The organism is Paenibacillus sp. P4_E11 (assembly GCF_056401635.1).
This window is the reverse complement of the sequence record NZ_JBFUIX010000022.1, coordinates 1-56,735: the sequence shown is the minus strand read 5'-3', so window position 1 is coordinate 56,735 and position 56,735 is coordinate 1. Positions and strand designations below refer to the sequence as shown.

At 50.4% G+C, this 56,735-nt stretch carries 62 protein-coding genes and 1 pseudogene (1 of these 63 running past the window's edge); 14 read left to right on the top strand and 49 right to left on the bottom strand.

Going from position 1 to position 56,735, the window contains the following annotated elements; all coding sequences use genetic code 11:
- From AC1DWB_RS11365 to AC1DWB_RS11345, 5 genes are all read right to left on the bottom strand, one after another.
- Window positions 1-161, bottom strand: the 5' portion of a protein-coding gene (locus AC1DWB_RS11365; RefSeq protein ID WP_477541174.1) for a GyrI-like domain-containing protein. 343 nt of this gene lie to the left of the window's left edge; only the first 161 of its 504 coding nucleotides appear in the window; its start codon is at window positions 159-161; its stop codon lies beyond the left edge, outside the window.
- A complete protein-coding gene (locus AC1DWB_RS11360; protein ID WP_477541173.1) occupies window positions 154-519 on the bottom strand; it encodes a hypothetical protein in 366 nt (121 codons plus the stop codon). Before AC1DWB_RS11360 ends, AC1DWB_RS11365 begins: the two co-directional genes overlap by 8 nt.
- A 7-nt stretch (window positions 520-526) precedes the next feature.
- Window positions 527-955, bottom strand: coding sequence for a VOC family protein (locus AC1DWB_RS11355; protein ID WP_477541172.1), 429 nt, complete (start codon window positions 953-955; stop codon window positions 527-529).
- 30 nt (window positions 956-985) lie between these two features.
- Window positions 986-1,780, bottom strand: coding sequence for a VOC family protein (locus AC1DWB_RS11350; protein ID WP_477541171.1), 795 nt, complete (start codon window positions 1,778-1,780; stop codon window positions 986-988).
- An 87-nt stretch (window positions 1,781-1,867) separates the two neighbouring features.
- Window positions 1,868-2,626 (bottom strand): sigma-70 family RNA polymerase sigma factor, encoded by a 759-nt coding sequence (locus AC1DWB_RS11345; RefSeq protein WP_477541170.1) that lies wholly within the window; start codon window positions 2,624-2,626, stop codon window positions 1,868-1,870.
- 146 nt (window positions 2,627-2,772) lie between these two features.
- Between AC1DWB_RS11345 and AC1DWB_RS11340 the strand changes: the two genes are divergently transcribed.
- Window positions 2,773-3,087: a hypothetical protein gene (locus tag AC1DWB_RS11340; protein WP_477541169.1), complete on the top strand. Its 315-nt coding sequence runs from the start codon at window positions 2,773-2,775 to the stop codon at window positions 3,085-3,087.
- A gap of 59 nt (window positions 3,088-3,146) precedes the next feature.
- Here AC1DWB_RS11340 and AC1DWB_RS11335 read toward each other — a convergent pair whose 3' ends face one another.
- The 13 genes from AC1DWB_RS11335 to AC1DWB_RS11275 all read right to left on the bottom strand — a co-directional run bounded on the left by AC1DWB_RS11335 (window position 3,147) and on the right by AC1DWB_RS11275 (window position 14,764).
- Window positions 3,147-3,671 carry an N-acetyltransferase family protein gene (locus AC1DWB_RS11335; RefSeq protein ID WP_477541168.1) on the bottom strand — a complete coding sequence of 175 codons (525 nt, stop codon included), beginning with the start codon at window positions 3,669-3,671 and terminating at the stop codon, window positions 3,147-3,149.
- Window positions 3,656-3,823: a hypothetical protein gene (locus AC1DWB_RS11330; RefSeq protein WP_477541167.1), complete on the bottom strand. Its 168-nt coding sequence runs from the start codon at window positions 3,821-3,823 to the stop codon at window positions 3,656-3,658. Before AC1DWB_RS11330 ends, AC1DWB_RS11335 begins: the two co-directional genes overlap by 16 nt.
- Window positions 3,824-3,928: 105 nt before the next feature.
- Window positions 3,929-5,371, bottom strand: a complete 1,443-nt coding sequence (locus AC1DWB_RS11325) for a hypothetical protein (protein WP_477541166.1) — start codon at window positions 5,369-5,371, stop codon at window positions 3,929-3,931.
- Entirely contained in the window at window positions 5,368-5,931 is a 564-nt protein-coding gene (locus AC1DWB_RS11320; RefSeq protein WP_477541165.1) for a sigma-70 family RNA polymerase sigma factor, read from the bottom strand. Before AC1DWB_RS11320 ends, AC1DWB_RS11325 begins: the two co-directional genes overlap by 4 nt.
- A 504-nt stretch (window positions 5,932-6,435) precedes the next feature.
- On the bottom strand, window positions 6,436-7,788 hold the full coding sequence (locus AC1DWB_RS11315; protein WP_477541164.1) for a peptidase U32 family protein: 1,353 nt from the start codon (window positions 7,786-7,788) through the stop codon (window positions 6,436-6,438).
- A gap of 55 nt (window positions 7,789-7,843) precedes the next feature.
- Window positions 7,844-8,788 (bottom strand): peptidase U32 family protein, encoded by a 945-nt coding sequence (locus AC1DWB_RS11310; RefSeq protein ID WP_477541163.1) that lies wholly within the window; start codon window positions 8,786-8,788, stop codon window positions 7,844-7,846.
- 5 nt (window positions 8,789-8,793) lie between these two features.
- Complete coding sequence (mltG, locus tag AC1DWB_RS11305) at window positions 8,794-9,861, bottom strand: endolytic transglycosylase MltG (RefSeq protein WP_477541162.1); 1,068 nt, start codon at window positions 9,859-9,861, stop codon at window positions 8,794-8,796.
- A gap of 86 nt (window positions 9,862-9,947) precedes the next feature.
- Window positions 9,948-10,253 (bottom strand): DUF1292 domain-containing protein, encoded by a 306-nt coding sequence (locus tag AC1DWB_RS11300; protein WP_477541161.1) that lies wholly within the window; start codon window positions 10,251-10,253, stop codon window positions 9,948-9,950.
- Entirely contained in the window at window positions 10,253-10,552 is a 300-nt protein-coding gene (locus AC1DWB_RS11295; RefSeq protein WP_477541160.1) for a DUF1292 domain-containing protein, read from the bottom strand. Before AC1DWB_RS11295 ends, AC1DWB_RS11300 begins: the two co-directional genes overlap by 1 nt.
- Window positions 10,553-10,560: 8 nt before the next feature.
- Window positions 10,561-10,980, bottom strand: coding sequence for a Holliday junction resolvase RuvX (gene ruvX / locus AC1DWB_RS11290; protein ID WP_477541159.1), 420 nt, complete (start codon window positions 10,978-10,980; stop codon window positions 10,561-10,563).
- Window positions 10,977-11,237, bottom strand: a complete 261-nt coding sequence (locus tag AC1DWB_RS11285; protein WP_477541158.1) for an IreB family regulatory phosphoprotein — start codon at window positions 11,235-11,237, stop codon at window positions 10,977-10,979. The genes ruvX and AC1DWB_RS11285 overlap by 4 nt, the downstream gene beginning before the upstream one ends.
- 134 nt (window positions 11,238-11,371) lie before the next feature.
- Entirely contained in the window at window positions 11,372-13,993 is a 2,622-nt protein-coding gene (alaS, locus tag AC1DWB_RS11280; protein WP_477541157.1) for an alanine--tRNA ligase, read from the bottom strand.
- A 435-nt stretch (window positions 13,994-14,428) separates the two neighbouring features.
- A complete protein-coding gene (locus AC1DWB_RS11275; RefSeq protein WP_477541156.1) occupies window positions 14,429-14,764 on the bottom strand; it encodes an Hpt domain-containing protein in 336 nt (111 codons plus the stop codon).
- Between the two features lie 49 nt (window positions 14,765-14,813).
- On the opposite strand from AC1DWB_RS11275, the gene AC1DWB_RS11270 reads away from it, so the two are divergent.
- Window positions 14,814-15,206 carry a response regulator gene (locus AC1DWB_RS11270; protein ID WP_477541155.1) on the top strand — a complete coding sequence of 131 codons (393 nt, stop codon included), beginning with the start codon at window positions 14,814-14,816 and terminating at the stop codon, window positions 15,204-15,206.
- A 1-nt stretch (window position 15,207) separates the two neighbouring features.
- On the opposite strand, the gene AC1DWB_RS11265 is transcribed toward AC1DWB_RS11270, so the two are convergent.
- The 5 genes and pseudogenes from AC1DWB_RS11265 to AC1DWB_RS11245 all read right to left on the bottom strand — a co-directional run bounded on the left by AC1DWB_RS11265 (window position 15,208) and on the right by AC1DWB_RS11245 (window position 20,537).
- On the bottom strand, window positions 15,208-15,648 hold the full coding sequence (locus tag AC1DWB_RS11265; protein ID WP_477541154.1) for a MarR family winged helix-turn-helix transcriptional regulator: 441 nt from the start codon (window positions 15,646-15,648) through the stop codon (window positions 15,208-15,210).
- A gap of 378 nt (window positions 15,649-16,026) precedes the next feature.
- Window positions 16,027-16,759, bottom strand: a pseudogene (locus tag AC1DWB_RS11260) (FAD-dependent oxidoreductase); the annotation flags it as partial.
- Between the two features lie 153 nt (window positions 16,760-16,912).
- Entirely contained in the window at window positions 16,913-17,782 is an 870-nt protein-coding gene (locus AC1DWB_RS11255) for a hypothetical protein (RefSeq protein ID WP_477541153.1), read from the bottom strand.
- A 23-nt stretch (window positions 17,783-17,805) separates the two neighbouring features.
- Window positions 17,806-19,143, bottom strand: a complete 1,338-nt coding sequence (locus AC1DWB_RS11250; RefSeq protein WP_477541152.1) for a right-handed parallel beta-helix repeat-containing protein — start codon at window positions 19,141-19,143, stop codon at window positions 17,806-17,808.
- Between the two features lie 116 nt (window positions 19,144-19,259).
- Window positions 19,260-20,537, bottom strand: a complete 1,278-nt coding sequence (locus AC1DWB_RS11245; protein ID WP_477541151.1) for an ABC transporter substrate-binding protein — start codon at window positions 20,535-20,537, stop codon at window positions 19,260-19,262.
- A 215-nt stretch (window positions 20,538-20,752) separates the two neighbouring features.
- On the opposite strand from AC1DWB_RS11245, the gene AC1DWB_RS11240 reads away from it, so the two are divergent.
- On the top strand, window positions 20,753-21,811 hold the full coding sequence (locus tag AC1DWB_RS11240; protein WP_477541150.1) for a LacI family DNA-binding transcriptional regulator: 1,059 nt from the start codon (window positions 20,753-20,755) through the stop codon (window positions 21,809-21,811).
- Here AC1DWB_RS11240 and AC1DWB_RS11235 read toward each other — a convergent pair.
- The 3 genes from AC1DWB_RS11235 to AC1DWB_RS11225 form a co-directional block, all read right to left on the bottom strand.
- Window positions 21,748-22,044, bottom strand: coding sequence for a hypothetical protein (locus tag AC1DWB_RS11235; protein ID WP_477541149.1), 297 nt, complete (start codon window positions 22,042-22,044; stop codon window positions 21,748-21,750). The two genes, AC1DWB_RS11240 and AC1DWB_RS11235, sit on opposite strands and share 64 nt — an antisense overlap.
- Before the next feature lie 23 nt (window positions 22,045-22,067).
- Window positions 22,068-22,832, bottom strand: a complete 765-nt coding sequence (locus tag AC1DWB_RS11230; protein ID WP_477541148.1) for an SDR family oxidoreductase — start codon at window positions 22,830-22,832, stop codon at window positions 22,068-22,070.
- Between the two features lie 489 nt (window positions 22,833-23,321).
- Complete coding sequence (locus AC1DWB_RS11225; RefSeq protein ID WP_477541147.1) at window positions 23,322-24,458, bottom strand: Gfo/Idh/MocA family protein; 1,137 nt, start codon at window positions 24,456-24,458, stop codon at window positions 23,322-23,324.
- 202 nt (window positions 24,459-24,660) lie between these two features.
- On the opposite strand from AC1DWB_RS11225, the gene AC1DWB_RS11220 reads away from it, so the two are divergent.
- Entirely contained in the window at window positions 24,661-25,569 is a 909-nt protein-coding gene (locus AC1DWB_RS11220) for a cupin domain-containing protein (RefSeq protein WP_477541146.1), read from the top strand.
- Window positions 25,570-25,659: 90 nt separating this feature from the next.
- Here AC1DWB_RS11220 and AC1DWB_RS11215 read toward each other — a convergent pair whose 3' ends face one another.
- Complete coding sequence (locus AC1DWB_RS11215) at window positions 25,660-27,195, bottom strand: flotillin family protein (protein WP_477541145.1); 1,536 nt, start codon at window positions 27,193-27,195, stop codon at window positions 25,660-25,662.
- Between the two features lie 38 nt (window positions 27,196-27,233).
- Entirely contained in the window at window positions 27,234-27,758 is a 525-nt protein-coding gene (locus AC1DWB_RS11210) for an NfeD family membrane protein (protein WP_477541144.1), read from the bottom strand.
- Window positions 27,759-27,863: 105 nt separating this feature from the next.
- Here AC1DWB_RS11210 and AC1DWB_RS11205 point away from each other — a divergent pair, with 105 nt between their 5' ends.
- Window positions 27,864-28,487: a GNAT family N-acetyltransferase gene (locus tag AC1DWB_RS11205; protein WP_477541143.1), complete on the top strand. Its 624-nt coding sequence runs from the start codon at window positions 27,864-27,866 to the stop codon at window positions 28,485-28,487.
- 18 nt (window positions 28,488-28,505) lie between these two features.
- Window positions 28,506-29,417, top strand: coding sequence for a carbon-nitrogen hydrolase family protein (locus tag AC1DWB_RS11200; RefSeq protein ID WP_477541142.1), 912 nt, complete (start codon window positions 28,506-28,508; stop codon window positions 29,415-29,417).
- A gap of 76 nt (window positions 29,418-29,493) precedes the next feature.
- Here AC1DWB_RS11200 and AC1DWB_RS11195 read toward each other — a convergent pair whose 3' ends face one another.
- Window positions 29,494-30,564, bottom strand: coding sequence for an AI-2E family transporter (locus AC1DWB_RS11195; protein WP_477541141.1), 1,071 nt, complete (start codon window positions 30,562-30,564; stop codon window positions 29,494-29,496).
- A gap of 640 nt (window positions 30,565-31,204) precedes the next feature.
- A complete protein-coding gene (gene greA, locus AC1DWB_RS11190) occupies window positions 31,205-31,684 on the bottom strand; it encodes a transcription elongation factor GreA (RefSeq protein WP_477541140.1) in 480 nt (159 codons plus the stop codon).
- Between the two features lie 252 nt (window positions 31,685-31,936).
- Here greA and AC1DWB_RS11185 point away from each other — a divergent pair, with 252 nt between their 5' ends.
- The 3 genes from AC1DWB_RS11185 to AC1DWB_RS11175 are packed head-to-tail and all read left to right on the top strand — an operon-like array spanning window position 31,937 to window position 35,356.
- Window positions 31,937-33,181, top strand: a complete 1,245-nt coding sequence (locus AC1DWB_RS11185; RefSeq protein WP_477541139.1) for a DegT/DnrJ/EryC1/StrS family aminotransferase — start codon at window positions 31,937-31,939, stop codon at window positions 33,179-33,181.
- A complete protein-coding gene (locus AC1DWB_RS11180) occupies window positions 33,178-34,581 on the top strand; it encodes a neutral/alkaline non-lysosomal ceramidase N-terminal domain-containing protein (RefSeq protein WP_477541138.1) in 1,404 nt (467 codons plus the stop codon). Before AC1DWB_RS11185 ends, AC1DWB_RS11180 begins: the two co-directional genes overlap by 4 nt.
- Window positions 34,582-34,630: 49 nt before the next feature.
- The gene (locus tag AC1DWB_RS11175; RefSeq protein WP_477541137.1) at window positions 34,631-35,356 is read left to right on the top strand and encodes a ThuA domain-containing protein; all 726 of its coding nucleotides are present in this window, start codon (window positions 34,631-34,633) and stop codon (window positions 35,354-35,356) included.
- A 124-nt stretch (window positions 35,357-35,480) separates the two neighbouring features.
- On the opposite strand, the gene AC1DWB_RS11170 is transcribed toward AC1DWB_RS11175, so the two are convergent.
- A complete protein-coding gene (locus tag AC1DWB_RS11170) occupies window positions 35,481-36,434 on the bottom strand; it encodes a helix-turn-helix domain-containing protein (protein ID WP_477541136.1) in 954 nt (317 codons plus the stop codon).
- An 8-nt stretch (window positions 36,435-36,442) separates the two neighbouring features.
- Entirely contained in the window at window positions 36,443-36,568 is a 126-nt protein-coding gene (locus tag AC1DWB_RS11165) for a hypothetical protein (protein WP_477541135.1), read from the bottom strand.
- A 258-nt stretch (window positions 36,569-36,826) separates the two neighbouring features.
- Here AC1DWB_RS11165 and AC1DWB_RS11160 point away from each other — a divergent pair, with 258 nt between their 5' ends.
- Window positions 36,827-37,291: an SRPBCC family protein gene (locus AC1DWB_RS11160; RefSeq protein ID WP_477541134.1), complete on the top strand. Its 465-nt coding sequence runs from the start codon at window positions 36,827-36,829 to the stop codon at window positions 37,289-37,291.
- A 46-nt stretch (window positions 37,292-37,337) separates the two neighbouring features.
- Here the strand turns inward: AC1DWB_RS11160 and AC1DWB_RS11155 are convergent, their stop codons facing one another.
- From AC1DWB_RS11155 to AC1DWB_RS11130, 6 genes are all read right to left on the bottom strand, one after another.
- Window positions 37,338-37,853 (bottom strand): DUF1854 domain-containing protein, encoded by a 516-nt coding sequence (locus tag AC1DWB_RS11155; RefSeq protein ID WP_477541133.1) that lies wholly within the window; start codon window positions 37,851-37,853, stop codon window positions 37,338-37,340.
- Between the two features lies 1 nt (window position 37,854).
- Window positions 37,855-40,053, bottom strand: a complete 2,199-nt coding sequence (locus tag AC1DWB_RS11150) for an ABC transporter ATP-binding protein (protein ID WP_477541132.1) — start codon at window positions 40,051-40,053, stop codon at window positions 37,855-37,857.
- A 130-nt stretch (window positions 40,054-40,183) separates the two neighbouring features.
- A complete protein-coding gene (locus tag AC1DWB_RS11145) occupies window positions 40,184-41,041 on the bottom strand; it encodes an aminoglycoside phosphotransferase family protein (protein WP_477541131.1) in 858 nt (285 codons plus the stop codon).
- 74 nt (window positions 41,042-41,115) lie between these two features.
- Window positions 41,116-42,162 (bottom strand): signal peptidase I, encoded by a 1,047-nt coding sequence (lepB, locus tag AC1DWB_RS11140; protein ID WP_477541130.1) that lies wholly within the window; start codon window positions 42,160-42,162, stop codon window positions 41,116-41,118.
- Window positions 42,163-42,432: 270 nt separating this feature from the next.
- Window positions 42,433-42,975: a pyridoxamine 5'-phosphate oxidase family protein gene (locus AC1DWB_RS11135; protein WP_477541129.1), complete on the bottom strand. Its 543-nt coding sequence runs from the start codon at window positions 42,973-42,975 to the stop codon at window positions 42,433-42,435.
- A 48-nt stretch (window positions 42,976-43,023) separates the two neighbouring features.
- A complete protein-coding gene (locus AC1DWB_RS11130) occupies window positions 43,024-43,320 on the bottom strand; it encodes a DUF6509 family protein (RefSeq protein ID WP_477541128.1) in 297 nt (98 codons plus the stop codon).
- 126 nt (window positions 43,321-43,446) lie between these two features.
- Between AC1DWB_RS11130 and AC1DWB_RS11125 the strand changes: the two genes are divergently transcribed.
- The 4 genes from AC1DWB_RS11125 to AC1DWB_RS11110 are packed head-to-tail and all read left to right on the top strand — an operon-like array spanning window position 43,447 to window position 47,043.
- Window positions 43,447-44,079 carry a YhbD family protein gene (locus AC1DWB_RS11125; RefSeq protein WP_477541127.1) on the top strand — a complete coding sequence of 211 codons (633 nt, stop codon included), beginning with the start codon at window positions 43,447-43,449 and terminating at the stop codon, window positions 44,077-44,079.
- Window positions 44,080-44,107: 28 nt separating this feature from the next.
- Complete coding sequence (locus AC1DWB_RS11120) at window positions 44,108-44,812, top strand: bactofilin (RefSeq protein WP_477541126.1); 705 nt, start codon at window positions 44,108-44,110, stop codon at window positions 44,810-44,812.
- Window positions 44,790-45,458: a hypothetical protein gene (locus tag AC1DWB_RS11115; protein WP_477541125.1), complete on the top strand. Its 669-nt coding sequence runs from the start codon at window positions 44,790-44,792 to the stop codon at window positions 45,456-45,458. Before AC1DWB_RS11120 ends, AC1DWB_RS11115 begins: the two co-directional genes overlap by 23 nt.
- A 22-nt stretch (window positions 45,459-45,480) precedes the next feature.
- Complete coding sequence (locus tag AC1DWB_RS11110; protein ID WP_477541124.1) at window positions 45,481-47,043, top strand: MDR family MFS transporter; 1,563 nt, start codon at window positions 45,481-45,483, stop codon at window positions 47,041-47,043.
- A gap of 63 nt (window positions 47,044-47,106) precedes the next feature.
- Here AC1DWB_RS11110 and AC1DWB_RS11105 read toward each other — a convergent pair whose 3' ends face one another.
- From AC1DWB_RS11105 to AC1DWB_RS11055, 11 genes are all read right to left on the bottom strand, one after another.
- Window positions 47,107-48,150, bottom strand: coding sequence for a hypothetical protein (locus AC1DWB_RS11105; RefSeq protein ID WP_477541123.1), 1,044 nt, complete (start codon window positions 48,148-48,150; stop codon window positions 47,107-47,109).
- A 29-nt stretch (window positions 48,151-48,179) separates the two neighbouring features.
- Window positions 48,180-48,320: a hypothetical protein gene (locus AC1DWB_RS11100; protein ID WP_477541122.1), complete on the bottom strand. Its 141-nt coding sequence runs from the start codon at window positions 48,318-48,320 to the stop codon at window positions 48,180-48,182.
- Window positions 48,317-49,411 carry a hypothetical protein gene (locus AC1DWB_RS11095; protein WP_477541121.1) on the bottom strand — a complete coding sequence of 365 codons (1,095 nt, stop codon included), beginning with the start codon at window positions 49,409-49,411 and terminating at the stop codon, window positions 48,317-48,319. The genes AC1DWB_RS11100 and AC1DWB_RS11095 overlap by 4 nt, the downstream gene beginning before the upstream one ends.
- Window positions 49,412-49,460: 49 nt before the next feature.
- Window positions 49,461-50,612, bottom strand: a complete 1,152-nt coding sequence (locus AC1DWB_RS11090; protein ID WP_477541120.1) for a DUF58 domain-containing protein — start codon at window positions 50,610-50,612, stop codon at window positions 49,461-49,463.
- 56 nt (window positions 50,613-50,668) lie between these two features.
- On the bottom strand, window positions 50,669-51,163 hold the full coding sequence (locus tag AC1DWB_RS11085) for a DUF402 domain-containing protein (protein WP_477541119.1): 495 nt from the start codon (window positions 51,161-51,163) through the stop codon (window positions 50,669-50,671).
- 133 nt (window positions 51,164-51,296) lie between these two features.
- Window positions 51,297-52,298, bottom strand: coding sequence for a serine hydrolase domain-containing protein (locus AC1DWB_RS11080; protein WP_477541118.1), 1,002 nt, complete (start codon window positions 52,296-52,298; stop codon window positions 51,297-51,299).
- Window position 52,299: 1 nt separating this feature from the next.
- Window positions 52,300-53,418, bottom strand: coding sequence for an extracellular solute-binding protein (locus tag AC1DWB_RS11075; RefSeq protein WP_477541117.1), 1,119 nt, complete (start codon window positions 53,416-53,418; stop codon window positions 52,300-52,302).
- A 3-nt stretch (window positions 53,419-53,421) separates the two neighbouring features.
- Window positions 53,422-55,203 (bottom strand): RNA polymerase sigma factor, encoded by a 1,782-nt coding sequence (locus AC1DWB_RS11070; RefSeq protein WP_477541116.1) that lies wholly within the window; start codon window positions 55,201-55,203, stop codon window positions 53,422-53,424.
- Window positions 55,204-55,266: 63 nt separating this feature from the next.
- Entirely contained in the window at window positions 55,267-55,569 is a 303-nt protein-coding gene (locus AC1DWB_RS11065; protein ID WP_477541115.1) for a hypothetical protein, read from the bottom strand.
- A gap of 289 nt (window positions 55,570-55,858) precedes the next feature.
- Window positions 55,859-56,380: a class I SAM-dependent methyltransferase gene (locus AC1DWB_RS11060; protein WP_477541114.1), complete on the bottom strand. Its 522-nt coding sequence runs from the start codon at window positions 56,378-56,380 to the stop codon at window positions 55,859-55,861.
- A 29-nt stretch (window positions 56,381-56,409) separates the two neighbouring features.
- Window positions 56,410-56,735, bottom strand: a 326-nt coding sequence (locus AC1DWB_RS11055) for a hypothetical protein (RefSeq protein ID WP_477541113.1), incomplete at its 5' end; no start/stop codon positions are given.

Sequence of the window (56,735 nt, the reverse complement as noted above, 5' to 3'; positions counted from 1 at the left end):
TTACGTTCCATGAACAATTGCTTGGTCTTCCCGATCTTGCTGAAATCACCATCCTTGAACGATACGATGAGCGGGAACCCGACCATCTTCATTTCTGCCAGCTTCTCCAGACGTACGGGTTCGGCTTGGCGTGGACTGCTTGCCATGGATTGTTCAGTCATGTTTGCCATCTCCTTCAATGTTGGTATACAAATCAGCTTCCGTCTCTTCCCAACGGAATGGCCGACGATGAAACTCTATTCGCAGCTTGTCATGTGCGGACCAGCCTTGATCGGCTAAGCAGCGGTCGAGTACCTCGTACGTTGTGCAAGTGTCCAAAGCAGCTCCATAGTGCCATTTCAGCCCATATCGCTGAGCAGGAACGACGAGCAGGTCGAAGGCTTGCGGCCATTTCTCATCCGCACCTGCTAAGTGATACCCAATGAACACTTGCGGTTCCGCACGATCATCACTCACGACGACCAATCTGTTTCGACTGCCTCGCGGGATCTCTTGCTCGACCTGTTGTATGTTCTGCATCCACGTTTCAGCTGAACCACGATCCCCATCGATACATACGCCTGCCAACCTTAACTCCGGTAACTCCTTGATCCGATACTCGAAATGCTGCCCCATCCCCATGATGTTGCCGTCCCCGTCCGTAAAAAGTAAACCCGGCGTTATCGGTGTTCCAATGGATGGGTGTAACCTGTACAGCCGCCGCAGTCAACGCTGCATGCGTACGCTCTATATCATCAGATTGCAATTGGATCGTCGGATGCGCCAACGGAGCAGCATCTTCTGCATGGATTAGATGGAACAGAAACTTGCCATTCGCATGCAACTCCGCATAATACTTGCCATCGGTTGGACCTTCCGTCATCCCTAGATGTTCCCTATACCATGCAGCGGCACGCTTCACGTCTCTCACATGCAACGTAACGCCTGGCTTTTCTCCTAGAACGCCGATGCTCATCGAATCCACACCATTCCTTTTCCGTTATAATTAAGCCATGACCGGCACACGAGAAGCGATGGCTATACGGATACCACTCGGATCTGTTATTTCACAAGACAATTGATGCCTCGTCGTCACAATATCGGTTGGACGGCCATTCCGTTCGCGCAGCTGCCGGTGCGTCTCCTGCAAGTCGTCTGTCAGCATGCAGAAGTAAGCTCGTTTGGAAACTCCGCCCTTCTCAGCATACACTTGCGCCGAATCCCCATACACGAGTAGGGTCAGCAGTGTCTCTTCTTCACCCAGCCGTAGATCCGCTCCGTTGTTCCAACGGTTCGTCACGGTGAAGCCCAGCATATTCGTGTACCATTCGAGCGACTGTTCCAAATCGCACACCGGTACGAACAGTGCATTCACACCGTCCAGCAGAGTTGTTCTCCATGGCGTCTCACGGTAATATGGCGATGCCAGGCGTTCATAGCAAAGCCCTAGCCGATTTCCATCAGGATCATTGATCTGAAAGATCGTCACATACTTGCCTTCCAGCCAAGCGTAGGTCTCACACCCTCTGTCATTCAACAAGGACCGTGTCGCAGCGGGATCAAGTGTGCGTAGGTTGAATACCGTCGTCCACCCCTCATCATCCAGAACCCCAAGTGGTTGAGTCGGCACTTCCTTGTAAAGTGTGACGGTTGTTCCACCCCCGTAGACGTTCAACTCTGCCTCGTGGTCGTCCGAACGAATCAGTGTCAATCCGAGTCGTTCTCGGTACCACTTCACAGACTTGGTTACATCGGATACAGGAATCCGGACTGTGCCGATGCTTGTAAATGTGGAATTCACATACATTCTCCTTCCATTCAAATTTTGATTACTCCTTCTACTAAACGCACAATTGCAGACGATCCTAACGGTCACGCCAAAAATATATTATCGTTTCGTATAAATCATAATCTCGATGCCATTCGGATCACGAATGACGAACTGTAACACCTCTCCAACTTTGCCTATCCTGCTGATTGCCAAGCCCGAGCTTCCGAGCTGCAAATACGCCCGAATCATACGATCGGGGTCATGTCGTTCGAAGGCGCGAACTAACGATTGGATGAACCCCTGGTTAGCTGCAGATCCTGCGGAAGCAATTACAGACCGAGGCAGCACAGTCTCATGAGCTCCATCGGCCAGTAGTTGTCTCACATTCGCCCGGGCCCGGCTGAGCGCCATCGTAACGGCCCCTTCGGAAGCGTCGATCCGCTTGGCGGTTTCTTTGGCCGTGAAAGCGTACACATCCATCAGCAGCAAAACTGTAGCTTGTCTGGCCGGAAGCCGGTGCAGTACGGTTTCCAGCGCCTCTCTGAGCTCCAATCCTTCCGGAAGCGAACGATTCGTCTCGATCCCGATCATAGTCGAGTCCGGAAGCACTGAAGAAACCGGAAGCCGCGATCTGCGGAACATATCGATCCAGGTGCGCTTGGCAATCGTATACAGGAAAGCCCGGGTCACGGGTCGGGAAGCATCGTTCAACAAGGCTCGATAAGCTTTCATCAACGTCTCCTGCACCAAATCATCGGCATTCCATTCGTTACCGGTCAGGCGGATACATTGTATACGTAGTCCAGCTGCAAGTGGCTCCACTTCATCGCGGAACCGTTGCTCTACGTCGATATCCAGCTTTATTTGATTCGACATGAATAGTTCACCATATCAGACAATTGGAGTCCGTCTGTTCCTAGTTTCATGGGTGTGATAAAATACAGTCGACAACGGGTCACTCTAATAATTGAGTGTTCCGCCGGATGTCAGCCAGCCAAAATCAAACGTTCGGAGGCCAACGTGTGAATACTACAAAAATGATGCAATCCTTACATACCACTCTAAACAACTGGAAATCCTTGTCGGGAGCGCAACATGATGAAGCAGAAGCGACCGCCAATGAATTCGAGTCTTCATTCTACAAGTTCATCGATGAAGTTAGAGAATGGTTCCAGTCATTAGATCCAAGACCGCAAACTTTAGAGGTTTTTCTCGCACTCCCCTTAGTCGCAGAGATGATGCATTCGCTGCCTGAGCCGCTGCACTTGAACTTCGAGACGGAAGCCGAGCTCATCATTGAGCAGAAAATCCGAAACAACGAGGACAATTACGATTAAGGTCTTTTTCCACCTCGACAACCCCTATATTTATTCAACTGATCGACCTTTATTTCCTTTTAATCTACAATCCCTTTTTCCAACATTTTATAGTAGAAGATCTTTGCACTTAATGAACCATCGGCAGATTTCGCATAATTAGGAATGCGTCCAGCCTGAACATAGCCAAGTGAGGCATACAGCTGATTGGAAGGGTCACCTTCTCTTGTATCGAGAACTAGTAATGACCTTCCCGCCTGCTTGGCTGCTTGTTCAGCCTGTAGCATCAAAGCACGACCAATACCGTTCCGTCGATAATCAGGGTGAGTCATGACCTTGGCGATCTCGGCTCTGTGACTACCGTTAGGCTTCATACACAGATGTAGCTGAGCACTGCCGACGATCAGATTGTTGATCCGAGCAACGAGTAGCACCACTTCAGAGCTTGGTACCGACTCCCAGTAGTTCATCGAATCTGCTAAGCTGAGCGGCGGCAGGAAGCCAATCGACGCCCCCTCATCCACTACCCGAATCAGTAGCTCCGCAAGCTCATCCCCATGTTCTCCTATAGTGTCCAGTTGTTCAATCACTACCTCGTGAGCCATATCATCAATCCTTTCACCAAAATAATGTCATATTGAGTGGGGGCCGCAGTTTCCAAACCGATCACTCCACGATCATGCTTACTTTGCTGCTCCAGGGAGCGGGCTATGGAGTCCTGCCGCGATCCATAGCCCAGCCATTTCTCAATGAGCATAAGCTATTCGAACTTCCTTGCGAGTTTGAAACGCCGCGTACAAAAGCTTAAGCCCTGTACCTGACAGCGAATCATGACCATAGCAGCGTGAGATTAGGACTACAATTACTTGCCGGCCAGTGAGGCTGCAGGACTTGCCCACTCCAGCTGCCAAGGACCCCGGTACAGCACTTGCCCTTCTTTTACCGTAAACGAGTACTGCTTCTTATTCTCTGGCTGGATCGGGAATTCCATGAATTCGATCGCACCGGTAGCCTCGTCAAACTTCGTCTCATAACCACCGTTTATCCCGTTAATCTCCACATTAAACATTAACAACGATTGAGCAGCAGCCACATCATAACGAGGATCGAAATATACGCGAACATTATCGACAGGCAATCCGTTCTGGTTCTGTCTTACTCGTTCCGTCTTCACAATGTCCACAGGGAAGCCCAGAATCGATACCTGCTTGTGAACATCGAGCTGCCCATCAGCAGGAATTGGTACACGAATCACCAAGGGCTTCTTCATTTGTATATCTAGCAGCATGCTAGGTATATTCAGTTTGACCGCTTGCTGCTCAGCTATAGGATCATAATAGAACTCGTTCTTTCCCGGATAAGCTGCATCCCGATGAATCGTAAGCTCTTGACCGGACTCGGATGTCAATCTAGGCTGATCCATATAGTCGTACGGACCGAATCCATATGTTTCCAACCGCGAGTCGGGTGGCAATTGGGAAATAAGCGTCACCTTGACTCGTTCCCCCTCAACGGGTGCAGTTACAGCCGTTAAGCTGATTCCTTCCATAATCGCCGTGCTGCCAAGGTCCTCAATACGGTCTGCCTGGCCTGCATGCTCAAGGGTAACCGGTATTCGCTCGGCAACGTCCGGGATCACCAACTCCATCCCATCCGTTATCCGAATCGGCCCTCTGTAATAGTAACCTCCCATCCATTCTCTCGCATATTGCAGCGTACTGAACCCGAACGCATACCGATCCCCCTTATCGTTCACCAATTCCAATGACTTGAAGGATGGAACTCGACTACCCGTTATCGAAATCTGGGATAGTTTGTCGCCGATCTGGATGCCCCTAATCTCAAGTCGGCCCTCTCCGAACATCTTCACAATCGAGGTGGGCAGCACATAGCGGACATGATCATCACCGAATTGTTGCACAGTTGCGAAGCCCGGAATAAACTGAATCACTTTTCGCACTTGGGCCCGCACCTCTGGGGAGACTAGAGCAACGGAAGCGATTAACACGATAGCGAGTATGGAGGCGGCTAAAGTCATTTTCCAATTGCTTCGCTTAACGGGGCGGATGTGCAGATCGACAGGCGTACCAGGAGACGATGAATTCGACGTAGCAGATCGCTCGACCTGGCTAATGGTAATTCCAGTATCTGAAAGGCCAAGCTTAGCGAAAGTACGAGCTTTGATCAAGGCAAGCCGCTCATCATCGCGCTCCACTCCTCCAACCTCTATGTCCCCTACCTCGGCTTGGGAGACATCCAACTGATCGGTCCATTTGAATACCAGCTTCTCATCCTGTATGCTCACGACATCTCCTCCTTGGTGATCGGGTCCAGCCTCTGCTTTAATCGTTTCCTCGTACGCCCAAGCCGACTTTCAACCGCTTTGCGAGTTAACCCCAAGCTCTCCGCTATCGTATCCAGTGACTCGTAATAGAAGTAACGCTTGTAAAATATCGTTCGGTCCGGTTCATCCAATGAATCGATTAGTCGAATGAGCTCTTCTTGCTCTTCCTTCATCAGCACAGCATGTTCTGTATTCGCACGGTCGGGTGAATCTTCCTCCAGTACTTGCATATCTGGTCGAATGGTACGTTTCCTGCGGTAATCGAGCGCCTTGTATTTGGCTAGTATAAGCAACCACGTCTTCAAGGTTCCTCTACCTGAATCATACTCCTCGATCCTATGCCACCCTGCTATGAATGCATCACTTACACATTCCTCGATATCTTCCTTCGGGCAAACCCCATGAAGCATTCTGGTGACGAGTCCAAGCACATGAGCTCCATACATATCCATCAACCGCCCCAACCCGGCAGCATCTCGTCTCTTCAGTTGTTCAACCAACTCATAATCCGGTAGTTCCATCGAAGCACCTCAGAATCGTAGGATGTCTGGTTCTACTCTATACTACGTCAACAAAAAGGACCATCCCTCACGGATATGGGAGAAATGTACTGTTCACTTTAGGTGCTAACTGGAATACCTCCCGCTAATTTCTGAATTTGAAGCGATCTACGCAGATTACCTGGAAAACCTCTAGCTATTTTCGAGGGAATTGCTCTTTTCTGATAAATTGGCTAATAATAACAGGATGTTTTCCAGGTAAATACCTAATTTCAGGGCTAGCGCCACATTTAGCAGGAGGATTTCCAGTTATACAACTAATGCAAAGGCAGAGCACAGGGTGGGCAAACCTAGCCTTACAACAAATAACCCATCCGGCAGGATGCCGGATAGGTTATTCACACGAAAGGACCCATCACTTTACTTCACATCAATTCACTTACTTCAATGAACGTCACTAACGGCGCGTCAATTAACGTCACTTCATTCACGCACGACGCGAAAACCCGCGAAACCCTATCGCCATTACTTCTTCTTCCCTGTCTGCTTACGCATCATATCGAATTCCTTCACAGGATGTTCCACCTTGAAGCGTACGGGCTGCAGCGGGTGTCGGGCAGCATCGAGCTCTTGGCCCGCTTCGTCCCACAAGGTCCCAACCTTCTGCTGGAAGAACGTCCCACCCGGACCGAAAAACTCCACTTCCTGCCCTGGCTTGAAATGATTACGTTGCTGAACCGTCGCAATGCCGGTCGCTTCGTCATACGCCAGCACGAGTCCGGCGAAGTCGAAATCGACCCGCTTGTCCTCCGGTCCGAAGATGTGGTCTTCATGATCTGGATCGTCGAAGAAGAAACCGGTGTTCAACGGACGATTAGCCGCTTTGTAGATTTCCTCCACCCAAGCCGGATTCAGCTTATAATTGTCTGGATCTTCGTAATAGGCATCGATCGCTTGACGATAAGCATTGACGACGGTCGCCACATAGTGAATGCTCTTCATCCGTCCCTCGATCTTGAAGCTCTCTACACCGGATTCGATCATCTGCGGCACATATTCGATCATACACAAGTCCTTGGCGCTCATCATGAACGGATCTTCGTTCGGGAACAACGCCACATCCTGGGCGCCTTGCTTGAATCGCCGCAGCGTCTCGTCTGCCATAGCTGCTTCTTCAGAGACGAGCGTCTCGACATTCATCCCGCCGTCTTCGAACAGATCGTACTTCCATCGACACGACTGACAGCAGCCGCCACGGTTCGAATCGCGGTCTGTGAAGTGGTTGGATAACACGCAGCGGCCCGAATAGGAGCTGCACATGGCACCATGAATGAACGTCTCGATCTCGATATCGACCTTTTGCTTGATCTCTTCGATCTCTTCCATGTTCGCTTCCCGTGCCAAGACGACACGATGCACACCTTCGTCCTTCCAGAACTGCACAGCTTGCCAATTCATCGTCGACTGCTGGGTACTCAAGTGAATCTCTATCTTAGGCGCTGCTTTCTTGCATATCTCGATAATGGCCGGATCAGCCACGATAATAGCGGCAATGCCAGCCTCCTGCAAGTTGCGGAGATAATCTTCGATGCCCTCGATGTCCTCATTGTGAGCATAAATATTAGCGGCCACGAACACCTTCGCACCGTACTGCTTGGCGAACTCGACCCCTTCACGCATTTCCTCGAAGGTGAAGTTGTCTGCACTGGAGCGCAGCCCATACTTCTGCCCGCCTATATATACAGCATCTGCCCCATAGCGGACGGCGAACTTCAACTTCTCCAAGCTACCGCCCGGCGCTAGCAGCTCCGGCTTAGGAGGCAAGCGACGCTTCCCGTTAACCGCGACAGTATCTTTTTCTTTTACCCATATTCCCATGTTCTTCACCTCTCTGTTACAGCCTTAGCCTAGCCTTACCTACTACTTACCTATATTAATACACTTGTTCTTTGTAGAAGAAACCGAACGACAATTCCCGCTCCGGCTGCTGCAGCTCCCGAATCGGATCCAGCCACGCGGCCTCGTCGAAAGAGTAATTCGCCGGGTTAGCCATATAAGCATCGATCGCTTGTCGGTAGCAGCGGACAACAACTTCATTGTAATCTGCCGACTTCAGCATTCCCTCAACCTTCAGACTATCAATACCCGCCTCCAGCAGCTCGTGAATGCTCTCCACCATACAGATATCATCCGAACTCATGATGTGCGTTCCGTTGCGGTCTTCGTAGACCGGGTATCGCTCGTCTTGACGCTCTTCTTCGATCAGGAACAGCTTGCGGTCCGCTCCCAGATTCTCATCTGTCGGATCCTGACCCTGATGGTCGTAGTAATTGCTGACGAGTGACCGCTTGGAATGATAAATGTTCGTCATCCCATGAACCTGCACTTGTACTTCAAGTTTGGCTTGACGCTTGAATTCCAGCACTTGCTCCATGTTCAGTTCACGGGCCAGAATGACCCGGGAAGCGCCCTTCGTTCCCCAATAATTCGCCGTCACATAATTCGTGGATGTCATCTCGGCGTTCCAGTGTAACGGGATCGAGACGCCGGCTTGCTTCATCGCAATCAACACAGCCGGATCGCCGAACGTGACCGCATCCACGCCTGGTTCGTGCAGCAACTTCAAGTAGCTGGGAAGCTCCGGCAACACGGCGTTATCCATAATGTTGTTGCAGACGGCATAGACACGAGCACCCTTCACATGCGCATAGCGAACCGCTTCCGCCGTATCGCCTGGAGGGAAGTTACCGGGTAACCGCATCCCGAAGCGCGGGTCTCCAATCTGCACAGCGTCGGCCCCTGCATCGATCAGCCGAATCAATTCCTCTAAGGAGCCAGCTGTAGCCAGCAGCTCCGGCTTGTAAGTCGTCCCTGACAAGCGAATCACCTCTTCTTATTGCTTAGCTCAATATTTTTCAAATGCTGTTCGTACGTTTTGGCAAAATAATGCGTACTCGAGCCATCTTTCTTCGTGACATAGAACAAAAAGTCCGTGCTAGCCGGGGTCAGCACCGCCTGAATCGACTTCAGACTTGGGCTAGCAATGGGTCCGGGCGGCAAGCCCGCTATCCAGTACGTATTATATGGATTCTGGATCTGGAGATCCTTCTCGAACAGTCGTTCCTTCGGCTTGTCCAGCACATACTGAACCGTTGCGTCGATCTGCAACTTCATATTCTGTTTCAGTCGATTGAGGATGACGCCAGCGACCAGAGCACGTTCCTCATCGACCACAACCTCGCGTTCTACTAGCGAAGCAACTGTAAGCAACTGATGGAACGTGAATCCGCTCGCCTTGAGTGAGTCCTGCCAATTGGCAGGCAGTGTGTCCAGCTTACGATCCATCTCCTGCAGCATCAGGTCTATAATTTCCTTCTCCGTGCTGCCCTTCTTCATCTCATACGTCTCCGGGAACATATACCCTTCTAGCCGGTGCTTAAGCGCTGCTTCCTCGTTCAACTGTGCGACCCATGGATGACCCGCTGAGAAAGCAGACTTGGCATCAGCGGCTTGCAGGAATGATTCTCGATTGACGATGCCCTGTGCGCTCAGCTTGTCTGCGATCTGCAAGACGGTGAACCCTTCGGGAATCGTGAACCGAAACATGTCCTCTTTCACCGTATCGCCTTGATTCAATCGGGCGATAATTTCAGACAGGGAAGTTCCCGGTCGAAACACATAGTTCCCTGCCTGAAACTTCGAGCCTTCACCTTTATACTTCAAGTATACTGTAAAAATCATGGCATCGCGAATGAGCCCTTCCTGCTCCAACAAATCAGCGATTTGCGAAGAATTGGAACCGACCGGAATCGTCAAGGCTATTTCCTCGTCACGAGCTTCTACCGGCTTCAGCGAGGAAGACACATACAAGCCGCCCCCTACCACTGCACCAGCAACAAGCAGAAGAAGTACGAGGAGTGTTCCTACTATCCATTTTACACGTTTATTCATCGTATCAGTCCCCTGTAACATTACAAAACGAGCGGCTCAGCACCGCTCGTTCGTCAACTCTTCACTTCATGTCGGAACGGTTCCGTTCAGTTAGAAGGAAACATCCGGTCGTCCACAATCTCGGAAACCGTCTCCCATTCGTCATCGTCCTCGATCGTCTCGAGCTCAGGCTCTTCTCCATCTCTTACCGTTACCTTGAACAGAGCTACCTCGTGTTCCTTGCGAAGCGCTTCCGATTGCAGGGCGGCATAGATCTGGGACTCAAGCTCGAATTCGGTCATGATGCGATGGACCGTTGACTCGCCCTGTTCATCGAACAGGACGATGTCTTTCCCGTACAGATCCCTCAGAACACGGACCTCAACGGCGTTTGGAAATGAGTTCGCACTCATTATTCCTTGTCCTCTTGTTCCAACTCAGCAACCAAAGTGTTGAACGTTTCTTCGACCATATCCCACTCTTCTTCATCTTCAATCGTGAAGAGCTGCAGATCGTCGCCTTCTTCTTCGTAGCGGAATGCATATACTTCGTCGGTTTCTTCGTCCCCGTTCACAGGAACAACCATCATGTACTTCTTATCCGAATCATCCAGCTCGAATTTCATAATGACTTCGAACTCTTCCTCGTTACCATCTTCATCCGGAATAAAAATGATTTCCGGTTCTTCTAAGTTTTTGTCGTCGTTCGCCATGGCGCACCTCACCTTTTCGATTTGTAGTCCAAAAAGCCTTGCAAAATCAACACAGCGGCCATCTTATCAATAACCAACTTGCGTTTCTTTCGACTTACATCGGCTTCAATCAGGGTTCGTTGCGCAGAAACCGTTGTTAGCCTTTCATCCCAAAGATGTACAGGTAACTGTAGTGTTTCTTCCAAAGTGCGGGCAAATGCCATGCAAATTTCGCCTCTTGAACCAATTGTACCATTCATATTCTTGGGTAACCCGACTACGATCTCGGTAACGTCATACTGTTGTATGATTTCACCGAGTCGAGTTAGATCATCCTCGGGTTTCTTCCTTCGAATCGTCTCCACGCCCTGCGCCGTCCAACCGAACTCGTCGCTGACCGCTACTCCGATCGTCTTGTCTCCGTAGTCCAATCCCATGATTCTGATCATTTATGCTGCTGCAGGTAACTGCGAACCAGTTCTTCGATCAACTCATCCCGCTCCCGCTTGCGAATCATACTGCGGGCATTGTTATGTCGCGGAATGAAGGCTGGATCGCCGGAGAGCAAGTAGCCCACAATCTGGTTGATCGGATTATAGCCTTTTTCCTGAAGCGCGTCATAAACGGTCAATATGACTTCCTTGGACGATGTCTCTATTCCTTCAGCTTTCACATCGAATTTCATCGTCTTATCCATATGGTTCATCGCCAAGCACCCCCGGTTCCTAAACCCATTATAACCTCTATATTTGTATTATTCTCTGCTCGGTGTAAAATTCCTGTCAAGTGCAGAAAAATTCACAATTACAACCACTTGACATTACACTACTGCAAACGAAATTAATGGCTTTCCAGCATACGCTCGATTGCAAGCAACGCTTCGGTTAACTTCGACGGATCTTTCCCGCCGGCTTGCGCCATATCGGGGCGACCGCCGCCACCGCCGCCGCATATAGCGGCTGCTTCCTTCACCAGCTTGCCTGCGTGATGGCCGCGTGCTACTAGATCCGGCGTGACCGCCGCCACCAAGTTCACCTTGTCGTCGCTAACAGCGCCGAGCACGATCACGGCAGAGCCTAGCTTCGCTTTCGCCTGGTCGACGATCAAGCGAAGCGAATCCATATCGCCCGCATTGACCTGCGCGGCGAGCAGCGTAACGCCGCCCACGGTCTTCGCCTGGTCGGTCAAGGAACCAGCCTCGACCGCGCTCAGCTTGCCGCGCAGCGATTCGTTCTCGCGGCCAAGCTCCTTCAGCTGCTGCTGAAGGCCCTCTACGCGCTTCGGCACATCCGCAATGCCGGCCTTCAACAAGCCGGCTGCTTCCTTGAGCAATTGGAGCTGCTGCTCCATATATAAGTAAGCGCCGCGGCCTGTTACGGCTTCGATCCGGCGAACACCGGAACCGATGCCGCTCTCGCTGACGATCTTGAACAGGCCGATCTCGGTCGTATTGCCAACATGACAGCCACCACATAGCTCCAGGCTGTAGTCGCCAACTTGCACGACGCGTACGATATCGCCATACTTCTCACCGAACAGCGCCATAGCGCCCATCGCCTTCGCATCGGCAATTGCTTTCTGCTCGATCACGACCGGTGTCTGACGCCAGATCTGTTCATTCACGCGATGTTCGATGTCTGTCAACTCTTCCGTGCTGATGCTGCCAAAGTGCGAGAAGTCGAACCGCAGCCGATCTGGCTCCACGAGTGATCCGGCTTGATTCACATGCTCGCCCAGTATTTCCTTGAGCGCCTTGTGCAACAAATGAGTAGCCGTATGATTCTTTACGGTCGCTTCACGTCCAGCGGACGTGACTTCAGCGATTACGTTCTCCCCCACCCGTACAGTCCCGCTCACAATCGTAACGGTCTGAACGTGCTGTCCATGAGGGGCTTTGAATACATTTTCTACCTTCGCCTCGAAACCGCCACCGCGGATGAAGCCTTGATCGCTCACTTGCCCACCGCTCTCCGCGTAGAACGGAGTACGATCGAGCACGATCTGACATACCGCTCCAGCACCGATTAGATCGACGAATAAATTATCATGTACGATCGCAGTTACACTAGCAGTAGTTACCAATTCAGTATAACCAACAAACTCGCTTTTAACCGTGAAATCAGCCAGCGCGCCGCCCTGTACCTTCATGCTGCCTGTCTCCTGACGAGCGGAACGGGCACGGTTGCGCTGCTCCTCCATCTCAGTCTCGAAGCCTTCGCGATCCACAGTCATCTCGTTCTCTACAGCGAAGTCCTCCGTCAAGTCGAGTGGGAATCCGTACGTGTCGTATAGCTTGAAGGCATTCGCTCCGCTGATCGCCGTTTGCCCGGCTGAGCGTGCTTCGGCGATCATTCCGCCGAGAATAGCTAGCCCATCCGACAGCGTCTCGTGGAAGCGTTCCTCTTCCGTGCGGATCACCTTCTCGATGAACTCGCGCTTCTCCACAACTTCTGGATAATACACGCCCATAATCTCGCCGACGATCGGTGTCAGTTGGTGAAGGAACGGCTTATCCATCCCTAGCACCTTACCGTATCGAACGGCACGACGGAGCAATCGACGAATGACATAGCCACGACCTTCGTTCGAAGGAAGTACGCCGTCACCGACGGAGAACGCGACTGTACGAATATGGTCGGCGATGACTTTCAGCGCTACGTCGAACTCTTCCTTCTCCTTGTACTTGATGCCAGCGAGGTTGCATGTATGCTGAATCATCGGTTGGAACAAATCCGTATCGAAGTTGGAATCTACGTTCTGCAGAATTGAAGCGAACCGTTCCAGACCTGCACCCGTATCGATATTTTTGCTTGGCAGCGGGGTGTAGCTTCCGTCTTTGTTCTGGTTGAATTGCGTGAACACCAAGTTCCACACTTCCAGGAAACGCTCATTCTCTCCGCCTGGCCAGCATTCTGGATCGCTCAGATCACCATACTTGTCACCACGGTCATAGAAGATTTCCGTACAAGGACCGCAAGGACCCTCACCAATTTCCCAGAAGTTGTCTTGCAGCTTGTAGATTCGCTCGGCAGGAAGTCCAATCTTCTTGTTCCATAGCTCGAACGCTTCTGTATCCTCCGGATACACAGTTACCGACAGGAGGTCCGGGTCGAACCCGATCCATTGCTTATCCGTAAGGAACTCCCAAGCCCATGTGATCGCTTCTTCTTTGAAATAATCACCGAATGAGAAGTTACCAAGCATTTCGAAGAAAGTCTGGTGCCGGCGCGTTTTGCCCACATTCTCGATATCATTCGTACGGATACACTTCTGCGCATTCGCAATCCGTGGAACTTCCAGCTTCACACTTCCGTCGAAATACGGCTTGAGCGGTGCCATACCTGCGTTAATCCACAATAAGGAAGGGTCATTGTGCGGAACGAGCGAGGCACTAGGCTCAATCGTATGTCCTTTGCTAGCAAAAAACTCTAACCATTTGCGACGAATCTCACTTGCTTTCATTTGTCTTCCGCCTCCTGCTCATATTAGTAAAAACACAAAAACCCGCCCCTGAGAACAGGGACGAGTTCAACTCGCGGTACCACCCTGGTTATCACCTGCGACAACCGAAGTCATCTGGCAAGCAATCGCCTTGAGAGGATGCTAACGGTATCCCAACCGGCAGATTTTTTATCGGGGTCCACGAAAAGTAATCGGATTAAGCCACAGAGCATCTCTTCACTTTTTGGGGGTGGAATTCCCGCACTCAGAAATTAGCGTTCAGCCGATCTTCTTACGAAAAGCTCTTTCACCACAGCATCCGCATATTAAGGCGGCTACCGGAGCTTTCTCTCTTGTGTAAGGACTGCGGCTTACTCGATTTCGTCTACGTATTGTACTATGCATGTTGTTTGCTTATCTTAATTATTATAAGGAACCTATAAATGCATTGTCAACTTATGTCTCCACAATCGCTTGGCATTCCGCCAATTTACTGGGTAGCAGATCGATCAACTTCTGAGCTTCCTGCAAATCTTGTTGTTCAAGTAGACTAATTAATGCTTCACAAATCTCGTGCATTGGTTCAAAATGGATAGTGAGCGCTACGCCCTTCATTGTATGGATTTGCATATGTATGATATCGACTGCAGCCGCCGTTCGTGTCGCACCTGACTTCCATTCCTCCAGAGCGCCTTGCACGATGGCGATACGGGAAGCCGCGTCAGTCAAATACATATGTTGGGACTGTTTGATGATACGCTTCATCTTAAGTTCGAACTCGGGAGTCGACATAGATTGATTCCTCCATGTACGTTCAAATTTGGTAATGAAAGGACTTCAGATGAAACCATTACACTGTAAAGTAGCTGTCGTCGACGATAGCCCTCCATTCCGCTGGTTAGTTAAGCAAATACTGGAGCTGAAGGAATATCAAGTCGATCTGTATGAAGATGCCGAACAATTTTTCAGGCAAAAACAGGGGCTTGCCCTATACAACTTAATTATTGTCGACCTGAACTTGCCAGGCATGAACGGATTAAGTGCGTTGGAAAATTTGAAAACATCGCCGCTTACGACAATGATTCCTGTTCTAATCGTTACTGGGGACTCCAGTATACTCAACCTGAAACAAGCAATCAAGGGCGGGGTGAGTGATTTTATTTCCAAACCGATCGATCCTGAGCTGTTCTTGGAACGGGTGACGAAACTGCTGGAAGCGAATAACGAAGGATGACTTACTCCTTCGTTCCTTCCTCCGAATTATGTAGAACTTGCTTGAAGATCCGAATCAGATGACGAATGTCTTCATCAGGCAAATCCTTGAAATAGATGTTTCGTATGACTGTTCGTTTCTCCTGAAACGTCTCCAGCACTTCGCGCCCATGTTCTGTAATGCTCAGATAGACAATGCGGCGATCTTCCTCCGACCTCTTCCGCTCAGCGAGCCCTGAAGCGATCAGCTTATCTGACAACCCGGTCACGGCCCCTGCTGTTATGCCAAGCGCCTCAGCCAGACTGGACACTTTATGCGGTCCTTCGTTATTCAACTTCTCCAATATATACGATTGGGAACCTGAGATCGGCTGTTCCATCTGCTTGTTCCATTCTAATGCGAGCTTCCTCGTAAGTTGCCGGTATATGTTCTCGAACTCGGACAGTTCTTGATATTCTAGCAATTTGTAATGCCCATCTCCTTCAAGCAATCCATTATTTCATCCTATAACTATTGATCCACAAAACTAATTGAGATTATACGTGTCTCCCTGCTCATTATCAACTCATTTTTCACAAGTATAAATTTGCAACAGGAAAAACCCGGCCAGTGGCCGGGTCCTTGGTCGTTGCTTTCAGTTTGGCGCATGGGGAGGGGCAGGCAGAGGGGAAATCTTGTGCTTTGGATTGGAATGGGTAAAGGGTAGCACAATCTTTCAAAGGCGGACACTTCGCTTCTCCACTCCCTCTACCTGCCCCTCTTTTGAGCTACTTTCGATCAAGACGTTACTTTCTCCGCACACTCCGCGTACGGTTTTTCGGGCCGTTCAGCGCCCCCCTTTTTAAGAGCCATTGGGCCATACAAGCTCGACACCCAGATCGATAAGCTGCTGTTGGAACGCCGCCAATAACGAGGCGTCGTTCCGCACCTGCCGCGGACTTACCCCGCAGCTCAAGCTGAAGGCAGCAAGCGCTCCCGCAGCCTCACCGACGTTCCATTCCACCGGATGAAGCCGATAGCAACCGTTCGTGATATGTGTCGTGCCGATGTTCTTGCAGGCGGGGATCAGGTTGTTCATCCTGACCGGGATCAGTGCACCAAGCGGGATTGGAACGGCAGCCCCTTGAAATCGATATAGTTCCGATTCTCTGTACTCGGATGTAGATCGATCCGGTAATAACCGAGTCCGACAGAGTCATGAAACTGCTCTGCCACAGTCCGTGTCTCCGCACTGATATGTTGTTCCAGCACGGTAAACTCCGCTTGTATACGGCGGGATTCCCGGATGTATGGCATCTTCGCGAGCCCATCTGACGTCCCCATCACATCCGGTCGCATCCGCAGACCTGGGTAGCCGATCTTACCATCTGGGCGTGGAGCTTCCGTCTGCTCGTCGGCCAGAAGTCAGGCCGGTGTAACTGCCAAAACTCATAATCCTGCGGCTTGTCGATCGTATGATCCTCGCCTTCCAGATAGTCCATGGCCAAGCACCATATAATCGCCTGCATGTCCATCGGAAGTGCCGGCCCTTGGACTCCGTGTGATTCGCCCGTCTCCTGAACGGATTCCGCACCATCCGTTCGCGGCTAGCTGCCTATGCCATAGCAGAGGATAATGAGTATACAAAAAACGGGCTGCCCCTAAGTCTTGTACAGACTTTAGAGGCAGYCCTTATGCTGTTTTCAGCCGATAAGCCGGAGTCGAGCAAACCTGACGTGCTGCCTCAGCTATGCTTTAGCTTCCCATAATACAGGGGTATCCGCTGTCGGAACGTTGGAGCAATGCATTGTAAAATGCGTAGCCGTCATGTTCGTTATCCAGACGTGGCCTGTGTTACCGAGAGGTGTTGGAGAAACGTATGAAGGGATAACGCCAAGATTGTGCTCAATGTCGACCGATTCGGTGTACGCGCTAAGGATAGCCGTTCCGTTTTTGACTGTGCCGATGTAGCCGAACGGAGCCCACACACCCGGTTCGCCTCCCGCAATGCAGACGTGACCGAGCGGCTTGCCTCTTCCCACGTCTTTATTCCATATAATGGACATCGGCGAATAAGTCCCGCCCGCGGGAATGGCGCCATCGTAACGCTGAATGGCACTTCCCATCGTAAAGTCGCCGCTTATTTTCCCCTTGCCTTTCGGTGTCACGGTCGGTTCGTAAGCTACTTTCTCCTCGATATTAGGGCAGTTGTAGCTGTTGTTCAGCACATACACGTTTCCTGTCGGGTCGTTCCGGAACAAGATCGCGCATACGCTTGAGCCCGTTTTGAACGAATTGCCGCTGATCATGCCTGCCCCTTTGCCGATTCCGATATGGCCGCTCACATCCTCGAACGTATTGCCGGTAAATACGAACGTTTCAAATAACTTTATCGCATTAGAAGCCGCTTCGGAAGCGGTAAAGCCGCCTTGTTGAAAGCGGTTGCCGGATATCGTGCAGTTGCTCGCTTGCAGGAGAACCTTGCACTCGCTAACCATATTGCCGGAGACGGCCGCATTAGATGCCGCTATACCTGGATAATGCGAGACTGCATGCATAACCCTCCTGACGTGGTTGCCCGTTATCGACACCTTTTCCACGACAGCCTGATTCGTCATAAACTGGATGCCTTCTCCATCCGTTACATTTTCGACCGTGTTTCCCGTGATCGAGCTTTCGCCGCCCGGGTTGCGCGAAGGATTGTTAACTGTGGAGTTGTCCATACGAATCCCGGCTGTTTTGACATTTTGAATCGTATTGCCGGAAATCGCAAAGTTTGTAACGCTGGAGAGACCGATGCCGTACCGCAAGTTTTTGAACGTATGCCACTAATGATCAGGTTATGAATGTTGCGTTCGGCAGTCCCAGACACTTCTTCATTCGAAGTAACTCCGCCGCCGATCGTAGAAGTAAGCCCGAACGTATTCACACCGTCGTACAGGAAGTTGCCTATAATTTCGCAGTTATACATGCCTTCCGGGCTGCCGGCATGTTTCAGCAGTATACCGTCGCCGTTATGATGATGGATTCTGTTGTTCGCGACCCGCCAATTCCGGCCTCCGCCGATCCTTATCCCTTCTTCTCCCAAGTAGTAAACGTCGTTGCCTTCCAAAGTGAAGTTGTCGCAAAATTGAATATGAATAGCATCCGTCCGGTAAGAGATGTCCAGCTTCGACAGTTTGAACTTGCCCGAATCTTTGATATAAATCCCGAAAGCTTGCTTGGAATGCAGCTTCGATGTTTTTGAACTAGATATTTTCAGACTTTCCACGAAAAAGTCGGAGCAGCCCAGGAACGAAAGCACCGTAACGGTATCGGACGTGTTGTCCAAGAAAATCTCCGCTTTTGCTCCAAGAAAGCTGACTTTCTGTCCCGTAAGCGAGAACCCGTCTGTCACTCTGTATTTTCCATTCGGGAAGTGCAAAATGCCCCCTTGCGGAAAAGCGGCGGAAACATAGCCGATCGCGCCGCGAATCGCCGCCGTATCGTCGGCCGTTCCGTCTCCCTTCGCGCCGAACCACCGGACATCGACGGAATCGTCAGCCATCAAACGCTTGAACCGGGCACCAGATGCCGCTACGAGTATCGTCCCCGTATTGTCTGCCGAAGTCGTGTCCGCCGGGTCGTAGGCGAAATGTCCCTCTTGCCCTTCATCCCGTACAAAATAGAGCAGTCTCGAATCGGGACGAGTATGGGCCCGAAGCTCGGCAACCGTAGTCGTAAGGATCAATCCCGCCGTTTTAAGCTCAGGCAGTATGCTTCTGCCGTTCGGCCCGTCATAGACAGAATCGCCGACCGACTGTTCCCCCTCCCCGTTAGCCGCCAAAGATCCGGGAAGCATGCTGCACGCTGCTATCGCCACTCCCGCCATACCCAAGGTGGCTAGCAGCTTTCTGCGGCTTACATGGACACCCGGCTCCTGCGGTCGATCTTGTTCCGGGCTTATTTCGGCGTGCTGTTCCATCTTTTCATTCGACATATATATCCCTCCTTCATGTACTCACACGTACAGTCGGACTGAATCTCTGTCTCTTCCTGCAAACAACTGCCATTCGCACATCCCGGGCCAACCGGTTAACCGCTTTCCTACTTGGTCTACTTTTTCGCCTTCTCGTCCTGGATCGCTTTATTGATCTCTTCGTCGAAGCCCCGCAAGATGGTGTTCGAATCGTCGGGACTTTCAACCAGCTTGGAAAAATTGACTGGCACGTTCGTCAACTGTTCGGCCCGCGGAGGGATAGCCGGCGCATCCGGATAGTAGTAAAGCGCTTGAACATTTTTACCTTTCCATTGCGGCAAATCTTGGCCGAACGCTTTGCGGACTTCCGGATCAGCGAGAGGAGTACCTACCCCCTGCCTCGTCAGCTTGGATTGAAATTCGGACGATACGAGATAAGCCATCACCTTGAATGCCTCTTCCTTATGCTCCGATATCGACGACAGGAACAAGGAGAGCGAGGCCGGCTTGAACCCGGTCTTTGGCTTTTGCGGCAGCTCCGGCACCGACACCAGGTCCCAATCGAGATCGGGTCCCGCTTGGCTGATCGAGCCCGAATCGAGAACCATAGCCACCGTCCCTTTGACCGACTCGTTGACGGGAACGAATTTGTTGTTCGGGATTTCGCCGAACCTGCGCAAATTGTTCAGCAGCAGCTTCCAGCCGTCCGTGTTCATCGCCGCCTTGTCTTCCTTCGGATCAAGCGGACTCAGCGATAGCTGATTATTGAGCATGATGTTGTTGGGCGCTGCCGTGAATCCGTAATAAGTCGCGCCGGCGTCCGTCCTCGTCAGTTTTCTCGCCAATTCATACACTTCATCCCAGGTCATCCCGTCTTTCGGGTAAGCCGCTCCGAATCGGTCAAACAAGTTTTTGTTGTAGTAAAGTCCATACCGGTTCATCGTAAACGGGAGACCGTACAGTTTTCCCTCGCTGTTGGTCGATATGGCGTGAGCTAGCACGTTCGGCTCGAACGTATCCAGCTTGAAGTTGTGAAGCTTGATTTGCTCCTGCAAGTCGACATGCAGGCCGTTCTGCTTAATTGAGCTCACCGTAAAGGCGGTCGAGTCGTAAATAATGTCCACTGCGGTTTGTGCGGCGACCCAGTCCGTGTACTCCATGCCCTTCCCTCTTTTGAACAAGTTTAGCGTAATATGAGGGAACTTCTTCTTGACCGCCTCCAGGATCCCCATCTTCTCAAAATCTACCGCCCCGGGTTGCGCATTGTATAAAGTCAATGTAACAGGCTTGAGCGACTCCCCTCCGCTAGGTTTTGCCTGTTCTCCCGAGCCTTCGCCTCCACCCCCTCCGCAACCGCTTACAATGGCGGCTGATACTAAAAAACAGACGGCGGGTTTTCCCCATTTTATCGTCATTCCAAGACCCTCCTCTAATGCATATATGGTGCGAAGACGTGGTGTTCGTTCATCTGATACTCATTATAAACGTCTTCCGAAGCACTTCTAGTTCCATTTTAGTGGGATCAAAAAAGCTTTTATGGCGCGGTTTTAATATTGTTGTAAGCCTTTTCTTCAGAGGTATTCGGTGATACGATGGTCGTATATGATTACGATGCCGAGGTGCTTTTTACATGCCCATTATTAAGCCGGTTACGCTTCGCACAATTGCAAACGAGCTGGGATTAACCGTCAACACCGTCTCCAAAGCATTGAAGGGACGACCGGGCATGTCCGAGTTGACCCGCCATCAAGTCGTTCAGACGGCGGAACGGCTCGGCTATTTCACAAAAGAGCAAATCCGCAGCTTGAAAGCCGAGCATATTATTCCCTATCCGCTCGAGCGGAAAAGGTTTTTTCTGGTACAGACGACACAATCGGTCAGCTACTACAAGCTGCTGCTGGAAGGGCTTTACGAGCGCTTCGCTTCGTTCGGCCATCATATCGAGGTGCTTCTGCTGCCTTCCTCGGTCAAAGAAAAAGAGATGGACGAATGGTTGGAGCAGCACGGCCTCGCCTATGCCGACGGTTTGTTCATCGCGCCCAGTATAACGCCAAAAGAGTGGGAGCCAAAGCTGCTTCGCCTGCCTGTTCCGAAAATTTTGTTAAGCTATCCCCCGCTTGGAACAAGAGTGGACAGCGTGATCTGGGACATTTACGAAGCGACCTATCAGGCTGTCGCCTATTTGCGTTCGATCGGCCACACCAAAATTATGTATGCGGGGGATACGACTCAACAAAGGGGGTATATTTTGCGCTGGCAAGCGTTTCTTCACGCCATGAACGAATTTGGCGCCCGTGTGGAGCCGGACGCCCATTCGATCAGCGTGCGGACAAGCCGGGACCTATGGCTGGGAGAGCTGTCCGAGAAGCTTGTCCGGTATGCTCCGACAGCCATAATATGCGGAATCGAAGGGGAAGTGCCTGAAGTGTACCGTCTCTGTTGCGAGCAGCTTGGGATGCGCATCCCTGAGGATCTCTCGTTAATCGGCCTGCTGAACTACCAACCAGATTCGCTACCTCCTTTCACCATGCCTCTGCTAGCGATTCGTGAAACGGGCTACCGGGCCGCCGACCGCATGCTTTGGCGAATCGCTAATCCGTCCCTTCCTTACGAGCATATCCGCATTCAGGGGGAGCTGAAGGTCGGCAGCACGACTGCGAGCATCGGGGAGACTCCCTCCGACGAATAGCCAGCGTCGCGGGTGACGGCTTGAAAACAAGCAAGACCTTTCTGCCGGCGGTCCGGGGCGATTTCCTCCGGGTATCCCGCAGCTCCGAGCTTCCAGTGCACGTTCTCGGTACCGTACTTCAGCGTCTGCCACGTTTTTTCGCCGAGCAAATTTAGACTCAATGTGCTATCGAAAGTCTGCTTAACATTAAAATCCAGCCCCAGGGAGAGGCCAAATAATACTTTGAAATTCAAAAAGATCAATCCTATTTCCGGATTTACAGATGAGAGCCTCCACTGGCATCGATCAATTGCCCGGTTACCCAGCGGCTATCGGGAGAAGCTAGAAAAGCAGCTATATCTGCGACATCCTCTGGTTGCCCCCATCTTCCAAAGATAGAAAAATCAGCACCATATTTTTGTGAGGCAGGATCTTGCAGCATTGCGGCATTCATATCCGTGGCAACGAATCCAGGTTGGATGGCATTGATCGTAATTCCACGTGGGCCGAGTTGGTTGGATAAAGCGAGCGTTAGTGTGTTGATTGCCCCCTTAGTCATACTGTATGCAGGAATAGCAGGCAGGGAAATTCTTGTTATAGAGGACGACAAGTTAATAATTCGACCTTCGTCTCGTAATCGTGGCAAAGCTTGTTGAGTCAGGAAAAATGGCATTTTTACATTTATTTTCATAATTTCATCGTATGCTTCTTCCGTAGTATCCTCAATTGGGGCTACTAGGGAGATCCCTGCGTTGTTCACTAGTATATCGAAGTGAGTGTCACCTGTACGCTCTATCAACAATTCATCCAATGTCTTATAAAGTGTCTGTATGCTTTCTGAAGAACCAAGTTTCGTACCAATCGTGAATGCAGTCCCTCCATTCTGCTCAATATCTTGTACTACTTCTTCTGCAGCTGCTCGGTTCGTGCCATAATGAACAGCTACTAATGCTCCTTCTTTCGCTAAACGTGTCGCAATGGCACGTCCAATCCCCCGGCTTGCGCCCGTAACTAAAGCAACTTTCCCCTTTAATCTAGTCATGATTTTAATCTCCTCTTGTGTCAAATACGTACACGATAGTTATAACACAAGGTGAATTTTGAAATGTTGCTCTCATATTCGCGGAACCCAAATTCGGACCAATAAAGGAATTTAAAAGAAATATTTACTATGGCAGCCCCTATTGATGTTCATACCCCCCTATGGTTATGGAGCCGCGCAGGCTTCCCTTCACTAAAGCTAAGCGGAACGTTAGTTGAATAAATAATTAAGAAAATAAGCTACTGACATATTAGTTAAGTACAATATGTCAAGCAGCTTATTTTTATTGATTTTTTTAGAATTAGCTCTTGATAAACCAGTATAAAACTTTATTACTTGAGTACAACTAGACAACTATTAGCTGGTTCTCTTCTGACATTAAAAACAATTTGAATTTCAACAGTGGTGGAGTGCCATCCCTTTCCCGTAATAACCGCAAATTGAATAGATATTCACGGATTTGTTTTCGTCGGACAGCCTCCTAGCGACTTACTCCCAATCGATCGTCTGGAACGTATGAGTCTCCGCCGACTTTTTCGCCTTCAAGCATAGCAGTGCACTAAGCAGGCCATCGTCCAGCGTACTGATCGACTCGGCTTTCCCTAGCATGATATCACCGAAATTTCGCGCCAATGTGGAATCTCCGCCGAAATGACCTGCTTCTGAGCCGTTTTCATACATTTCCACTCTTGGCGTATGGTGCATGAACACTTTCACAACGCCTGTCATGAAGTCGAACTCCAGCGTCCCCTTGTAACCCAGGAATCGCGCACCTCGGGTTCCCGCTTTTCGCCGGGCGAAGAAATTTTGTGAATACGACACATGCATGCCGCTCTCATATTGGATCAAGGCGCTGCCGGAATCCTCATTTCCTGTATCCTCAGCGAAGCAGCAGTACTGCCAAGTCGGGTGCAGGTGTGCGTCCTTCCGGACATATATACTTTCCAGACAAGTCCGGTTCTCGTCACAATCCACGCACATCAGACCCGCTGGTTTCGTCCCCTTGAATATTTGCTTCGACTTCATGGCACTGATCACCGTCGGCCGCTGTCCCAACACGTACTGAATGTAGTCAAAATCGTGCGTCGCCTTCTGCAGGAACAATCCGCCTGTCTCCGACTCATCTCGATACCAGTTCTGATAGTACACGTTGCCATATGGGACGTTATTCACCGCCTGAACATGCTCTACCGTGCCGATCTTACCTGAGTCGATAATTTCCTTAGCCATCTGGACCAGGCTCGTCACCCGGAGTGGAAACGAGATCACGACTTGCGAATTCGACGACTCGTAACCCGCCTTCAAGCGCAGCAAATCCTTCATTGTGGTAGCTACTGGTTTCTCCAAATAAAGAGGAAGTCCCGTAGGCAATACCTTCAACGCCATTTCTGTATGCAGCGAGCACCGGGTTCCGATCAAGACGCCATCCAGACCGCCAGCCTCCAACATCGCTTCAGCAGAATCGTGGAATTGTACGTGATCCGTCCGAAACTTCTCGTTCCCCTGCTTGAGCTCATCTGCTCTCAAATCAGCAATTGCATGAATACGCGTACCTGAATGTTCGTTCTGCAGCTCTTGGATGACATGAGAAATCCGGGACCCATACCCGATTACACCTATATTCACTCGCAGCTCCCCCTAATCGATTACAATTTCATTCCTAATCCAATCAACACCCCCATTATAGGGGGCTGCATAAGGAATAGCTTTGTCTAGAGAGCCAGATTTTTTGTCCTATCGGCCGAGTCATATCTATTCATCCAGAGCCGCCCAGGTTATGATACATGTAGTGGTTAACTATACCGATGTGTGATTGGGGACTTCTGCCGTGAACCATATTAGAACCCGCCTTAGACCGACAATCGTCATTAATAAACTGATTACATTCTACTACTTCGAGTTCGGCAAAGGATTTGTATTCCGTGGGGAGAGACACGATTTCTGGGAGTTTCTATATGTCGATAAAGGGGAAATCGAATATGTGACCGACGCTGACCGGTATACGCTGAAGCAGGGCAGCATTATATTCCATAAGCCCAATGAATTCCATAGCTTCAAAGCTGGCCAAGGGAAAGCCCCGAGCATCATCGTGATGACATTCGATTGTGATTCGAAAGCGATGAGGCAGTTCGAGAATCAAGTGATTCACTTGGACGACGAAGAGCGGAATCTACTCACTCACATCGTCGAGGAAGGCATGCAGGCGTTTGAATTTCCGTTCCAGCACCCACTCGCGAGGCGCAAGGAAGCACCGATTGGCAGTGAACAGCTGTTGCAGACGTATCTGCTCACCTTCCTGCTTCGTCTATTGCGTCAATATGAATTCCGTCCCTTGCGAAAAACACCGCCAAAGCCGGTGCTGTCATCAGCAGCCAAGGAGAAAAGCAGTCACCTTCTTACGAAGAACGTAATGGAATATATGGAACGCCATTTGGACGAATCCTTGACACTTGAGCAGATCAGCGAGGCGTTGCATATTGCCAAGACGCGGCTGAAGGACGAATTCAAGAAAGAAACCGGAAATACGATCATGGACACGTTTGCCAAGATCAAGATCGAGAAGGCGAAGGTATTGATTCGGGAAGACAACAGCAACATGACGGAAATCGCTCGCCTACTCGGGTACAGCAGTATCCATTATTTCTCCAAAGCATTCAAACGAGCAACAGGAGCGTCTCCATCCGAATACGCGCGAACGGTCAAAGCCAGGATCAAGGCTAATGCCGAGCCGAGGTAGAAGGGTAGAAGCCGAATCAACATGTACAAAGCAAAGGCCGAACGCTTCGCATAGCGTCCGGCCTCTTCTTCTTGCCCCTTACACAATGTCTTACGACTCTGACGGCTTCACAATCGGCGAAGCTACCGGCAACGGAGTTACCGGAGCGGCTGCAGCAACGACACTCGGCGAATCGCCGATCTTGCTAGTCAGCCCTTTGATCAGCTTCTCCACGTCCAAGCCCGATACGCTCTTCAACATCTCAGGAGCAGTCGCCATAAGCGACGTCACGTAGTTGCTGATGCGCGCAGCGCCCTCTCCGTGTCCGGTGTCCACGACAGTCAACTTGTCGATGGAACTGATCGGCTCGGCGATCTTGCCAGCCAGCTCAGGCAGCATCTTCACGACGATGTCGAGTACCGCTGCTTGACCGAACTTCTCGAACGCTTCCGCCAACTTCTCCTTCGCTTCCGCTTCGGCCAATCCGACGAGTCGGATAACTTCCGCCTCCGCGGTTCCCTTCGCGCGCTCCGCGTCCGCAATCGCTTGCCCTTCCAGGCGCTTCTGCTCGGCATTCGCTCTTGCTTCCGCCTCGATCTTATACTGCATCGCATCGGCTTCACGCTGTGTACGAGCCTTGCTAGCTTCAGCCGCTTGCTCAACCGCGTAACGATCCGCGTCGGCCTTCTTCTTCACTTCGGAATCGTATTGCTTCTCACGGCGCAAGATTTCCTTCGTCTCCAGATCAATCTCGCGCTCCTTACGAACGATCTCGACCTTCATCTGCTCCTCGACCACACTTTGCTTCGAGCGGGCTTCCTGGATATGATACGCTTGGTCAGCTTCCGCCTTAGCCATATCTTGATCCTTCTTAAATGAAGCGACCTTTAGTTCCTTCTCACGATTCGCTTCAGCGATGTTCGTATCACGCAACAGCTCTGCCTTCTGCCCATCCTCTTCGGCACGAGCCTTCTGCACCCGTGCATCCCGAATCGCTTCGGCCTGCGCAATCTCCGCATCCCGCTTGACCGCAGCGATTCTCGGCTTCCCTAGCGCATCCAGATAGCCCTGCTTATCGCGCACGTCCTTGATCGTGAAGGAGACGATCTGCAGTCCCATCTTCTTCAAGTCCTTGGCGGCGACGCCTTGCACTTCCTGTGCGAACTTGTCGCGGTTGCGGTATACTTCCTCGACCGTCATGGAACCAAGTATAGCGCGCAGATGGCCTTCCAACACTTCCTGTGCCTCGCTCTTCAACGCTTCGGCCGGCTTACCCATATATTGTTCAGCAGCGGTAGCTACATCTTCTACCGAACCGCCGATCTTAATAATAGCAACTCCATCAGCCATAACCGGAACACCTTGTTCGGTATAGACTTCCGGGGTGGACACGTCCAGCTTATGAGACAGGAGCGATAGAAATTCCGCTTGTTGGAAGATCGGTAATATGAATGCGCCTCCCCCTCTAACGATCTTAATGCGTCGGCCCGATTCATCCTCGAGCACATTATTCCTGCCTAGGAAAGTACCGGTCACAATCATAGCAGCGTCCGGACTTACGGTCTTGTAGCGCGCCCAGAACGCGATCCCCAATATAACAATAACCCCAACAACAATGGCAGGTATAACTAAGTATTCTGGAATCATATGTACATAGTCTCCTCTCTCTTCTCTTGCTCTACTCGTTAATCCAATCGCGATACGTACAATGTGTCTTCCTTGATCTCGATGATCACAACACGGGAACCTGAGGCGATCTCAGTCCCATCGAAGCTGGCTGCGATCTGGTTCGTATTGGCGGCTCCAACCCGTACTAGTACCTCGCCATAGCCATGTGAAGGGATCGGGACGAGTACCTCGCCAATTTTGCCTGACAAATCCTTAATGGAGAATCCCGTGGAGTTCTCGCTGTTCATCATCGGACGCACATACAAGACATAGACAGCAATTCCGAGCAGAATGGCTGCTATAGCCGACGTGATGATGTCAAGCACAGCGGCCCACATCAAGTAATGCTCCATGATCAGCCCGGCACCGCCAAATACGGTGATCATCGTGACCAGTACCATAGGCTGCAAGAACCGTACTCCATCGACTGAAAGGAAGTCCAGAGCCCCATGTACAGCATTACTGATCAAGTCTCCGAATACGACCGTCACGATGGCGAACAGGATGCCGCCACTCAAACACGCCCAATATATCGGCTCCATATACCACTCCCCTTACATCCAGTTGTTGTAAATGTTGCCTAATGTTTTATACGTCAAAGCTGACATAAAGTTTCATGTTATAATAGATTTCAAGGAGGGATCTGATTGCAATCTACTCATGTAAGACCCTATACCCCAGCTGACTTCGACCCCCTGCTTCGCGTCCAACAAGAGGCTTTCCCACCCCCATTTCCTGAGGAATTGCTGTGGAGACAGGAACAGATCGAAGCCCATACGAACACATACCCCGAAGGCGCTATGGTCGCACTATGCGGCGGTGAAATTGCCGGGTCAGCGACATCGCTAATCATTTCCTATACTGGGTCTCCGCATACTTGGGAGGAAGTGTCAGATAACGGCTACATCCGGAGAAGCCACGAGCCAGACGGCGATAGTCTATATGGCATCGATCTATGCGTCCGACCTTCGTTCCGTGGTAAAGGAATAGCACATGCGTTATATGAAGCGCGCAAGCAGCTCGTTATTCGCTCGGGATTGAAGCGATTCATTGCAGGCTGCCGCATACCCGGTTACTGTGACGTCTCTGCGCAGATGAGTGCAGCGGATTATGTCCGACTGGTGACAGCCGGAGAACGGTACGATCAGGTGCTGTCATTCATGCTGAAGCAGGGGATGCGTCCTCTGCAAGTGCTGGACGGTTATTTGGAAGACGAACAATCCTGTGATAAAGCCGTTCTTGTGGAATGGCTAAATCCTAATCTTACATAGAAAGAGGAAGAATGAACGATGAACAACTCCCAACAACCCGGCAGCGGCATAGCTGTCGTCCAATATGCAATCGGCCCGCTGAAGAATGAGCAGGCGTTCTGGTCACGGATCCGGCGTTACATCGACAAAGCAATGGAGCAGCAAGCGAAGCTCGTCGTGTTTCCCGAATACTTGACCGGACACCTGCTTGCCCTGCATCCCCAGGTGACCAATGAGCAAGCATGCGAAATATTGCATAGCTATACAAGCACCTACAAGGAACGATTCTCCGCCTGGAGCCGTGAGACAGGATTGCTGCTTCTAGCCGGAACGCACATTCATCGGGAAGAAGCGCCTGAGGGCAAATATTACAACGAAGCGTTCCTGTTCTTCCCGGACGGTCGCGTCGAACGACATAAGAAAGTCCACCTCACCCCTGAGGAACAGAGAGCTTGGCCCTTGCAAGCTGGAGACCGCTTAGATGTGTTCACGACTCCACTAGGCAGAATCGGCATCCAAGTGTGCTACGATATTGAATTCCCCGAAGGCACGCGGATCATGGCCGACCAAGGAGCAGAGCTCATTCTGTGTCCGTCTTATACGGATGCAGCCGCAGGCTATTACCGAGTGCGCAATTGCAGTCAAGCGAGAGCTGTAGAGAACCAACTCTACGTAGCGCTGAGCGGACTTGTCGGCAGTATGCCGTCTGTGGACCAAGTCGATGCCGGCTATTGCCAAGCAGGTGTTTTCGCACCATGTGATCGACCGTTCCCACCTGATGGCATTCTGGCCCAAGGGCCGTTGAATCGCAGCAGCGTCGTTACTGGATCGGCGGATCTCCAACTGCTACAAATCAACCGCACTGATGGCGGCGTAGCACCGTTCTACGATAGGCGTCCTGAACTGTATATCCGTGCTGCGGTTGCGTCGCAGCAAAGTCCCAGCGAATAATAAGACACCCCCTCTAGCCATCTAGTTAGAGGGGGTGTCTTTTTACTTGTGTCGAGTATTGAAAGCTATTGATCCGTTACGTTTTTCTTCGCTGTATATAATACACCATCATATGATGCACGATGACCTTGAGAACGGCCAAGATCGGAACAGCCAGGATCATTCCGACGATACCGGCCAATTCCCCGCCGACAAGCAAAGCGAAGATGATCGACATCGGGTGCAGATGCAGCGTTCGGCCTACGACCTGTGGCGATATGACGTTGCTTTCAAGAATCTGCACTACCATGTTAACAATGGCTACGAACAGCACCATTTTCATCGAAATCGTTGTCGCCATAATAATAGCTGGTGCTGCCCCGAAGAACGGGCCCATGTATGGAATAATGTTGAAGACAGCTACAATGCATGCAAGCAGCAGGGCATATTGCATCCCGATGAGCCAGTAGCCTAGGTAAGCCATTATTCCAACGATGATACACACGATGAATTGTCCCCGTACGTAGTTGCCCAAAGCGGTGTCAATATCTTTCACAAGCTTGATTGCGCTTTTGCGGCGTCCAGCCGGAACGAATGTTAGTACCGTCTTCTCGATTAATTGAAAATCCTTCAGCATGTAGAACGCCAGGAACGGTACAATGAATGCAATCAGCAGCATATTAATTGTAGAACCGATGCCATTGGCCATATTCGTTATCGAAGCCGAGAAATTCTCCTCTACTTTAACCAACGCCTTCTCAAGCCCAGTTCGGACGCTCTCTGGTATTAATCGATTATGATTGAGCCCGTCATACAGTCCCTGCGCACGCATCGTCAGCTCTGGCAAATGTTCGTTCAATTCCTGCAACTGCTTCATGAACATCGGGATCAAATTCATCAGGATCACGATGACGCAAGTAATAAATACAGCATAGATGAGCAGCACCGCAATGGTACGCGGCATTTTGCGGCCATTCAGCATGTTTACGATTGGATTCAGCACGTAAGAGATAATAACGGCGATCAGGAATGGTGCCAACACAGCCTTCAAGAACGAATATGTAGCGGACACCGTAGGTCCGATCAGCTGCAACATGAACAAGATCAGCAAGCCCAGCAGGATGTATACGAGTACAGAGAATAATCGGCTTTTTATAAATTTATCCATGGCTCCGCCCCCCTCCTCTTACAGTATATGTACAACCCTGCCTCGTTCATTCAACTATCCTCATAACAAAAAAAGTACCCGGCTGATGTCAGCCGGGCGAATAATTGAAGAAGTCCTGGGGTATGGTCGGACAGCTTCACGATAGGGAGTCCCGGCACAATACCGGGATGGGTGGGGGAGCGAATGGATCAATCAGGTACATCCACACGCTCCACTCGAATGGCGCATATCGGAAATCCGTTCATTGCTAACCAAGGAGTGTAATGAAGTCAGCTTATTCACGGACAAGTCGCCATTCCAGTGGAACGGGACAACCAGGGTTGTCTGACGATGTTCTTTTATGTAATATTTCATAACATTTATTTCTTTTTCGCATAGTGATTAGCAATGATCTATGAAGTTATTATATTTTATCCCATAATTAATGTCAATATATATAACATATAATTTATATAAATATGGTAATTTTGATGCTAAATCGACATTAACTAAAAATATGTTATATTTATTACTATAATGTGTTATGTATATGTTATATTATGGGCTCTCATAATGATTGACCTGATTGCCTTACGACAATAATTCGAAAAAGACGGCCACCCATGTCAGGATGACCGCCTTCGCAATTTCAACTAGTGACTCAGAGTGCTTTAATCTCCAGCAACTCGTATTGGATAATCCCTACCGGGGCATTTACACTTATGACGCTGCCAACCTTTTGCCCCATTAACGCCATCCCCAACGGACTCTCGTAAGAGATTTTGTTATCCTGAACGTCCGCCTCAGCAGGACCGACGATCTTATACTGAATATGCTCACGAAATTCGATATCATTAAGAATAACGACAGAACCCACATTGACAGTCGAGCTATCCAGCTCAGTCGTATCAACGACCCGAGCTTTCTTGATCAAGTTTTGCAGCGTAAGAATTCTGGTTTCCATGAACGCTTGATCATTTTTGGCCGAATGATATTCACTGTTTTCCTTCAAATCCCCGTAGCTGATCGCCAACTTAATACGAGCCGCTAATTCTTTGCGCTTCACCGTCTTCAGATCTTCCAGCTCTAGTTCTAAATTGTCCAAGCCCTCTCGGGTCATGATGATTACATCTTTTGACATTCATACAGCTCCAAGTTCAGGATAAGCCCCCTACATGGGACGTTCAACTTCTAATTGTACACTATACCAGACTTTCATGCCAAAAAAACAATTACCAACTAGTAGATCGATCCTGGATCTAACCCGTCAACGGCGTGAGATTATACATATAGGATCGTTACTTTTTACATTTAACCCCCGGGTTGCCCGCTCTATAATGAGATCACATCCACAGGATGCTGGGAATGACATACAATGAAGAGGAGCTTGAATATGTCCATATTAGCATTAAAGGGCGGCAATGCCGTTGCGGAACCATTGAAGCAAGTGAAGTGGCCGAGGCTGTATCCGGAGGATGAAGCGGCAGTACTTGATGCGCTGCGCCAAGGGTACTGGGGCGGGATCGGCGACGATAATTTGCCGAATCGCAAATTTGAGCGCGCCTTCGCCGAGTATCACAATGCCACCTACGGCACGGTCGTTGCTAATGGGACGGTAGCGCTGGAGCTGTCGCTCAAAACGGGCGGTATTCGCCCCGGCGACGAAGTAATCGTGCCAGCCATTACCTTTATCGCCAGCGCAAGTGCCATCATTTGTGTCGGAGCGGTTCCGGTGTTCGTCGATGTCGATCCCGATTCATGCCAGATTAGCGCCACCGCGATTGCAGCAGCGATCACACCGAAAACGCGGGCGATCATTGCCGTTCATTTCGGCGGTTACATGGCTGATATGGACGCCATTCTGGAAGTGGCGGATCGGCACGGCCTGTTCGTGATCGAAGACTGCGCGCATGCGCAGGGTGCGGCCTGGCGCAACAAAAGAGCTGGTTCGCGGGGGACTTTCGGCAGCTTCTCCTTCCAGGAGAGCAAGTCGCTTTCGTCCGGAGAAGGAGGTATCGTGCTGACGAACAACGAAGAGTTGTACGAGAAAGCGCAACTGATTCGCAATATCGGCCGCAAAACCGGCCAGCGCGTTTACAATCACCTCATGCCAGCCACCAACTGGCGATTGGGCGGACTGCAGGCGGCCTTGCTGCTGTCACAATTCGGTAAGCTTCCCGCCGAAGCCGAAGAACGTCATCGCAATGCATTGATATTGGCAGACGCTCTTAACCAAATCGAAGGGCTGCGCAGTCTGCCGATCGATGAGCGGCTTACGCAATGGGGATGCTACTTCTTCATACTCGAATTCGATGCGGCGGCATTCGGCTGTTCCCGCGATCATTTCGTGCAGGCTATGCGAGCTGAAGGCGTTACTTGGACGACGAGAGGATACGACCGACCGTTATACAAGGAAGCGGCATTTACCGCAGAAGCGCTGCGCCCGCTGCTGCATGAAAGCATTCCACTGCCGGATTACGCTGGGATGCAGTTGCCGAATGCCGAACGCTGGGCGGTGAACATGGTGACGATTCTGCACTACTATTTGCTTGGCGACCGTTCCGGTGTGGATTATATAATTGAAGCCATACACAAAATCAAAAAAAATGTCGCTGAATTGAGGGATGTCGTCTTATGACAATAACATTAACCGCGGGATACGCCAAAACGGACATCACACCGCCGGTCGGCGTGGAATTGGCCGGATTCGGCTACAACATCGAGCGGAAGTCAACTGGCGTGCTCGACCCGTTATTCGCCAAAGCTTTCGTATGGGAAGGCAACGGGACGAGAGGCGCGATTATCGTCTGTGATCTGATCGGAGTAAAGCCGGACATTACAGCGGAAATCAGGCGCATCGTCGAGGAACGGTGTGGCATTCCGGGGGATCATGTGCTTATTTCTTGCACCCATACGCATGCGGGACCGGCCACGGTAGATATTGTCGGATGGGGCGAGATGGACGAAACGTATCTGAAAGGGCTGCCGGAGCGGGTCGCACAGTCGGTCATTGCGGCTGGCATTCATATGGAGGAGGTTACACTGGAGTACGGTGAAGCGGCCGTCAACGGCATTTCCTTCAATCGCGAAACGCGCAATGATCAGGTTCAAGCGGGGCTCGAGCACGGTTTGACCCCGGCCGAACAAACGGCCGAACTGGCCAAACGCAGCAAAGCGGAATTCGGTGGTCTGACCGATACCACGATGAAAGTGGTGAAGGTGAAACGGCGTGGTGGGGATGGCAAATTGCTCGCCTTCTTCGCCCACTATTCGTGCCACCCGGTCGTGTTATGCGCGTCGAATCCGCTGATCTCAGGCGATTTCACTGCTCTTGCGACAGATAAGATCAGCGCACAGTATGATGCCTTCGGGATGTTCCTGCAAGGATCGACAGGCGATCAGGATCCGGTTTACTGTCACGATCCTCAGGAGGTAGCCCTGCAGAACCTGCCCGTCCTTACCGACAGGTTAGCCGGTTTCATGGCACAAGCGCTAGACAATGCGCAGCCGCTTCCGGTTGATGTCATCGCTGTCAAACGGATCAAGATCCGGCTACCACTGCAGGTACTCGATCAATCGGTCATTCTTCGTAACAGGATCGTTATGGCCGATTTCGCCAAAGAGCTTGAACAATTACCAATGCGGGTGCAGCGGCGGGTGAGGTTCGAACGCGACTCGATGGAGGCCGTATGGCAGCGATTCTCGGGTGATAATATCGATGTGCGGGAAACTGAGCTGCAGGGAATACGGTTCGGCGATCTGCTCATGCTGGCAAATCCTTCCGAGCTGTTCTATACATATCATACCGATATCGAACGCGAGCTAGCTCCTTTCAAAGTGTTCGTTCTCGGCCTCAGCAATGACTCGATCGGCTACATTCCGACGCCGGACAAATTCGATACGAAGAAATACTCGTATCCGGCCTGGTTCGCCCCTTATATTCTGAAGCAGTTTCCTTTCCAGCCGAACATCGGAGAGATATTTAGTGGAGAAATTATCGAGCTGGGGAGGACGTTGGCACGGCCTGGACAGGATTGACATTCTCATAAACCGGCGTGGAACAGACGGGGAAAGAGGGGCTCGAGTCATGATCAACGTCACGATCTGGAACGAATATGTACATGAGAAAATCAACCCTGCAGTTGCCGCGATTTATCCACGCGGTATTCACGAGGCGATCAAAGACGGCATTCAGGGTGGGAGTTTCGCTATCATGACAGCCACATTGGAACAGCCTGAACACGGACTAGACGAACAAACACTGCATAATACCGACGTATTGATATGGTGGGGCCACAGAGCACATCATGAAGTCGAGGACGTCGTTGTCGAAGCCGTGCACAGACGTGTGCTCCAAGGTATGGGATTAATCGTGCTGCACTCAGCGCATGTCGCCAAAATATTTACGAAGCTCATGGGCACGACATGCGAATTGAAATGGCGCGATACAGGTGAGAAGGAACGCATCTGGATCGTCGATCCAGCGCATCCGATCTCGATGGGACTCGGTGAGTGCATAGTGCTGGACCAAGAAGAAATGTACGGCGAACATTTTGACATCCCGGCTCCGGACGAATTGGTGTTCATCAGCTGGTTCGAGGGGGGCGAAGTGTTCCGCAGCGGTGTGACTTATCATAGGGGGCAAGGAAAAATCTTTTACTTCCGCCCCGGTCATGAGACGTTTCCAACCTATTACAACCAAGATGTGCTACAGGTCATAGTAAATGCGGTCAAGTGGTGCGCTTCCGGTCGGGGCGCACAGCCGAAGTATGGCAACGCTGCTCCGCTGGAGGCTATCGGGGACAGCCAGTGAGCGCGTTGTTTTCGTATAGACCGGAACCGACATGCTGCGGACGCCTTTGGAAAAAAAGAAGCCGTGTGAACTTCTACTCAAGTTCCACGTTGCTTCTTTTTTTGGGACCAAAATGCATAGCAGATCACTCGCTCTTCCTGTTCCGATGCTGCGTCGGGGTACTACTTGTTTCTTTTTTGAATATTTTGCTGAAATGGTATTGATCGTAATAACCGAGGCGCGAGGCGATCGAGCCAATGCTTTCGTCGGTTTCGCTGAGCATTTGCTTGGCTTTGGCCATTTTGAAATCCTCAATGTACTGAATGATCGTCCGGCCGGTCTCAGTTTTGAAAATATGGTTCAGATGGTTGATGCTTACACAAAGTTCCTGGGAGATTTCCGATAGCCGAATAAGGCGAGTATAATGCAGCTCGACATATTGCCGCACCTTATCCACGACCGAATCTCGCCAATTGCCGCTGCCAGGTTGTTCGGCCGGTCGTTCCAGATTCCTTAACGTATAATAAAGCACCTGCAGGATGTAAGACTTGACCAATTCCGCGGCGTATTTACCTTCGTTCGTCCGTTCCTTGAGCAGATTCTGCACAATATAATGGAAATCGGACGTCATCGAGCATTGATCTCCTTCCAACAACATGACATTGCGGCTGTAATCGCGGAAAACGGTATGTGCGACAACGCGGTGGAAGTCGGTAGCCAGCCAGAGCGCTTTATATTGACCGTGTTTCTCCGGCAGCTCGACATGGATGACATCCGGCATAATCACACATACGTCACCTGCCCGAAGCTGCAGAATGTCATTGTTATACCGGATTACCGATTGTCCCTCTAAGCAGAAGCAAATTTCCAGAAACTGATGCGAATGCGGTTCGTGAGTAGCCTCGTATAAAGGATCCCTGTCGCAGTTCCATTCTGACTGCGGCTGCTTGTCGTTCGTGATATCAGGAATAAGCCAAGGTGCATCAAAGTTTTTCGTGAGGTTGCCAATGATTCGGGAAATCGCATCGGTAAGCGGCATACTGCGGTTGTCCGATGCGGTCGGCAGGCTTGACGGTTCTTCATGCGGGCGTCTGGTCATGGCATCCCTCAAGCAAAGTCAAGATTCGCCTTCAGGTCGTGGACGCCTCTGCCTTGCAACTGTAACCGACCTGCATCCGATGCACCTGGCAGTTCGGTTATCGTATGAACCAAGTCTAATGTTTCTTTATTCATCGGGAGAGACTCCTTTGTCGATCTAAGGTTTTCTGCTATTAAAGTAACCATTCGCCGTTTGTATGTCAATCCCATTTATAGATTGCAAGAATAGATCTATGCGCCATTGAGCTTCAGCCACCCGTTGAATAACTTACCTTCCGTCTAGTACTTTATTTTCACAGAATAGTACAACCAACAGACTGGTTATGGCAAGTATTAAGCTAAACGGGCAATATGCTATGATAGTAGAAACTTGCACAATGAGGAGATATTAGGATGACAACCCTGAAACATGCACCGAGTGCAAAGGCAGAAATGCTTATCAGAAAACCGATTGAAGAAGTGTTTGAGGCTTTTATCGACCCTACGATTACTTCAAAATTCTGGTTTACCAAGAGTAGCGGAAGATTAGAAACGGGAAGGCGTGTTCAATGGGACTGGGAGATGTACGGCGCCTCCACGAACGTTGATGTAAAAGAAATCGAGGAAAACAAACGAATTCTCCTCGAATTTGGTGACAACACCATGGTCGAGTGGATCTTTAATTCTCGGGCAGAGAGTGAAACTTTCGTCACGATTACAAACACAGGTTTTATGGGCGACGTGGATGAGATCATCAAGCAAGTCGCAGATTCAACGGAAGGTTTTACGATTGTTCTCTGCGGGTTAAAGGCACTTCTTGAGCATGACATTGTCTTGAATCTTGTATCGGATAAAGCCCCTTACGCTCACGTTACCTGATCACCCAATGCACACAAGAAGAGCCCGGCGCAACCGGGCTCTTCACTTATAGCACCCGCAACAATTGCTTGCGACTGCTCGCGTCCAACGCTTGGATGTCGAAGATCTCACATCGGTTCCCATCAATATCCGACAGCAGTAGCCGATCCGGGCCTACATTCTGGATATGCTCATGCAGGTTGCGCATCGACATCTTTACCGGCCCAAGTGTCGTTTGCAGCTCCCACACCCACATGCCAGGGAATTGCTTGATTCGATCAATACTAGTGACCGAAGGGACGAGATAACGAAGCCTCAATTCTTGTCTCACTTCATCCTGGCTCGACTGCTCCAAGTCGGACAATTGCTCGAGCAGCCCGATCTCTTCTCCCTTGCCATTGCGGACGGAGAGGAATTGTTCGTGCTTGGAGAGTGGGAATGTGCGGAACAGCAGCACTTCGGGATGCCGTTCTCCCTCATATTCCATCTCCAGCACACCGCCATCACTTCGCATGAAGCGGATATGTTCAGGGCTTAGCAAGCGGATCTCGTAAGGGTTACTGGCCATTTGTTCGGTTTCCATCCTAGCTCTGCACCCCCTTGATCTTGGAAATTTCCTTCTGCGCCTCGACCAGCTTGAAGTACACACCCTTCAGTTCCAGAAGCTCCTCGTGTGTCCCGGTCTCCGCGATACCGCCCTTGTCAAGGACAACGAGACGATTCGCTTCCCGTAGTGTCGAGAGACGATGCGCGATAGCGAATGTCGTCCGCCCTTTGACTAGCCGGGCAATCGCCTCCTGGATTTGCCGCTCCGTCTCGGTATCGACCGATGCCGTCGCTTCGTCGAGAATCAAGATGCGCGGATCGTGTACGATCGCGCGAGCGATCGCAATGCGCTGCTTCTCCCCGCCGGAAAGTCGGTGGCCGCGCTCCCCCACCCGCGTGTCGTAGCCGTCCGGCATCCGCACGATGAAGTCATGGGCGTTGGCGATCTTAGCCGCCTGCATAATCTCGAGCGGCGTCGCATCCGGCTTTGAGTAGGCGATGTTCTCGGCCACCGTGCCGTCGAACAGGAATGTCTCCTGCAGCACGACGCCGATCTGCTTACGCAAATCTTCCTGATCGATACGCCGAAGATCGATGCCATCAACCGTGATCGAGCCCTGGTCCGGATCATAGAACCGGCAAATCATATTAATCAGCGTAGATTTGCCTGCCCCCGAGTGGCCGACCAAACCTATCATCTCTCCTGGCTCCACTTGCAGGCTGACGTTCTTGAGAACCGGGTGATGCTTCTCGTAACCATACGTCACCTGAGACAACTCTACTCTTCCTTCCACCCGGGGAATCGAGACAGCGTCTTGGGCAGTAGGCACTTCAGACTGTGTATCCATGATCTCGAATACACGGTCCGCGGCAGAGAGCGCCCGGCTGGTCCAGTTCATCGCCTGACTGAACCATTGCAGCGGGCCGAAGAACATGCCCAAGTAAGCGATGAATGCCATCAGTGTTCCCAGCGACACCTCATCCCGAACGACGTTCCATCCTCCGAAATACCATACAAGCAGCGCGCCTGACGTAGTAATAAGGGAGAATACCGGAAATACGCCCTGCCATATGCCTTCCATCTTGATCGTTTGATGCACAAGTGTTTGGTTGGCAGTGCCGTATCGGTCTTTCTCCGCATATTCTTGTCCGAACGCCTTCACAACCCGAATACCTTGCAGCGCGTCACCAACCAGCATGTTGATCCGGTTCACCGCACGCCATTGCCGATACCACAGATTCCGAATGGTAGGCCATATCGTCACAGAGGCCAGCAGAATGAGCGGAGTCGGCAGTAGTGCTAGCAGCGTCAGCTTCCAACTCAAGCTGGCCATCATCGTAATAATCGATACCAGCATGAGCACTTGTCCGGATATCCAGATCACGCCATCGGTCAGAAACTGCCGCATCGCTTCCGAGTCGCTGTTCACCCTGCCAATAAATTGCGAGGTCTGTCGCCGATCGAAGAAACTAAGCGACAAGTTCATCAACGACTGATACGTATCCTTCCGAATGTCTCCCATGATCTTGCTGCCAACCCAGACACCTATATATCCCCGTAACGTCTGCATGACAGACAACATAACCCGTGTAGCCGCCAATGCGATGACGAGCCAAAACAACGTTTCCCCTATGGACTTGGGCTGCAACACGTCATCTACAATGACCTTGGTCAAATAGGGAGGAATGAGTTCCATAATGGTTGCGACCATTAGCATAACAGCCGCTACAATCATATGCATCTTATATGGCTTGGCATAAGAAAGTAGCCGTGATACGACCTTTCCCTTATCTGTGCATGTCGGGCACACATTCGTCCCGTCCGGCAGCCGGCTCTGACATGTCGGACACATCTTCGGCGAGTCTTTGGCTGACGGCATTGGCAACTCTTCATCTTTCAAGACAGCCTGAATCAATTTGGCCGCAAACCCCATCCTGCCATTCAGCGAAGACGTGTACCTCGCAATAGCGACAGGCCCCTCTTCCGAGTCAGCAATTAATACCCCGCCACCAACCGAGGAAACGATTCGGGCTTCTTTCAAGGCGCCCATCTCAATCCGCTTGAGGATGACACCGTCTGCCAATCCAACCTCGATCCGATTCCGGTACACGACTAGCTGTCCATCTACGGGTTTCCCGTCCTGGCTGATATCATAGCGGACCGACAACAACGATCCACCATCATCTCCATCGGACTTCAAGGCCGGACTGGTCAAATCTTTTTCCAAAATACTCATAGTTTCCCTCCCAAACGAGTAACAACAGAACAATCGTTCGCTGTTCTATTGTACATCAGAATGGGAATATCAGGAATATGTAATTTAGGTAAAAAACCAATAAAAAGATAGTTTACCTACGTTCTACCTTCTATTCGATCATAAGCTCATTACTCAGATATATATTGCTCATGATGTAGTCATTCACACGCTCGATTGTTTTCTCATTTTTTGGTAAATTAACTACTCTATTCAGTAACAACCCCCTTAGGCAAGCAATCGCTTCAAACCGTTGAATCTCTGCAATATGAAATGAGCTTTTTGATAAATAAGAATCTAGAAAAATAGAGGCCAGTTCTTCTCCGTTATATATCCTGATTAAAAAGCTTGACCATGCTAAATCGTATCTAGCGTCACCTAATTGCGCATTGGTCCAATCAATGATTGTGTACGTTTCATGATCCAATAGTATATTTCCCAAGTGAAAATCACCATGAATGAACTTACTTTGGGCAAGATTAGATTGTTCAACCAACCGTAATAACTCAGATTGAATATCCTTATGCTCATTCAGTCTTGGAAAGAAATAGCTCACAAAGTCGTATTTCTTTTGTAATCCCGGGTCAAGTTGAATAATTGGAGTTTCATGTAATTGAAATAACAATAGCGCGAAATCTACTGCATTTCGTTCCGAAATAGTTGTCATTGGGCTGCCATCATAACTGGTTACTAATACTTTATGCTTGGAAGCGGTGTAACCCCAGCCATAAGCATCCGAAACGGACACCCCCCTGCTCCGAAGTGCCTGAAGTAGATGATATTGAAAGCCAACATCCGGATTCGATTCTTTATTCCAAATTTTAAGAACAGCACAATTCGTACTTGAGTTAAGCTTCAAGACTTCTGCTTCCAGCCCAGCAGGTATAGGGCTTGTAACTAGTTCTTGTTCGGCTAGTTCATCCATGAGTTCCGTTTTCTCTACCCATGTGATCTCACTTAGTAACGACACAATAGGATACTCCTCTCTATCGTCTTATTAACCTTCATCCGATAACGTTTCACCGCTACTAGCATTGGAACCGATTATTGATTCACCTGTACATCCACAACCAGCGATCCGAAATACTTGTCACCGATATAAGCCTCAAGTCGCCATAGACCGGGTTCGGGAATGGTCATGTTCGATGGAGGAATGTGTCCAGCCGCACTAGCGAGAGGTCCACTCACACCCCCTGCCGTAAATACGATGCGCCTGTCATTCTCATTGTCCTGACGTACTCCGATGATCTCTGGTTTCCCCTCAAGCTCCTCCGCTTTCCCCCAGAAAAACCAGTAGTTCTGGTATGGCTTCCCAGCAACAATCAGTTGATCTACAATCGCGAGCTTGCCTGGTTCTCCCCGCAGCCTCAGCTCCTCTTGTCCATTGGCAGTTCCAGGGAACGGAACAACAAAAGTCGGACTGACTTCCCAAACATGTTTCTCGAAAAATCCAACTACTTTCCCTCGAACCTGCTCAAGCGGCACAGGCCCAAGTGACTGACTGTCCACCGCCCGTCCGCGGTTATCGCCCAATACAAATACACTACCTTTCGGAACCTCAACGGCCTTCATGTCATCTTGCTCGTAGTTGGATATGCGCAATCGCAGGTTCTCCTTCTCGTTGTCGCTGAGTTGATCCGCTTTCTTCATCTGAAGCTTCAGTTCCTCCAGACCGGGCCCAGAAGGATTTCCATAAAATGTATCCAAACGTTGCTTGTTGATGTATATTTGCCCTTTGCGAATCTGTACGGTTTCTCCCTCCCGTGCAATAACACGAACAATACCGGATTGTTCAAGCTTAGTGTGAGGGTCCAAATCAGATCGATAGTCAGCGCCACGTAATGAAACGATATCTCCACGCCCTACACTATGATGGCTATAGTAATCCGGATCGACAACAAGCTCCTTGTTGAAATAGTCTGTATGCCCAAGCATGCCATCGTTCCGGATACGGATGATGAAATCTCCTGACTCAGCTTTGACCGTCGGCAATGTAGTCTTCGTCTCGGCATCCAACAGGACCGAATCTTTGCACCCACTCAGCAACAAGAGAATTGCGATAGAGAGCAACCCATATTTAAAAATGAACATAGGCCCACGTCCTCCTAGGAATGATAACCAACATGTTCTTATGCTGTCAGCCCTTTTCACATTTAGTATAGGATCGAAACCCTCCTTGCGGACGTCATAATTGTGGGAGTATTGTGACAATTAATTCCTTAGCCTCTTCTTTTGATTGGTATCCATACCTCGCAAATCCCATCAACCTACCGATCGTCTACCTCTGTTCTTGACATGGGAACATCATGAGAACAGCAAAAAGCCGTGAACGAACCATGTTCATTCACGGCCATAACCCTTTTAACTGCTGAGCGGAGTTACGATACCATCCATACTAACGGCATTCTTCTCCTTACGGTAGTCGATCAAGCCCTGCTCGCCCTTCTGGGCGGCCCACCTCTGAAGCGTATCACGCTCTCCGGTGTAAGAAAGGAACGGGACGCTGTGGCCACATGACGTCTTCACTTCGCTAATATCGGCGACAATGATCTGACGTGCACCTGGAAGAAGCTCAAAGTGCTTCACGTAGTCCTCCCACTCGGGCGTATTCGGCACAATAACGCGGCCTCGTCCATACAAGCGCATAATCATAGGCGCACCCTCGAAGGCGACGAACATGAACGTAATTCTGCCATCCACTTGCAGATGTGCACTCGTTTCATTCCCGCTTCCGGTCAAATCCAAGTAAGCAACTTCCGAGTCCGACAATATTCTGAACACGTCATGGCCTTTCGGAGAAAGGTTAATATGGCCATCAGCCGCTGCCGATCCAACAAAAAATAAATGCTGTTTCTTCATGAAAGCCTCATGCTCTGGAAGAATGGATGTGAATAGTTTCCCCATACCGATCACCTCGCCATAGATTGTCGTAACAATTACGGTCTCAATCCTTTACGCTTGTTCCTCCGTATCATGCTCCTTGCAGAACGCCTCTACAAACGCCTTTTCCTCGTCTTCCAACTCAAAGTCCAAATAACGGTTCGTCCCACTCTCAAGAAATTCATAATTCACGATCTTTGATTGCTCGTCTTCCACTTGGTAAATGACACGTAGCTGAAGCCCATTCTCCGAATAAAGCTCATCCTCTTCTTCTACCTCGATTTCAAGCATCCATTCATATCGCTTCCCGGACAAAATACCGAAGGGATCTTTAATCTGCTCGACCGTGTACGTAGTAATGCTGAACATCCAATCATCCTTATCTATTGCTTTTTTTACCTATTATACCGGACCTGACTGTAAATAAAAAATCAAAATTGCTGCGAATTAGGTTTTATAGCGTAACAGTGTTATGTTATACTGCATGTTGTGGAGGTGACCGTATTGGATCAAAATTTGATTTCTAAAAAAGATTTGCTCGAAGTTTGCGGGATCTCTTATGGACAATTGTACCGTTGGAAACGAAAGCAGCTCATCCCGGAAGAATGGTTTATTCGTAAGTCGACGTTCACGGGTCAAGAAACCTTTTTCCCGAAAACCCTTATTCTAGAGCGGATTGATAAGATTATTAACCTCAAAGAGGATCTTTCCCTCGATCAATTGGCCGATAAATTATCCCCCGCTCTCATGGGGCTCGAGATGCGTAAGAGCGAGCTTATCGAACGTAACATTGTTACCAACATTGTGATGGATCGTTACGCGGGTACTGATTCTAACGAAACAGTGTACGCCTTCGAAGTGATTCTCACCTTATTCGTAGTCGATAAGTTGCTTCATACAGGAGAGATGAGTCTCGATGAAGGCGCCAACCTGTACCAGACGATGGTGGAGCATCTCGGCAAGTTCGAAGGGAAACCTTGTGACGTGTTGTTCGTTCGCAAGATGGGCATGTCTTGGTTCGCCCTAGTCTCCGTTCCCAGCGAGCTCTTCCTAGAAAGCGGTGCGAAGCTGGTCGTAAGGTGCTCACTCACCGATTGCATGGAACAATTAAAGGAAAAGCTGGCTTAGCCGCCGGACTATGAAAGGAGCCAATCTGATGATCAAGAAGCAGCCGGGTGCCCGGGATTTGGTTATGAATGGGATCGGTAATGCCGCTGCCGGGCAATATGACCTGGTGGATATTAACGGCGTCTGTACATTGAATGGAGATATTGTTTGTCAACAGATGAAAGCGAACGGACATATCAAAGCGCTCGGAGCGATTCGCACGAACAGGCTCGATTGCGATGGCACTTTGAAGGTAGCCGGTAATCTACAGGCCGAGGAAACGCGAATTAACGGGACGGTTAAGGTAGGCGGTACCATCAGCGGGGAGAAGCTTGAAGCACACGGCCTGCTGAACATCGCCGGTGACTGTGAATGGGAGCAATGCTATGTACACGGCGGCTTCACAGTCGGCGGGCTGTTGAACGCAGGTATGCTTCATTTGGAGGTATATGCCAAATGTCAAGCGAAGGAAATCGGCGGCGAGACGATTCGAGTTCGTAAGACTAGTGACAAGTGGGATCGGTTATGGAAGTGGGCCATCCCCTCATTTGCACCTGAGCTTCGCGTTAACGTCATAGAAGGAGACAATATTGAATTGGAAGTTACGACAGCTTCTATCGTTCGGGGCAACCGCGTAGTAATTGGCAAAGGCTGCTCGATTGGTCGTGTGGAGTACAGCGGGGAATTGAAAGTACTTCCTGGAGGAAAAGTCGGAGAGGAGATTAGAATCAATGGAAACCGCAACTTATCATGATTTGAAGCTGGTCGGAACGACTTCCTCGGTAGGCGGGCAATTCCGCCATATCAAGATAACAGGGGAATGTGTGATGTCGGATGACGTCATCTGCGATTCATTGAAATGCACCGGCGAGTTCGAGATTGAAGGCGATCTCCAAGTCAAACAGATGAAGCTAACCGGAGAAAGTCACGTGCACGGGCGAATCCATTGCGACAGCCTGAAAGCGATCGGTGCTATTAAAGCCTATTCCATTCGAGGAAGTCAGGTGAACATATCCGGTCATCTTAAAGTGGAGACCAACTGTGAGGCGGAGACGTTGAAGCTGCATGGCTGGCTAGAAGCAGGAGAACTGATCAGCGCCGAGAAGCTTGATATGATCTTGCATGGTCCTTGCCGTGCCCTAGAAATCGGCGGTGGTACCATTACCGTGAAGCGTAGCCAGTTCTCCATATTGAAAAGCTTGCTCACGATTAAAGAAGCTGGAACGCTGCAAGCCAATGTGATCGAAGGCGATGTTCTGAACCTGGAGCATGTAAGGGCAGATGTTGTCCGCGGAACTCGTATCACGATTGGCACAGGCTGCACCATCGGACGGGTGGAATACCGCGAATCCCTTATCAAACATCCGAAAGCTGACATAGCGAGTGAAATTCGAATCTAATAGCGAGAAAGGAGCAATGATTATGCGTACAGGATCAAATCGGGTCGGCTTCATCTTAGCCGGACTGCTGCTTGGTATTCTGATGGCTGCTATGGATAACACGATTGTGGCGACTGCCATGGGCAATATTGTCGGCGAATTGGGCGGCTTGGAAAAGTTCGTCTGGGTTACGTCCGCGTATATGGTAGCAGAGATGGCCGGTATGCCGATCTTCGGCAAACTGTCCGATATGTACGGGCGCAAGAAATTTTTCGTATTCGGCCTTATTATGTTCATGGCGGGTTCGATCCTGTGCGGGGCGGCTACGTCCATCACTCAACTGGCCATATTCCGAGCTATTCAAGGAATAGGTGGAGGCGCACTCTTTCCCGTAGCATTCACGATTATGTTCGATACAGTCCCCGTTCAATCTCGCGGCAAGCTCGGCGGCTTATTCGGAGCCGTATTCGGTATGTCGAGCATCTTCGGTCCGCTGCTAGGGGCCTACATCACGGATCACCTGGCTTGGAATTGGGTGTTCTATATTAACTTGCCGATCGGACTTGTCGCACTTGGCTTGATCGTCCTATTCTACAAGGAATCGATGGAGCATTCCAAGCAGCCGATCGACTGGATGGGGGCCGTGTCTCTCGTCTGTGCCGTCGTATGTCTGATGTTCGCGCTAGAGCTGGGCGGTAAAACTTATGCTTGGGATTCCTTCGCTATCTTGGGTCTGTTCGCCGGATTCGTTGCATTAACGGCACTGTTCTTGATCGTCGAGACAAAGGTAGAGGAGCCGATCATCTCCTTCGGGATGTTCAGACAGCGACTATATACTGCAAGCATTCTAAGTGCGCTATTCAGTGGCGCCGCGTTCATTGTAGCTTCGGTGTACATTCCAATCTTCATCCAAGGGGTACTTGGGGGCTCCGCYACCAACTCCGGCCTCGTGCTGCTGCCGATGATGCTAGGTACGGTCGTAACAGCAACGACTGGCGGATTCCTGATGACGAAGATGCCTTACCGCAACATCGTCATCCCCACCTTCATCATCCTCGTTATCGGAACCGTACTTGTTACAACATTGACGCCGGACTCTACTCGGCTTATTGTAACGCTGTACATGGTTCTCATCGGACTTGGAATTGGAGCATCGTTCTCTGTATTGGGCAATGCCGCCATTCACGGGTTAGGTTCTCGTCAACGCGGAACAGCAAGCGCTACACTGAACTTCATTCGTTCACTCGGGATGACGATCGGCATTACCGTGTTCGGTATCGTGCAGAGCCACATCTTCTCGAACCAACTGACGGATGCCTTCAAGAGGGAAGGTGCCGATGGAGCAATGTCGGCGGGGCTTGATCTGAAGCAAGATGCACACTCGCTGCTGAATCCGGCCATGCGTGCCGAAATTCCTACTCATGTGCTGGACACGATTACGTACACGCTCTCTTCCTCCATCACAAGCACGTTCGCCTGGGCTATTATCCCAGCTGCGCTTGCATTGGCGGCTGCGATGTTCATGGGGCGTACCCGATTCGATCCGACAGCTGAATTGGAAGATCAACCGATGAATGAGGAACAGACTAAAGCAGCTGCGATATAGATAGGTTTTGCGCAGAATACTCTGTAGTGCCGGAGTTCATAGAAAGAGCAGAACTCGGCACTACTATGTCCGTTTCAATTTCCTGCGAATCGCAAAGTAGCATGCAATCAAACACACACCAACGGTGACATCGGTGAATCCTACGAAAATCGGGTTGAACGGATAGCCCCCCATTTTGCTAATGTAATATACCGTGAATCCTATAATCCCAACAGCACTGAACAGGAAGATGCTGCTTCTCCTTACCCACAAGGCAACCCCGGCGGCTATCGCGATCAATACAACCGTAGTTCCCAACACGAGTAAATTATGATCTCGCTCCACGTTCGTCGGGAATAGTAGCCGTTTCGGATACAGATAGGAGAAATACCACTCTTTCTCAGGCAATTCATTCAGGCTAGCCTTATAGGTGTGAGAGTCGATTCGCTTCATCGGCAGATTGGAGTGAATCCGGCTCCCCGCATCCGCGAAAACCACTTCCAACTCCACACGAGGCTCCCCTTCCCAATACTTGGCTGGTGTCAAGTAATACAGCTGGGAGTATATCGTTCGAATGACTCCCTTCTTATACATCCCGCCTCTGTCCTCATACTGAATTCGAATCGATTTCTTCTCGCCTGGCTTGAATATTAATGAAAACCGGGTACCCGCCGCCTCCTGTTCCGTTCGGCCGCTCGATACTCGCAGCTCTTTCCCGCTGATCGGTTCGATTACCGTTTCCATTACGGGCGCCTGCCAATTGATTGCCATCACGTTGGTGACTGCAACTGTCTCAAGCTTGACCACTCCCTCGCTAACTGTGATTCTGTCCTTGGAGGGAGTCAGGAATATGACCTCCACTTGTTTATTAAAATCGTTCTTGTTCCTAAGCTCATACTCCACAGTAACCTCGGCTTGCTCATTCTCGTAAGCATCCTTATGAATCTTGAACCGCACTTTCTCTTGTACAAGGCTGATGTTGGATTGGTCGTCCAGTTGAAGAAGACCGTAAGCATCGGCTGGGTATGATAACGGTCCACCATTGGCGCTTACCGGCGCAGGCAGGAGGATGGACAAGAACAGGGCTGCAATTAACGCCACTCTCGGTGCTGCGATCTTAACCTTCACTATCGTCTCCCCCATAACTCTCTTGTTGTTCACTTCCGCTCGTATAGGCCGCGAAGCGTATTCGTCTCCTCATCGTCGGGCTCTCGGTTTCCGTACCTCGTCTCCTCGTATAGCCTTAACATCAGCTTCTCATCCGCCAGAACAGCCCTTGTCTGTGATTCTCCTGTCACGATCTCACGAGGTGTTGCGTGGGGCGGGGGTGCGGTACGCAGGCGTCCAATCCAACGGTAATAAGCGCGTCGAATTCGTTGGCCGTTATCCCAATTTCTCCCCAGTGAGGTTCTGACTCCGAAGACTTTCGCCGCGTGGCCCATTCACGCAACTGTTTCTTCCGTTCACGTGTCCAATCTCCCCAGTTGATGAGACGCTTCTGCTCGTCCACATACCCTGATCTCACCAGATCGTCCCGACCGAACCGAGCTGCCAACCACTCTTTCAATCGAGTCCACATTCGCAAACGATACCGGAATAGCCAGATCACTAATACAATGGACGCCAGTCCCGCTACGCTTATCAAGATATAGGGCAGCCATTCCTGCGACATCAATGCCCAAGCGGCAGGGTCGTTCGGCGGCAGGTCATCTTTCCAATTGTACGGGTTGAGTTGTTGTTGTTGACCGGGTGAAGACGGTGCCGGATTCAGCCAGTACAGCCCCCACCAAATGAACCGCATTACCCCGAGCGCAACGGCCGAAGGATGATAAGGAACAGGCAGCAGCCCAAGAACAATAACGGCGGCAAGAAATAATAATGTAAGCAGCCGATTGTTCCCTAACGTACGCAGAGAGAAGGCCATCCGTGAGGCGCCTTGCGTTTCCTTCAAGAGTGTATCCTGATTCGTCTTGAATACAACAAGAACCAAACTAACGATTCCCAGGGCATAAACCCATGGTACATACGGTGCAAGTACACCGAACACAGGAAACAGAAGCGAAGAAACGAAGTACACTACAGCAGAAGATAAGTACTTATTCATATAGAACGCAGCCGCCAATTCCTGTTTGGCGATAAACATCGCCCGCAGCACAACCGCCAGTACGACACCGGCTTGAACAAATCCAGTTAAGCCGACCCCCGCCTCTATTCCGGCCAGCAGACAAGCGAACACCGATGCGGCACTATACAGCTGCCACTTGCTGGCACTGCGCCAAGCACTACGCCCGACCGCACAGACCGTATAAACGGCGCTCAACATGAACAGCCATAGCAGGAAAGGCAAGTCAACAGGGAAATACGTCTGAACAACAAACCATACTGGCATGAGCAACAGCAGCTCGAACAAGGCCACAAGCCAGAAATGCTAGATGCGTTCATGCTTCATCAGCAATTCTCCCCCATCCCAGAGCGTCATCTCCCCATCTCTCCGCATTTCCCTTGTCCATATCTTGAAGAATGATCATCTGCACAGCATTTCCGTTATGCCGCAATCGATTTAACAACTGTTCCATCCGGGAACTAACGTAAGAAGTAAACAGAACAATGTCACTGTCGGCTGTGACCCGCTCGACCTCTTGTTCCAAGAACACATCGAAAGTGATACTGCGAGCGATAACTAACATCGCCATCGTCTCGTCAATGTCGTTCATATGCGATCTTCCCCCTGCCGGAGCGAGCCTAACAGCCTCTGCTGGTCTTCCGACAAGCTGGCCATTGCAGCTGAATCCGGTGGGTATTCCGCGGGAGATCGCAAATTCTGATAATGATGCCGCGTAGCGAATACCTTGCTCAATCCGTTCCGGATGCGCCACCGTGTCCCACATGTTTTCGCTGATGTCGAAATTGAGCCAGATCAGGAGCCGCTGATCGGAAGTAAACCCGCGATTGTGGACCTGTAACCGCCCGCTCCGAGCGGTGGCCTTCCAATTAAGCGTATTCAACGGATCGCCGTTACTGTATTCACGCACCCCGACAATGTTGAACGGATCTTGTACAATCCATCGGCGAACCTCCATATCTCCTTGCAGATTATGGAATGGGATAGGAATGTCAGCAATCGGGACGCGTCCGGGGTAGACGAGCAGGCGCGATTCTTCGCCGAATCGGTGTGTAGTATGCACCGATCTTAGACCGAACAGATCGCCACACGTCAAAGTCGCGGTCTGGAGCGTGTAGCACCCCCGTTGAAGACAGCGAACTTGATGCCGTCGTATGACTTTCGTGTAGGACATCAGGCTGAAAAAGCTTTTGTGATTCTGAACCTGTATGCCGCCATTGATGGAGAAGTTGCTCTGCTGCCGGAATTGCAGTCCGGCATGCATGAGAGCTTCCAATCGAAGCCATGGCAAAGGTAACAGCTTATCGTTGGCAATTTCCTCGATCATCTGAATTTCTTCACCTTCGAAGCACGCTTGAGTGTCGAAAGATCGAGAATAATGAAGATTTCGTAATGCGAATCTCCGATAAATGGCACCCTGGAGAGAGGCCAACACCACCGATATTAGAATGAGCCAATGAATCGGCATAGAACCCTCCGCTTTTTATACCCGTAGCTTTGCTTCATTAAAAGTCCTATAATCGACTAGTCCACAAGTTGCACGAATCGTTTGGCATCCTGCAGCAATTGGGGAACCAAGCTGTCCTTGGCATCCAACACGATAGACAGAGCTTGGCGAACCGTTCCGTTCTCAAACTGATCTAACGGCTGCGGCAACTCATCTTCATCGAGAACAATAGCATCGCCACTCGGCAGCACCAATAAGTCTATAATCATATCCTCGAAGGATACGAGGCCGTCAGAAATAACAGTGTTTCTTACGATATTCACATAGGCACCCAAGAATTCACCGTTCTCATTGCTCATCATATACACGTTATACGGCCTATCCACCCAGTAGAAAGCTACCGTATAGCTGCCGCTCGGTACTGTCAATGATGCCTGACCCTCTGAAATAGTAAAAGCATTCGTAATATTGTATAACAGAACAGCGTGATCCTCACCGCACTCCAATAGGTTACAACCGTACTCTACCACCGAACCGTCATAACGAATCTTTCTCTCTATCATAGGTATCATCGTTCATCACCTTCTTGGGAATATTAAGTATCTCAATTATACTCAGCATTCCCAAGGTCTACCACCCCAATCATTAAAAAGCAGAATAGGCTGCTGATCATCCAGCAACCTATCGCCACAGCTATGAAGCTCTTCACACGATCAAAGGTCGAATACGACGGAACAGCTTATGAGAATCCACCTTCTCATCATTCCACAGCATAATCACATTCACCTTGTTCTCCGGATAATGCCATACCTCCGACCGGAATCCCGGGGTTCCCCCGCCAATGAGTCGAAAGCGGTCGCCCAGAAACCAACCATACCCATACATCATCGAAGGATCGAAATCCACTGCGACATAACCTTTGAACATTGCCTTCATAGACGACTGAGCTAGAAGACGACCGTCCATCAATGCCCTACACCAAGTATTCAAGTCCCGTGCGCTACTATATAATTCACCCGGGGCGTCCACTTCGCACAGCTTGTCATTGTCAGCATTCACATAAATCCCCTTCTCGATCGTGTGACCGTAGGCGCGGCCAGAATTGATCGTACGGGGCTGATCCAGACCCGTTTGCCGCATATCGAGAGGTGTGAAGAACAGATTCGCCATCAACTCACCAAACGTTAAGCCCGTCACGGCTTCCATTATGTAACCCATCAGAATAAACCCTGTGCTGTTATACTTCCACTTGTCACCCGGTTCGAAGAGCTGCTCCTGGTTGACCAGATAAGTGAGAAAGTCGCCACCCTCGACCTTCAGCCTGCTCATTTCCAGGCGCAGATTCGGCACAGCATATATATCATGTAGACCTGAAGTGTGGCTAATCAAGTGATGCAGCGTAATCGCCGGGTGGAGGCGGTGCATCGCTGGCACGTAGTGACCCGGTTGCTGACTGAAATTGAGTAAACCCTGTTCTTGCAGGCGCAAAGCGGCGGTGGCGATGAACATCTTGGTCACAGACGCGATATGGAACTTGGTATCCAGCGTATTCGGAACAGCCAGCTGCATATTCGCTTGGCCGAACGCCTTCTCGAACACAATCTCATCACCCTTGCTGATTAACATTGTCCCGCTCAAGCCATGTTCTTGCCTGTATTGCTCGACAATCGCTTCAATCTCCTCAGCTATGTTTCCCAACTTTGTCATATCACGTATACCTCGTCCACGAGCGCATCGTCTGAGCTACGTCGGCGCCCTCCAGAATCATGCGGTTGATATCTTCGTTGATCAATTGGCGGGCAGAGTTCCACTTCCGATTGAGGAAAAATCCACTAAGCTGCACATGATCCAACTCCTTCAAATATCGCGACCAGACATGATGCTGGGTCATGCCCCGGCGCTCTGCTTGAGACTTCGATATAGGCAACTGCCAAGAATGACAGTCCACGATATAGTGACGTAGGAACTCCCAGGCAAGCCGCGGATTCGAACACTTCGTCGTGATCCCGGCCCCACCCATATAGATCATGTTCACTTCTTCCCCACCTTGCATTTTCGGCAGGCCGACAACTTCGAATCGATCGTCCAACTTATGCGTATCCAGCAAATTACCTGCGAACCATACGTAAGCGAGGGTCATGGCAAACTCCTCATACCAGATCCCTTTCTCGATGGGCTCTCCCGGCTTCCGCACAATTCCATGCACACGGTAAGAATCGATTATTCTGCGAAACGCTTCAATCGTAGCAGGACTATCCACATAACCTCTCGACGTCGAACCATCTAGCGAAATGTACCTCCCGCCATTACGCATGACAAATGGCTCGAACCATTCGATATCGACACCATTCCGAAACCCGAACTGACTGGCCAGTCCTTCCTCATTGCGGAGGGTCAGTTGCTTAGCCAGCTCAACCATCTCATCCCACGTCCAATCGTCAGTCGGATATGCGAGCCCCGCACGATCAAACAATGTTTTGTTGTATAAAATGAGCGGCGGCATAACCTCTACAGGCAGCGCAGGCAACTGGCCTCCATGACGGGCAACCTTCATCAGACCCGGATACAAGTCCTCTTCCAACCCATCCGTTTCAGCTATGTACGGATTCAGATCGATGTACATACCATCAAGGTTGCCAATCGGAAATCCGCCGGTCTCGATGATGTCCGGGGGCGTGTCGCCTTGCATAGCTTGCAAACTTTCAAAATGATCCGTTGCCTGCTCGATAATGACCCGCACATCCGGGTTCGCCTGCTCGAACGATTGCTTGGCTTCAATCACGTGGTTTAAATGTTCGAATTGGGTCAAAAAACGAATTTCTCTCATCGATCACTTCTCCATCTCCATCGTTGATATCGCTCTCTCCAAATATCCGATTGCCGCAGCTTCGAACTCTTTCGCTTGTTCGAGATAAGCAGCACTTCTCTCTCTCATCTCTGGGGCGAGCACCTCCGACGTCCGGATGAACGGGACATACTCGCTAAGATCCTGCATGGTATCCGCTGCCTGTTCAAACGCTTCCGAAGCGAGCAGCGTCAATCGCATCGCCTCTCCATCGAGAGGAACACTTCGCAAATATAGGGCGGCACATCGCTTAGTCTCGGCATATACCGCAGCCAGTTGTCCATGTCCGTACCGATTCGGCGCGATTGATTCGTGGCGAAGGTGACCGATCCACCGATCATACGCGGAGAGTCCCGATGTATACGTCAAGTACGAGGTCATCGGCTGGTACGAGCACCCTTTCCTTGCATATTCGACTGCAAAGCGAATGTTCCGCACCGCTTGTTGCTGCAGTACCCATTCCCTGGATGGCTGCACTTCAGTACTCTTCTTCATGCTCCCGTCGATTCCGGTCAGGAATCGTACCGGGTTGTCCGTCACGTCTTCATATCGAATCGCCTTGCCTTCCGGCCGCATAGGATCGGTTAAGTAGATCAGCCGCTCGGCATCATCATACCCGTAAATCATCGACCAATCGTGAATGTGTGGCCTCGACACCATCGTGTCGAAGTACAGAACCGGCTTCCCCATATCGAGATATTTGCGAATGAACGGCAGCACGGCCTCTTCAATCCGGAGCACGACCGGAAACCGTTCCACAGCTCCAAGTAACGGTACAGGCGTATCTGATAGTTGACCCGTGAGCATCGTTACCTCATAACCCAGCTCTTCCATGAACATCGTTACGGTCCGCTTCCAATCGYACATGTAGATGCCATCTGCAAAAGTGGTCTTGTTCGATATCTTCATACGGAAAGCCATTGTCGAGATCCCCATCAGCTGGGATATTTCCCGACGATCACCCAGCACAGCCAGCATGCGGCCAATACTATCGACTAGCGTTGTCCTCACAGAGGCATGTGCCGGCCATGCTGGCAGTGGCAACAGGCGGGATCGCGCCATCCCGCTCCCCCCTTTCTTCTCCGGAATGAGGCCGAGAGCTACGCGGATATGCTCCTTGCGGAGCTTCAAGCGGGAGCGGTGAATGTACGTGTAGATCGAACCCGTAGTCATCCGGTACATAGCAGCAATCTCTTCTGGGCTGAGTTGGCGGAAGAAGTAAGCTTTGAAGATTCCACGCTCCTTCACACTGAGACAGTGGAGCAGCGCGTGGATCGTCTCGTACATTTCTTTGCGCAGAAGGCTTTCCGCCGGATCCTGCTCCCGAACTGCAGCATCGGCGGCCGAACCGGCCAGATGATAGAGAATGCTATCCAAGTCCTCCCAGTCGACCTGGGATGAGTTGGAACTCTTCTTCCCCATCGAAGTGAACGGTCGTTCCTTATGATGCGGCCCACCACGGCGCAGACGCATGTTTGCTTGATTGCGCACAATGCGGTGGAGCCACGGAAGGAACCGACTCGTGTCGGCAAGCGAACCCAAGTGAAGGAATGCGCGAATGAGCGCATCCTGCACGACATCATCGGCCATGTGCGGATCACCAGTCATCCGTTCCGCCCAGCCGCGTGCCTTATGGCGATGCCGTTCGATCAGCTCACCGAACGCTTCCGTATCGCCCTGCTGAGCGCGCTCCACAAGTGCTTGCTCAACTTGTTCGTGTGCCGTTGTGTCCTGTTCATCTGCTGCTTGATTCGCTGCTACCCGCATATTAATCCCCTACCTGTCTCCTGCGTCTCTTCAGCCCCATATCACTAGATGCCACTCGCCGGTCTATTTTGAACAATTATTTAACATCCACCACGTGTGCACTTCTTCCTGAAAGTCCACACCTAGTTCGATGGCTTGGCTCTTGGTTTGATTCGCTATTCGAATTCCATCGTTAATCTGCACGGTCAGATCATGGAAGAGGGCTGGCCATACCGCCGTACAGAAAGCTCTGACTTCTTTCTGCAATCGACCATCCCCGTGATCCAATAAGATCGCTGAAGGAAACAGTCGAACAGGATCGAGTTGGTTCAAATTACGTTCAGCCCGTTCTACCAGCTCGTCATTCGTTAAGTCCGGGAACAGCATCCCACCCCTTTCCAATATATTCAGACAAGAGTGCTAACCCCTTCATTTCCGCAGTACGGCGGACTGGTGTCCGGTTCCTATCAATTGCTTAAGGAGCGGCCCCTTAATTACCTTGATATTTTGATCAACTAATTATTAGTAAGGAATCGCGTGAGGTTTTGCAAATACTGAAAAAGGAATTGAATTTCGAGCAACCCTGAAGAAAATGGATAAATGGGAAATCAAATAGGGGAAACGGAATGAGAAAGTTTAACCAGCCTCTCTTCTCTTGAGAAGGCTAGTTTTTGCTTCAAAGGAGCCGTTTCTTGCATTTAAAAACCCATGCCGGAGGAATATTCATCCAAGTGTATCCCGTGTCCATTGCCGGAAAATGCATTTGAAAATGCGACTTAAGCAGCTTAGTATATTGAAACGCAACGAAAGTTCCGTTATCTGCCAACGCATTGCATATGGTACCGAACAACTGTTCCTTCAATTCATAGGAAAAGTTGGCGAAAGGGAGCCCCGAAACAATCAGATCGAACGGACGTCCCGTCTCCTGAACAATCTCTCCAAGCCTTAATGCATCATCAAATAAAGGCAGTTCAGGAAAGCTCCTTGCCAATTTCTTCCGGAACGTTTCGTTTTTTTCAAACAAATACAATCGGCTGCCTGAATTTCTTTTTTGCTGAATATGCCGCGTAAACACGCCCGTCCCCGGGCCGAGCTCAGCAATCCGGTTCATTTTATGCCACGGCACAGTAACTGGAAGCATTGTACGGGTTAGAAATCCAGAGCTTGGAATGACGCTCCCCACTTGACTTGAATTCATAAGAAACTCTCCGAAGAACGACATTTTTTTCATTCGACTCCTACTTTCTTATTCAGCAAATAATAGCTGGCCATAAAAAATACCAGACTTACGATGACCAAAGTGAACGTCGACGTGAAATTCGCGAAGGCTATGATCCATAAGAACAAGCCAGCAATAAAGCTCAGAAAGGTTACAAGAAGAGATAGTCTGCCGCAGCACTTGCCAATCAACATACTTGTAGAACTTAAGAACACACAGCTTGTAACGGATAGAAACCACTTTATCACTAGCAGCACTTTGGACCATTCGAACGTAACCAAAGGGTCGGCGCGAAACAATAGCTCGCCACTAACCCCGTATTGCATCCATAAGC

Coding starts and splice junctions, on each gene's coding strand:
- AC1DWB_RS11360 (WP_477541173.1), bottom strand. CDS start 519: ATGCAGAACATACAACAGGTCGAGCAAGAGATCCCGCGAGGCAGTCGA.
- AC1DWB_RS11355 (WP_477541172.1), bottom strand. CDS start 955: ATGAGCATCGGCGTTCTAGGAGAAAAGCCAGGCGTTACGTTGCATGTG.
- AC1DWB_RS11345 (WP_477541170.1), bottom strand. CDS start 2,626: ATGTCGAATCAAATAAAGCTGGATATCGACGTAGAGCAACGGTTCCGC.
- AC1DWB_RS11335 (WP_477541168.1), bottom strand. CDS start 3,671: ATGGCTCACGAGGTAGTGATTGAACAACTGGACACTATAGGAGAACAT.
- AC1DWB_RS11330 (WP_477541167.1), bottom strand. CDS start 3,823: ATGCTCATTGAGAAATGGCTGGGCTATGGATCGCGGCAGGACTCCATA.
- AC1DWB_RS11320 (WP_477541165.1), bottom strand. CDS start 5,931: ATGGAACTACCGGATTATGAGTTGGTTGAACAACTGAAGAGACGAGAT.
- AC1DWB_RS11315 (WP_477541164.1), bottom strand. CDS start 7,788: ATGGGAATATGGGTAAAAGAAAAAGATACTGTCGCGGTTAACGGGAAG.
- mltG (WP_477541162.1), bottom strand. CDS start 9,861: ATGAATAAACGTGTAAAATGGATAGTAGGAACACTCCTCGTACTTCTT.
- AC1DWB_RS11300 (WP_477541161.1), bottom strand. CDS start 10,253: ATGAGTGCGAACTCATTTCCAAACGCCGTTGAGGTCCGTGTTCTGAGG.
- AC1DWB_RS11295 (WP_477541160.1), bottom strand. CDS start 10,552: ATGGCGAACGACGACAAAAACTTAGAAGAACCGGAAATCATTTTTATT.
- ruvX (WP_477541159.1), bottom strand. CDS start 10,980: ATGATCAGAATCATGGGATTGGACTACGGAGACAAGACGATCGGAGTA.
- AC1DWB_RS11285 (WP_477541158.1), bottom strand. CDS start 11,237: ATGAACCATATGGATAAGACGATGAAATTCGATGTGAAAGCTGAAGGA.
- alaS (WP_477541157.1), bottom strand. CDS start 13,993: ATGAAAGCAAGTGAGATTCGTCGCAAATGGTTAGAGTTTTTTGCTAGC.
- AC1DWB_RS11275 (WP_477541156.1), bottom strand. CDS start 14,764: ATGTCGACTCCCGAGTTCGAACTTAAGATGAAGCGTATCATCAAACAG.
- AC1DWB_RS11270 (WP_477541155.1), top strand. CDS start 14,814: ATGAAACCATTACACTGTAAAGTAGCTGTCGTCGACGATAGCCCTCCA.
- AC1DWB_RS11255 (WP_477541153.1), bottom strand. CDS start 17,782: ATGACGAATCAGGCTGTCGTGGAAAAGGTGTCGATAACGGGCAACCAC.
- AC1DWB_RS11250 (WP_477541152.1), bottom strand. CDS start 19,143: ATGTCGAATGAAAAGATGGAACAGCACGCCGAAATAAGCCCGGAACAA.
- AC1DWB_RS11245 (WP_477541151.1), bottom strand. CDS start 20,537: ATGACGATAAAATGGGGAAAACCCGCCGTCTGTTTTTTAGTATCAGCC.
- AC1DWB_RS11240 (WP_477541150.1), top strand. CDS start 20,753: ATGCCCATTATTAAGCCGGTTACGCTTCGCACAATTGCAAACGAGCTG.
- AC1DWB_RS11230 (WP_477541148.1), bottom strand. CDS start 22,832: ATGACTAGATTAAAGGGGAAAGTTGCTTTAGTTACGGGCGCAAGCCGG.
- AC1DWB_RS11215 (WP_477541145.1), bottom strand. CDS start 27,195: ATGATTCCAGAATACTTAGTTATACCTGCCATTGTTGTTGGGGTTATT.
- AC1DWB_RS11210 (WP_477541144.1), bottom strand. CDS start 27,758: ATGGAGCCGATATATTGGGCGTGTTTGAGTGGCGGCATCCTGTTCGCC.
- AC1DWB_RS11200 (WP_477541142.1), top strand. CDS start 28,506: ATGAACAACTCCCAACAACCCGGCAGCGGCATAGCTGTCGTCCAATAT.
- AC1DWB_RS11195 (WP_477541141.1), bottom strand. CDS start 30,564: ATGGATAAATTTATAAAAAGCCGATTATTCTCTGTACTCGTATACATC.
- greA (WP_477541140.1), bottom strand. CDS start 31,684: ATGTCAAAAGATGTAATCATCATGACCCGAGAGGGCTTGGACAATTTA.
- AC1DWB_RS11185 (WP_477541139.1), top strand. CDS start 31,937: ATGTCCATATTAGCATTAAAGGGCGGCAATGCCGTTGCGGAACCATTG.
- AC1DWB_RS11180 (WP_477541138.1), top strand. CDS start 33,178: ATGACAATAACATTAACCGCGGGATACGCCAAAACGGACATCACACCG.
- AC1DWB_RS11175 (WP_477541137.1), top strand. CDS start 34,631: ATGATCAACGTCACGATCTGGAACGAATATGTACATGAGAAAATCAAC.
- AC1DWB_RS11170 (WP_477541136.1), bottom strand. CDS start 36,434: ATGACCAGACGCCCGCATGAAGAACCGTCAAGCCTGCCGACCGCATCG.
- AC1DWB_RS11165 (WP_477541135.1), bottom strand. CDS start 36,568: ATGAATAAAGAAACATTAGACTTGGTTCATACGATAACCGAACTGCCA.
- AC1DWB_RS11160 (WP_477541134.1), top strand. CDS start 36,827: ATGACAACCCTGAAACATGCACCGAGTGCAAAGGCAGAAATGCTTATC.
- AC1DWB_RS11155 (WP_477541133.1), bottom strand. CDS start 37,853: ATGGAAACCGAACAAATGGCCAGTAACCCTTACGAGATCCGCTTGCTA.
- AC1DWB_RS11150 (WP_477541132.1), bottom strand. CDS start 40,053: ATGAGTATTTTGGAAAAAGATTTGACCAGTCCGGCCTTGAAGTCCGAT.
- lepB (WP_477541130.1), bottom strand. CDS start 42,162: ATGTTCATTTTTAAATATGGGTTGCTCTCTATCGCAATTCTCTTGTTG.
- AC1DWB_RS11135 (WP_477541129.1), bottom strand. CDS start 42,975: ATGGGGAAACTATTCACATCCATTCTTCCAGAGCATGAGGCTTTCATG.
- AC1DWB_RS11130 (WP_477541128.1), bottom strand. CDS start 43,320: ATGTTCAGCATTACTACGTACACGGTCGAGCAGATTAAAGATCCCTTC.
- AC1DWB_RS11120 (WP_477541126.1), top strand. CDS start 44,108: ATGATCAAGAAGCAGCCGGGTGCCCGGGATTTGGTTATGAATGGGATC.
- AC1DWB_RS11115 (WP_477541125.1), top strand. CDS start 44,790: ATGGAAACCGCAACTTATCATGATTTGAAGCTGGTCGGAACGACTTCC.
- AC1DWB_RS11095 (WP_477541121.1), bottom strand. CDS start 49,411: ATGCCAGTATGGTTTGTTGTTCAGACGTATTTCCCTGTTGACTTGCCT.
- AC1DWB_RS11090 (WP_477541120.1), bottom strand. CDS start 50,612: ATGCCGATTCATTGGCTCATTCTAATATCGGTGGTGTTGGCCTCTCTC.
- AC1DWB_RS11085 (WP_477541119.1), bottom strand. CDS start 51,163: ATGATACCTATGATAGAGAGAAAGATTCGTTATGACGGTTCGGTGGTA.
- AC1DWB_RS11080 (WP_477541118.1), bottom strand. CDS start 52,298: ATGACAAAGTTGGGAAACATAGCTGAGGAGATTGAAGCGATTGTCGAG.
- AC1DWB_RS11075 (WP_477541117.1), bottom strand. CDS start 53,418: ATGAGAGAAATTCGTTTTTTGACCCAATTCGAACATTTAAACCACGTG.
- AC1DWB_RS11065 (WP_477541115.1), bottom strand. CDS start 55,569: ATGCTGTTCCCGGACTTAACGAATGACGAGCTGGTAGAACGGGCTGAA.
- AC1DWB_RS11060 (WP_477541114.1), bottom strand. CDS start 56,380: ATGAATTCAAGTCAAGTGGGGAGCGTCATTCCAAGCTCTGGATTTCTA.